Annotated in this window: 39 protein-coding genes, 2 tRNA genes and 1 CRISPR repeat array (2 of these 42 cut by a window edge); of the genes, 34 read left to right on the top strand and 7 right to left on the bottom strand. The window is 50.2% G+C overall.

Annotated elements, in window-relative coordinates; genetic code table 11:
* The 11 genes from cas8c to ACI77B_RS00380 all read left to right on the top strand — a co-directional run.
* Positions 1–993: the 3' portion of a type I-C CRISPR-associated protein Cas8c/Csd1 gene (gene cas8c, locus ACI77B_RS00430; RefSeq protein WP_409336865.1), read on the top strand. 810 nt of this gene lie to the left of the window's left edge; 993 of the gene's 1,803 nt are visible here — the last part of the coding sequence; the start codon falls outside the window, past its left edge; the stop codon is at positions 991–993.
* Complete coding sequence (cas7c, locus tag ACI77B_RS00425; RefSeq protein ID WP_409336864.1) at positions 993–1,835, top strand: type I-C CRISPR-associated protein Cas7/Csd2; 843 nt, start codon at positions 993–995, stop codon at positions 1,833–1,835. The genes cas8c and cas7c overlap by 1 nt, the downstream gene beginning before the upstream one ends.
* A complete protein-coding gene (cas4, locus tag ACI77B_RS00420) occupies positions 1,813–2,484 on the top strand; it encodes a CRISPR-associated protein Cas4 (protein WP_409336863.1) in 672 nt (223 codons plus the stop codon). Before cas7c ends, cas4 begins: the two co-directional genes overlap by 23 nt.
* A gap of 1 nt (position 2,485) precedes the next feature.
* Complete coding sequence (gene cas1c / locus ACI77B_RS00415; RefSeq protein ID WP_409336862.1) at positions 2,486–3,529, top strand: type I-C CRISPR-associated endonuclease Cas1c; 1,044 nt, start codon at positions 2,486–2,488, stop codon at positions 3,527–3,529.
* 86 nt (positions 3,530–3,615) lie between these two features.
* Positions 3,616–5,037 (top strand): ISLre2 family transposase, encoded by a 1,422-nt coding sequence (locus tag ACI77B_RS00410; RefSeq protein ID WP_409336044.1) that lies wholly within the window; start codon positions 3,616–3,618, stop codon positions 5,035–5,037.
* A 230-nt stretch (positions 5,038–5,267) separates the two neighbouring features.
* Complete coding sequence (gene cas2 / locus ACI77B_RS00405; RefSeq protein WP_409336861.1) at positions 5,268–5,558, top strand: CRISPR-associated endonuclease Cas2; 291 nt, start codon at positions 5,268–5,270, stop codon at positions 5,556–5,558.
* A gap of 176 nt (positions 5,559–5,734) precedes the next feature.
* Positions 5,735–14,519: direct repeats of the CRISPR family, unit length 33 nt; unit sequence GTCGCACCCCGCGAGGGGTGCGTGGATTGAAAT.
* 403 nt (positions 14,520–14,922) lie between these two features.
* Entirely contained in the window at positions 14,923–15,672 is a 750-nt protein-coding gene (locus ACI77B_RS00400; protein WP_409336860.1) for a hypothetical protein, read from the top strand.
* A gap of 40 nt (positions 15,673–15,712) precedes the next feature.
* Positions 15,713–16,555 carry a M15 family metallopeptidase gene (locus ACI77B_RS00395; protein ID WP_409336859.1) on the top strand — a complete coding sequence of 281 codons (843 nt, stop codon included), beginning with the start codon at positions 15,713–15,715 and terminating at the stop codon, positions 16,553–16,555.
* A gap of 458 nt (positions 16,556–17,013) precedes the next feature.
* Positions 17,014–18,414, top strand: coding sequence for a sodium-dependent transporter (locus ACI77B_RS00390; RefSeq protein ID WP_409336858.1), 1,401 nt, complete (start codon positions 17,014–17,016; stop codon positions 18,412–18,414).
* Positions 18,415–18,949: 535 nt separating this feature from the next.
* A complete protein-coding gene (locus ACI77B_RS00385; protein ID WP_409336857.1) occupies positions 18,950–19,831 on the top strand; it encodes a 3-hydroxyacyl-CoA dehydrogenase family protein in 882 nt (293 codons plus the stop codon).
* Positions 19,832–19,873: 42 nt separating this feature from the next.
* Entirely contained in the window at positions 19,874–20,545 is a 672-nt protein-coding gene (locus ACI77B_RS00380) for a ketopantoate reductase family protein (RefSeq protein ID WP_409336856.1), read from the top strand.
* Here ACI77B_RS00380 and ACI77B_RS00375 read toward each other — a convergent pair.
* Positions 20,542–21,696, bottom strand: a complete 1,155-nt coding sequence (locus ACI77B_RS00375) for a 3-phosphoglycerate dehydrogenase (RefSeq protein ID WP_409336855.1) — start codon at positions 21,694–21,696, stop codon at positions 20,542–20,544. The two genes, ACI77B_RS00380 and ACI77B_RS00375, sit on opposite strands and share 4 nt — an antisense overlap.
* A gap of 419 nt (positions 21,697–22,115) precedes the next feature.
* Here ACI77B_RS00375 and serC point away from each other — a divergent pair, with 419 nt between their 5' ends.
* From serC to uvrC, 3 genes are all read left to right on the top strand, one after another.
* Positions 22,116–23,213 carry a 3-phosphoserine/phosphohydroxythreonine transaminase gene (gene serC / locus ACI77B_RS00370; RefSeq protein WP_409336854.1) on the top strand — a complete coding sequence of 366 codons (1,098 nt, stop codon included), beginning with the start codon at positions 22,116–22,118 and terminating at the stop codon, positions 23,211–23,213.
* Between the two features lie 104 nt (positions 23,214–23,317).
* Positions 23,318–24,793 carry a D-alanyl-D-alanine carboxypeptidase family protein gene (locus ACI77B_RS00365; RefSeq protein WP_409336853.1) on the top strand — a complete coding sequence of 492 codons (1,476 nt, stop codon included), beginning with the start codon at positions 23,318–23,320 and terminating at the stop codon, positions 24,791–24,793.
* Between the two features lie 48 nt (positions 24,794–24,841).
* Positions 24,842–26,749, top strand: coding sequence for an excinuclease ABC subunit UvrC (uvrC, locus tag ACI77B_RS00360; protein WP_409336852.1), 1,908 nt, complete (start codon positions 24,842–24,844; stop codon positions 26,747–26,749).
* A gap of 1,811 nt (positions 26,750–28,560) precedes the next feature.
* On the opposite strand, the gene ACI77B_RS00355 is transcribed toward uvrC, so the two are convergent.
* The gene (locus ACI77B_RS00355) at positions 28,561–28,899 is read right to left on the bottom strand and encodes a 4Fe-4S dicluster domain-containing protein (RefSeq protein WP_409336851.1); all 339 of its coding nucleotides are present in this window, start codon (positions 28,897–28,899) and stop codon (positions 28,561–28,563) included.
* Positions 28,892–30,880 (bottom strand): FAD-dependent oxidoreductase, encoded by a 1,989-nt coding sequence (locus ACI77B_RS00350; RefSeq protein WP_409336850.1) that lies wholly within the window; start codon positions 30,878–30,880, stop codon positions 28,892–28,894. The genes ACI77B_RS00355 and ACI77B_RS00350 overlap by 8 nt, the downstream gene beginning before the upstream one ends.
* Positions 30,881–31,325: 445 nt before the next feature.
* On the opposite strand from ACI77B_RS00350, the gene ACI77B_RS00345 reads away from it, so the two are divergent.
* The gene (locus tag ACI77B_RS00345) at positions 31,326–31,967 is read left to right on the top strand and encodes a GntR family transcriptional regulator (protein WP_409336849.1); all 642 of its coding nucleotides are present in this window, start codon (positions 31,326–31,328) and stop codon (positions 31,965–31,967) included.
* A 150-nt stretch (positions 31,968–32,117) separates the two neighbouring features.
* Here ACI77B_RS00345 and ACI77B_RS00340 read toward each other — a convergent pair whose 3' ends face one another.
* On the bottom strand, positions 32,118–33,140 hold the full coding sequence (locus ACI77B_RS00340) for a M42 family metallopeptidase (RefSeq protein ID WP_409336848.1): 1,023 nt from the start codon (positions 33,138–33,140) through the stop codon (positions 32,118–32,120).
* A 224-nt stretch (positions 33,141–33,364) separates the two neighbouring features.
* On the opposite strand from ACI77B_RS00340, the gene ACI77B_RS00335 reads away from it, so the two are divergent.
* The 4 genes from ACI77B_RS00335 (at position 33,365) to ACI77B_RS00320 (ending at position 38,703) form a co-directional block, all read left to right on the top strand.
* Positions 33,365–34,882 carry an MFS transporter gene (locus ACI77B_RS00335; RefSeq protein WP_409336847.1) on the top strand — a complete coding sequence of 506 codons (1,518 nt, stop codon included), beginning with the start codon at positions 33,365–33,367 and terminating at the stop codon, positions 34,880–34,882.
* 1,532 nt (positions 34,883–36,414) lie between these two features.
* Positions 36,415–36,717, top strand: a complete 303-nt coding sequence (locus ACI77B_RS00330) for a DUF1292 domain-containing protein (protein ID WP_409336846.1) — start codon at positions 36,415–36,417, stop codon at positions 36,715–36,717.
* Between the two features lie 117 nt (positions 36,718–36,834).
* On the top strand, positions 36,835–38,214 hold the full coding sequence (locus tag ACI77B_RS00325; protein ID WP_409336845.1) for an NAD(P)/FAD-dependent oxidoreductase: 1,380 nt from the start codon (positions 36,835–36,837) through the stop codon (positions 38,212–38,214).
* A gap of 403 nt (positions 38,215–38,617) precedes the next feature.
* A tRNA-Leu gene (locus ACI77B_RS00320) sits at positions 38,618–38,703 on the top strand.
* Between the two features lie 232 nt (positions 38,704–38,935).
* Here ACI77B_RS00320 and ACI77B_RS00315 read toward each other — a convergent pair.
* Positions 38,936–39,841: a LysR family transcriptional regulator gene (locus tag ACI77B_RS00315; RefSeq protein WP_409336844.1), complete on the bottom strand. Its 906-nt coding sequence runs from the start codon at positions 39,839–39,841 to the stop codon at positions 38,936–38,938.
* A gap of 262 nt (positions 39,842–40,103) precedes the next feature.
* Between ACI77B_RS00315 and ACI77B_RS00310 the strand changes: the two genes are divergently transcribed.
* On the top strand, positions 40,104–41,042 hold the full coding sequence (locus ACI77B_RS00310) for a DMT family transporter (RefSeq protein ID WP_409336843.1): 939 nt from the start codon (positions 40,104–40,106) through the stop codon (positions 41,040–41,042).
* Between the two features lie 309 nt (positions 41,043–41,351).
* On the top strand, positions 41,352–41,846 hold the full coding sequence (locus tag ACI77B_RS00305; protein ID WP_409336842.1) for a QueT transporter family protein: 495 nt from the start codon (positions 41,352–41,354) through the stop codon (positions 41,844–41,846).
* Between the two features lie 793 nt (positions 41,847–42,639).
* Here the strand turns inward: ACI77B_RS00305 and ACI77B_RS00300 are convergent.
* Positions 42,640–42,715 (bottom strand) — tRNA-Pro (locus ACI77B_RS00300).
* A 623-nt stretch (positions 42,716–43,338) separates the two neighbouring features.
* On the bottom strand, positions 43,339–43,881 hold the full coding sequence (locus ACI77B_RS00295; protein WP_409336841.1) for a nitroreductase family protein: 543 nt from the start codon (positions 43,879–43,881) through the stop codon (positions 43,339–43,341).
* 337 nt (positions 43,882–44,218) lie between these two features.
* Between ACI77B_RS00295 and ACI77B_RS00290 the strand changes: the two genes are divergently transcribed.
* The 13 genes from ACI77B_RS00290 to ACI77B_RS00230 all read left to right on the top strand — a co-directional run.
* Complete coding sequence (locus tag ACI77B_RS00290) at positions 44,219–44,725, top strand: hypothetical protein (protein ID WP_409336840.1); 507 nt, start codon at positions 44,219–44,221, stop codon at positions 44,723–44,725.
* Between the two features lie 66 nt (positions 44,726–44,791).
* Entirely contained in the window at positions 44,792–45,427 is a 636-nt protein-coding gene (locus ACI77B_RS00285; protein WP_409336839.1) for a CYTH domain-containing protein, read from the top strand.
* Positions 45,428–45,641: 214 nt separating this feature from the next.
* Positions 45,642–47,021: a trigger factor gene (tig, locus tag ACI77B_RS00280; RefSeq protein WP_409336838.1), complete on the top strand. Its 1,380-nt coding sequence runs from the start codon at positions 45,642–45,644 to the stop codon at positions 47,019–47,021.
* A 114-nt stretch (positions 47,022–47,135) separates the two neighbouring features.
* A complete protein-coding gene (gene clpP / locus ACI77B_RS00275) occupies positions 47,136–47,741 on the top strand; it encodes an ATP-dependent Clp endopeptidase proteolytic subunit ClpP (protein WP_409336837.1) in 606 nt (201 codons plus the stop codon).
* Complete coding sequence (clpX, locus tag ACI77B_RS00270; RefSeq protein WP_409336836.1) at positions 47,741–49,069, top strand: ATP-dependent Clp protease ATP-binding subunit ClpX; 1,329 nt, start codon at positions 47,741–47,743, stop codon at positions 49,067–49,069. Before clpP ends, clpX begins: the two co-directional genes overlap by 1 nt.
* A gap of 103 nt (positions 49,070–49,172) precedes the next feature.
* On the top strand, positions 49,173–51,674 hold the full coding sequence (gene lon, locus ACI77B_RS00265) for an endopeptidase La (RefSeq protein ID WP_409336835.1): 2,502 nt from the start codon (positions 49,173–49,175) through the stop codon (positions 51,672–51,674).
* A 329-nt stretch (positions 51,675–52,003) separates the two neighbouring features.
* Positions 52,004–52,603 carry a ribosome biogenesis GTP-binding protein YihA/YsxC gene (gene yihA, locus ACI77B_RS00260; RefSeq protein WP_423245294.1) on the top strand — a complete coding sequence of 200 codons (600 nt, stop codon included), beginning with the start codon at positions 52,004–52,006 and terminating at the stop codon, positions 52,601–52,603.
* A gap of 136 nt (positions 52,604–52,739) precedes the next feature.
* The gene (hpt, locus tag ACI77B_RS00255; RefSeq protein WP_409336833.1) at positions 52,740–53,288 is read left to right on the top strand and encodes a hypoxanthine phosphoribosyltransferase; all 549 of its coding nucleotides are present in this window, start codon (positions 52,740–52,742) and stop codon (positions 53,286–53,288) included.
* A 21-nt stretch (positions 53,289–53,309) separates the two neighbouring features.
* Complete coding sequence (locus ACI77B_RS00250; protein WP_409336832.1) at positions 53,310–53,978, top strand: hypothetical protein; 669 nt, start codon at positions 53,310–53,312, stop codon at positions 53,976–53,978.
* Positions 53,979–54,056: 78 nt separating this feature from the next.
* Positions 54,057–54,881: a PHP domain-containing protein gene (locus ACI77B_RS00245; RefSeq protein WP_409336831.1), complete on the top strand. Its 825-nt coding sequence runs from the start codon at positions 54,057–54,059 to the stop codon at positions 54,879–54,881.
* 215 nt (positions 54,882–55,096) lie between these two features.
* The gene (locus tag ACI77B_RS00240) at positions 55,097–56,782 is read left to right on the top strand and encodes an MBL fold metallo-hydrolase RNA specificity domain-containing protein (protein WP_409336830.1); all 1,686 of its coding nucleotides are present in this window, start codon (positions 55,097–55,099) and stop codon (positions 56,780–56,782) included.
* Positions 56,783–57,351: 569 nt separating this feature from the next.
* Complete coding sequence (locus ACI77B_RS00235) at positions 57,352–57,654, top strand: Dabb family protein (protein WP_409336829.1); 303 nt, start codon at positions 57,352–57,354, stop codon at positions 57,652–57,654.
* Between the two features lie 10 nt (positions 57,655–57,664).
* On the top strand, positions 57,665–57,671 hold the 5' portion of the coding sequence (locus ACI77B_RS00230) for an ATP-dependent helicase (RefSeq protein ID WP_409336828.1). The gene runs 1,970 nt beyond the window's last position; the window shows 7 of its 1,977 coding nt (coding positions 1–7); the start codon lies at positions 57,665–57,667; its stop codon lies beyond the right edge, outside the window.

Raw genomic sequence — 57,671 nt, 5'->3', positions numbered from 1 at the left:
AATCGTGTATTTATTGCATGGAATCCGGAAGGTGCAGAGGTGCCATCGATTGTCAATCCATTGCTTCAGAATGTGGAGAAAGTCAGATATACTCCTGTAAATTACCGAGAGAGGCTGAATAAGATTGTTTCTGGGTTTAAAGCTGAATTCCCTGATAATGGACGAGTCGTCATTGCCGGATTTGATGCAGCTACGAGCGGACGTCTGGCGGTAACTTATTATAGTGAACTTATGGGCTCATCGTTTATTAAACGTCTTGAGTTCTGGGACCGTACATGCTGCTGGACGGATTCAAATTATGGTACATATGCACCTTATTTATATTCTATTATCCAGTTTGCATATGGACTTCCGCGTGAGCAAAAGGACAAGCAGACTATATCTGTCGATGATCGTATTGTTCCTGAACAGATGCAGAGACTGATTCACTGCAGAATTGATGCATCGAAGATCCCGGAAGATCTGATGGGAGCGTTGGTACATCGTGCAGGAAATCTGAAACTGTATAAGGGGGAAAACAGAAGAAAACTGCTATTCACGGTATGTGCAGTTATCCGTAAATACTGGATAGATCATTTTAAGGAGGAATGGAAGATGGCATTAGATCCGAATTGCAAGAATAGAAGCTATCAGTTTGGCAGACTGCTTGCGGTCATGGAAAAGATTGAGCGGGATGTGCTTAACAAGGCCGGTGATGACCGGGAAACAAATGCAATCAGAATGCAGCCCGTTTTTGTAAGACGTCCTGGTTATGCAGTCAAGTCGATCATGGACAAGCTGAAGACAGCGTATTATCCAAAACTAACAGAAGGAAGCCGGGTCTATTATGATCGGCTGATTGGAGAAATTATGGATAAAATTTCCCAGTCTCCGATTGAGGAATATAACCAGCCGCTGGATGAAACATATCTGCTTGGATATTACCTGCAGAAAAATAATCTGTATAAAAAGAAAGACAACAATGTTGATGAGAATAAACAGGAGGAAAAATAATGGGTGTTTTGAATAATAAGATCGATTTTGTAGCTTTTATTGCGGTAAATAATGCAAATCCGAACGGAGATCCATTGGATGGAAATCGTCCGCGTACAGATTATAACGGATACGGTGAGATTTCCGATGTCTGCATCAAGAGAAAACTCAGAAACCGTCTTCAGGACATGGGAGAAAAAATTTTTGTGCAGTCAGATGATCGCGCTGACGATGAGGCAAAATCTTTGAAGGAGAGAGCGAAAAGTCTGGAGAAGATTAAGGATAAGGATGAGTTCGCTGTGAAGGCCTGTGAAACCTGGCTCGACGTCAGATCTTTTGGACAGGTTTTTGCATTTAAAGGGTTCAACTGTGCATCTGTAGGTGTCCGCGGACCAGTATCTGTGCATCAGGCAGTAAGCATGGATCCGGTTGACATCGTATCTATGCAGATTACCAAAAGTGTCAATGGTGAGCCTACAAAAAACGGGGAAAAGGGCAGCGATACGATGGGACTAAAACACATGGTCAAGTTTGGCCTTTACGAAGTTAAGGGTGCAATTAATGTCCAGCTTGCAGAAAAGACCGGGTTTACTGAAGATGACGCAGAAAAGATCAAGGAAGCATTGAAAACCCTTTTCGTCAATGATTCCTCTTCAGCAAGACCAGATGGATCTATGGAAGTTGTTAAGTTATTCTGGTTTAAACATAACTGTAAAGATGGACAGTATTCATCCGCAAAGGTGCATCGGAGCGTTCATGCTGTTAAAAAAGAAGGGATTACAGTTCCAGCTTCTGCTGATGACTATGAAATTACAGTAGAAACACTTCCAGGACTTGAGGTTGAAGAAATTGAAGGAATGTAACGAGTATCTGATGATATCTGGAATACAGCATTTTATTTACTGCCGCAGACAATGGGCATTGATTCACATTGAAGATCAATGGACTGAAAACGGATTAACTGCAGAAGGAAGAGTCATGCACAAAAGAGTGCATGATTCTTCCGTTCGTGATAATCGCTCTGGTGTCATTACAGTTCGTGGTCTGCGCGTTCGTTCTGATAATTTGGGAATTACAGGTGAATGTGATGCCGTGGAACTCCATCCAGATTCAGATGGTGTAGAATTATCAGGATATAAGGGAAAGTGGAATGTTATTCCAGTTGAGTATAAACATGGTGATTCGAAGATTTCTGATTGTGACAGGATGCAGGTTGCTGCCCAGGTTATATGTCTGGAAGAAATGTTGTGCTGCACGATTCCATCGGGCGTTTTGTTTTATGAGAAAACAAGACGCAGAGAAATCGTTGAAATTGATGAAGAATTAAGAGAGACGACGATTAAAACCATTGAGGAGATGCAGAAATATTTTCAGCGTGGTTATACACCTTCCGTCAAAACCGGAAAAAAGTGCCGGCAGTGTTCTCTGAGAAATATCTGTCTGCCTGACATGCTGAGAAAAGCTGAGAAGCATGGAGTAGAGCGGTATATAAAGGAACATCTGGAGGAATGATATGCAGAAACTTTTGAATACACTCTATATAACATCAGAAGACGCATTCCTGGCTCTGGATGGAGGGAATATCTCGGTCTCGATAGGGGGACAGAAAAAGATGATTCCACTTCATACATTGGAGTCAATTGTCAGTTTTTCCTATAAAGGGGCAACGCCGGCGTTAATGGGAGAATGTGTAAAGGATGGCATTCAACTTTCTTTTTTTACTCCATTTGGCAGATTTCTGGCTTGTGCAAGTGGAACCACAGACGGAAATGTATTTCTCCGCCGCCAGCAGTACCGATATGCAGATTCTGAAGAACATGCGCTGCGGCTGGCAAAAACTTTTATTTACGGAAAACTATATAATAGCAGATATCTGCTGCTTAAATTCGGCAGGAATTACTCTATGAGAGTAAGCCAATTGGATTTTCAGGATGGATCCGACCGACTGAAGGAATTGCTGAGTGAAGTAAAGTCAGCGAAAACCTGTGCAGAACTGAGAGGGATTGAAGGAACCGCTGCAAATGTATATTTTGGATTGTTTGATCAGATGATTCTACAAAATAAATCTGCATTTCATTTTCAAGGGAGAAATCGCAGGCCGCCTACAGATCGTGTAAATGCACTTTTATCATTTGCGTATTCCTTACTTGCAAACGACTGCAGTGCAGCTCTTCAAGGTGTTGGTCTGGATCCATATGTAGGTTATCTTCATACCGACAGACCAGGCCGGAGGTCTCTCGGATTAGATCTGATGGAAGAATTTCGTTCTGTTTATGCAGACCGGTTTGTTTTGACATTAATTAACAATCGAATTCTTGGAGCTTCGGATTTTGACGAACAGGAAAGCGGAGCGGTGATACTTAACGATGATGCACGCAGACGATTCCTGCAGGAATGGCAGAAGAAAAAACGTGAGACGATTACCCATCCTTTTCTTAAAGAGAAAATGGAGTGGGGCCTTGCTCCGCATATACAGGCTATGCTTTTAGCCAGATGTATACGCGGGGACTTAGATGATTACCCTCCGTTCTTCTGGAAAGAGGGTGTAAAGTATTAGTGGGGTTTTAGAAACTGAAAAAGGGATCTCCAAGTGCTAAGATAATAGTGAAACAATTACATCTATGCACTCGAAAGGAGATCCCTATGGCATCTATTATACATGAAATCGCAACGGAATTCCTGGAAAATATTCTGGAAACATTAAAACCTCACGAAGGAATGAAATGGGAAGAGACCAGCGCGAAGCTCATGAGATACTGCAAGGAAACGACCGCCAGGTTCATCCGTGCAGCTGCGGAGGGGCTCGATCAGGAACTGAGAAATGACAAAGCCGGCAGAAAACAGCTCGGATTCACGATCAAAGCCAGAGACAGGAAGCGGACGATCTACACAGAATTCGGCGCGATCGGAATCGATCGGAGCTATTACTATGACAAGAACAGCGGGAAGCATCGATTCCTTCTGGATGAGATCCTCGGCCTACCAAAGTATGAACGCGTCGACCGGGTTATAGGGAAGTGGCTGGCCGAGCATGCAGCCTACGTATCCTATGCGAAGAGTTCTGATATCGTGACGGGAGGCGAACTGAGCAGACAGACAGTGAGGAACTGCATCATGAAAGTGAATGTTCCAGAGGCCGCAGTGCCGAAGGCGAAACGAAAGGTCAGTGTGCTCCATGTTTTTGCTGATGAGGACCACGTGCATATGCAGAAAGCAGGCAAGAAGCCGGGAAAGCGGAGCAGGATTGTTCCGCTGGTGACCGTAACAGAAGGAATACGACCGATCGGTACCCATCGGAATGCGACTGTAGAGCCTGTGAGCTTTGTCGATGAGAATTTCAATACCAGACGTTTGTGGAAGACCGTAGAAGGGTTCATCGAAAAGAAATATGACATGGATGTGCTGGAGAAGATCGTGCTTCACGGAGACGGCGGAAACTGGATCAGGAACGGACTGGACGATTTTGGCAATGTTGTTCACGTTATGGATGGGTTTCATTTCCAGAAGGCCCTGCGGTCACTGGCAGGCAGTTTTCCAAAGAGAAGAGTGAAAACGGTGATCATGGACGCCGTGCAAAAAAATGATCGAAGCAGAGCCGATCGATGCATACAGGAACTGCTGGATGACGCGAAGGAAGACAAGAGGCTGACAGAAAAAGTCAACCGATTCGGCGTCTATCTGAACGGAAACTGGAAGCCAATCGTGAACCGGTTCAAGAAAGATATGCCGGGAAGCTGCACAGAAGGACTGGTCAGTCATATTCTGTCGAAACGGTTTAGCCGTGAGCCGCAGGGATGGAGCGATGAAGGGCTTGGGAGGCTGAGCGATATCAGAGTGTACCTGATCAATGGCGGCGAACTGAAAGCAGAGGATTTGCATAAGGAGAAAGCTGAGAACGTTCTTCGGGAGAAATACGCTGAATATGCGGATCATGTCATTCAACAGGCGAAAGAGGAATTGCATGACTGGAGTATTTTTGAAGGAGAGCCTTTTGTCATGGATGGAGCTTCCGGAACCCAGATGCTGATCAAGAGCTGTGGAGTGGCAAGAGACCTGCTAAGCTGATTGAGCGTGAGCCTGTAACGCAGCCTATGCATGGACTTCTGAGCGCCTCGCTGCCAGACGATCGACGGCCCGGAGAGGGCCGGCGGAGTCGGAAGCGTGAGCATGCGCGAAGGGAGCCGGGAGGCGTTCCAGGCATAGGCTGCGTACAGCTCGCAGAAAAAGCTTGGAGATCTGTCAACAAAAACTCCCACTACCTCTTGACACCATCCTTCTGGAAATAGGAGATTGAAATGCTTGTATTAATAACGTATGATGTAAATACAACCTCAGAAAAAGGAAGAAAGAGACTATCTCAGATTGCGAAAGCCTGTGTTGCATATGGCCAGCGTGTGCAAAATTCTGTTTTTGAGTGCGATCTCGATATGGCAAAATTTGTTACATTGAAAAACCGACTGCTTAGTATTTATGACCCAGAAAAAGACAGCATCCGGTTTTATAATTTAGGTAACAACTATGCAAAACGGATAGAACATTATGGGAAAAAGACTTCCTACGATCCTGAGGGAGTTTTAATGTTATAGTCTAGAAGGTAATTACGGTGCGAAGTACAAGCTGTTTAAAATACACGGTGAGGTTCGCACCTATAAAAATCCCGCTGATGTCTAAAAAATTCTTCAGCGGGTAGCTGAATATGAAAAATATTGGGTGATGAGCACAAGAAAAATCTTAAAGTCAGTCGATATTTTGAAATTTGGCTGTCGCACCCCGCGAGGGGTGCGTGGATTGAAATGGATGGATAGATGGTGGGAGAACGGTATAACCGCGTCGCACCCCGCGAGGGGTGCGTGGATTGAAATAAGATCGATGGAGTGGAACTCCAGGAGCATAAGGTCGCACCCCGCGAGGGGTGCGTGGATTGAAATACCGCTCAATCCGTAGTAGTCCCGGATGGTTGAGTCGCACCCCGCGAGGGGTGCGTGGATTGAAATACAACTACATGAGCAATCCGGAAAGCTTCAAACTGTCGCACCCCGCGAGGGGTGCGTGGATTGAAATATCGATTGACGATGTATATGAAAAATCCTGCATCGTCGCACCCCGCGAGGGGTGCGTGGATTGAAATGGCTTGTCCCGATTACGTTTTCCTGCTCGTTTGTCGCACCCCGCGAGGGGTGCGTGGATTGAAATAATCATTTCTCCGCAATGCGGACACGGAACGAGTCGCACCCCGCGAGGGGTGCGTGGATTGAAATAAGACCGATAGAGTCCAGGTATCTTATCGCAAGTCAGTCGCACCCCGCGAGGGGTGCGTGGATTGAAATGGATAGATTTACGGGATGGATTGATTCCGGTATCGTCGCACCCCGCGAGGGGTGCGTGGATTGAAATAGCTATTTTCCAACGATTTTTCTGCCAATGTCACGTCGCACCCCGCGAGGGGTGCGTGGATTGAAATAACAAGTGAAGCAATTAGTAAGTATCTGGATGATGTCGCACCCCGCGAGGGGTGCGTGGATTGAAATAGATATTTTCCACCCACGCGCCGCCGCGAATTTGTCGTCGCACCCCGCGAGGGGTGCGTGGATTGAAATAACATGTTTTTTGCAGTCTCAAAATCAAAACTGCCGTCGCACCCCGCGAGGGGTGCGTGGATTGAAATCTGTGGTTCTGTCGGTGGCTGCGGTTCAGGATCGTCGCACCCCGCGAGGGGTGCGTGGATTGAAATATATTGCAATCCGCACATATGGGGACATTGTGGTCGCACCCCGCGAGGGGTGCGTGGATTGAAATAAATATTTGAAGTAGATGAGCTGGATGAGACGCAGGTCGCACCCCGCGAGGGGTGCGTGGATTGAAATACTGGATGAGGTCAGTAGAATGATGAATCTTGACGTCGCACCCCGCGAGGGGTGCGTGGATTGAAATAGGATCTTCGCCAGATCGCCGATCAGGATCGAGTCGCACCCCGCGAGGGGTGCGTGGATTGAAATTGCGTACCTGCGGTGTCTCTGCGCCGTTGAGATAGTGTCGCACCCCGCGAGGGGTGCGTGGATTGAAATACCAGCTCAAAGTCCAGCCTTTCATACAGGTCCGTCGCACCCCGCGAGGGGTGCGTGGATTGAAATGACACACTCGTCACTGCACAGATACACTCTTGGAGTCGCACCCCGCGAGGGGTGCGTGGATTGAAATTTCTTGACGGTCAGATCGATCGGCACAGAGCTGAGTCGCACCCCGCGAGGGGTGCGTGGATTGAAATACATCGTTCCAAATCTTTTTTCCAGTGCCATTTCGTCGCACCCCGCGAGGGGTGCGTGGATTGAAATCCGTGTAAAACTCTGCAGGCTGCCTGAGTCCTGTCGTCGCACCCCGCGAGGGGTGCGTGGATTGAAATATGGATACGTATGAGTATCCGGGCTCTTCGAAAGTCGCACCCCGCGAGGGGTGCGTGGATTGAAATACACGATGGATCTGAAAGTCATTGGCAAGATTAGTCGCACCCCGCGAGGGGTGCGTGGATTGAAATAGCCCGGCTAATGGCACGAAACTCAGCTCATTTGGTCGCACCCCGCGAGGGGTGCGTGGATTGAAATGCGTAACCCTTTGCGTAACCTGAAGCGTACCCTCGTCGCACCCCGCGAGGGGTGCGTGGATTGAAATATTTCCGTCTCCTTATCTGCCCGTATGGCCGAGTCGCACCCCGCGAGGGGTGCGTGGATTGAAATACAGGAAAGACAAAACCAGCGGCTATTGCAACGTCGCACCCCGCGAGGGGTGCGTGGATTGAAATTGTATATGGGGAAAATAGGGGCAAAAAAGAGTCGTCGCACCCCGCGAGGGGTGCGTGGATTGAAATGCAAAGGCTCTCGACACTACGCCTGCTTATCTGGTCGCACCCCGCGAGGGGTGCGTGGATTGAAATCGGCAGTGTTGGAGCAATGGTCAAAATGGGAGCCCGTCGCACCCCGCGAGGGGTGCGTGGATTGAAATTTCCAGCCAGGGTTTGAGTTGAGCATTGCTCTTGTCGCACCCCGCGAGGGGTGCGTGGATTGAAATAAGAGTTGCGATCTTTTCCTCATCTGTCATGGCGGTCGCACCCCGCGAGGGGTGCGTGGATTGAAATAGCAGCTTAAGTTCAGCCGCTTTCAGATTCAGGTCGCACCCCGCGAGGGGTGCGTGGATTGAAATGGCGAAGCTGTCAAAGAGAAAGCGGCCATAGCAAGTCGCACCCCGCGAGGGGTGCGTGGATTGAAATGCGCTGGTGCTGGTGGAAACTACAAGGTTGTCGGGTCGCACCCCGCGAGGGGTGCGTGGATTGAAATAAACTTAAAGGAAGCAGCGGAAAACGTATTCCTGGTCGCACCCCGCGAGGGGTGCGTGGATTGAAATTCTGAAAAGCCCCTGCGCAAACTTATTTAAGGAGTCGCACCCCGCGAGGGGTGCGTGGATTGAAATAGCTCCGCGTATGCCTTAAGCGCTGATAACTGTGTCGCACCCCGCGAGGGGTGCGTGGATTGAAATTTCCACCCCCGTTACAATACGGGCTGGCGTGGGGTCGCACCCCGCGAGGGGTGCGTGGATTGAAATTATCCTAACCTAATCGATCACTACGTCAAAGAGGTCGCACCCCGCGAGGGGTGCGTGGATTGAAATACTTCCGCTTGACGTGCTTGACCTGGTAGAAAGGGTCGCACCCCGCGAGGGGTGCGTGGATTGAAATATCGTCAGATATATGGACAGACTCGACCAGAACAGTCGCACCCCGCGAGGGGTGCGTGGATTGAAATACAGAGAGCAGATACCTGTATAAGCTTGCAAGTGTCGCACCCCGCGAGGGGTGCGTGGATTGAAATATCGATGAATATTATCGAGATCATGAGATCACGTCGCACCCCGCGAGGGGTGCGTGGATTGAAATCTTTTCAGTCCTGCGCTCGTAGATGTTATAAAGCGTCGCACCCCGCGAGGGGTGCGTGGATTGAAATATTTTCTCTCCTCTAATGCGTCTAAAATTTCCGTCGCACCCCGCGAGGGGTGCGTGGATTGAAATGGCTGTTTGTCGTTTGGCGCAAAATCGAAGTAAACGTCGCACCCCGCGAGGGGTGCGTGGATTGAAATCGTAAATCCGTCCCCAACACAGATCACGATTGGCTGTCGCACCCCGCGAGGGGTGCGTGGATTGAAATATGCGTGGATGAGACACAATTGATGTGTCGTAGCGTCGCACCCCGCGAGGGGTGCGTGGATTGAAATATATATCCGTCTGTGGAAACAACCATATAAGTGTGTCGCACCCCGCGAGGGGTGCGTGGATTGAAATGCACTGCCCCAGTTGACTCTTGCCTTAATCAAGTCGCACCCCGCGAGGGGTGCGTGGATTGAAATCGTGATCGTGATCGGGTATTTGCCATCATAGATCGTCGCACCCCGCGAGGGGTGCGTGGATTGAAATCGATTCCCTGAGGTCCGACCAGAACTAATGTGTGTCGCACCCCGCGAGGGGTGCGTGGATTGAAATTTTGGCAATGTTGATCGGCACTCCGGCAGTCTGGTCGCACCCCGCGAGGGGTGCGTGGATTGAAATATCAGGGGTTACAAACGCAGACAGGTTGAAGCTGGTCGCACCCCGCGAGGGGTGCGTGGATTGAAATTAATAAAGTGTTGACATATGTAATTTGTCATGGTCGCACCCCGCGAGGGGTGCGTGGATTGAAATATCGCCTTCTGTGTCGGCATGTTCCGGTCAGATGTCGCACCCCGCGAGGGGTGCGTGGATTGAAATAAAATGCCTACAACCATTCCGATGGGAAACCGGGTCGCACCCCGCGAGGGGTGCGTGGATTGAAATAATATGTTTTTTGCTTCCTCAAAATCAAAACTGCGTCGCACCCCGCGAGGGGTGCGTGGATTGAAATATCTTATTAAAATCTGCGCCACGTCCTGCCCACGTCGCACCCCGCGAGGGGTGCGTGGATTGAAATTTGAATTATCTTCCAGGCCGGCCGGGTATGCAGTCGTCGCACCCCGCGAGGGGTGCGTGGATTGAAATGCCCTCAAGTAAGGATTACGGCGATTGTAAGGCGTCGCACCCCGCGAGGGGTGCGTGGATTGAAATAGAAGGAATTTCCAAGGATTGTGACATACGGAAAGTCGCACCCCGCGAGGGGTGCGTGGATTGAAATACAGATCCCATCGTGACGTTTCTTAAACCACACAGTCGCACCCCGCGAGGGGTGCGTGGATTGAAATCGACAAAGGAGTGCCAGGACGGTGTGGCTATTTGTCGCACCCCGCGAGGGGTGCGTGGATTGAAATTGTAGTCCTCAACGCCACCCTTAAGATCAGCCCGTCGCACCCCGCGAGGGGTGCGTGGATTGAAATTCATAAATTCCTGGCTTTTTCGGCGCTCCATGCGTCGCACCCCGCGAGGGGTGCGTGGATTGAAATGCCTTGTCTCTTTTGATACTCTTATGGTACTGTGTCGCACCCCGCGAGGGGTGCGTGGATTGAAATTTCATACTGCGCTTTCAGCTCTGTCGCGCGCTTGTCGCACCCCGCGAGGGGTGCGTGGATTGAAATTGAGATCGTTGAAACAGGATGGAAAGTATTACGTCGCACCCCGCGAGGGGTGCGTGGATTGAAATAGTCTTCTGGAAAGGTTGACGTGACTCTGAGAGGGTCGCACCCCGCGAGGGGTGCGTGGATTGAAATATAATCATCCGGGAACGTATGCTTTACCATTAGCGTCGCACCCCGCGAGGGGTGCGTGGATTGAAATAACCATCGATAATGTGTATGCATGGGAGAATCCGTCGCACCCCGCGAGGGGTGCGTGGATTGAAATTCCGTACCCATTGCAATTCCTGAGGAAGATGGGGTCGCACCCCGCGAGGGGTGCGTGGATTGAAATACGTCATCCCCAGAAAGGAAGCTAGTGCAGTACGTCGCACCCCGCGAGGGGTGCGTGGATTGAAATACCAGCATCTTGAGCTGTTTCTTCTGCCTGAGATAGTCGCACCCCGCGAGGGGTGCGTGGATTGAAATAACGTTTTAGCGTTTTAAGTACCCCGGTTTGTGTCGCACCCCGCGAGGGGTGCGTGGATTGAAATAATCAATTGATTTTCTCAAGTTAAAGCAGTCAAGGTCGCACCCCGCGAGGGGTGCGTGGATTGAAATAGTGTATGTCGCTGTGATTGTCTTTGCGCCGTGTCGCACCCCGCGAGGGGTGCGTGGATTGAAATCTGCACCTTTAGTATAACTCTAAAAGCGCTCAGGTCGCACCCCGCGAGGGGTGCGTGGATTGAAATACTTCGTGCTCATCGCCGAACTCGTCGATGTTGGTCGCACCCCGCGAGGGGTGCGTGGATTGAAATATTGCATCTCCCTTGTAATAGGTTGTCTTGGTAGTCGCACCCCGCGAGGGGTGCGTGGATTGAAATACTTACCTCAAACAGGGAGTTAAAGCGGTCATGTCGCACCCCGCGAGGGGTGCGTGGATTGAAATGGAGTACACAGTTGAGTATCTGAATAGGCTCGAGTCGCACCCCGCGAGGGGTGCGTGGATTGAAATATCCTTCTCGCGCGCTTCTGCCACAGCTTCCTGGTCGCACCCCGCGAGGGGTGCGTGGATTGAAATTGCATTATTGCAGACCCACATCTCCGTAATCGCGTCGCACCCCGCGAGGGGTGCGTGGATTGAAATTTCACAAGCTCGCGCTTCTTCGCCGTCTCGTAAGTCGCACCCCGCGAGGGGTGCGTGGATTGAAATACTATACACGCGAACAAGCCGCCGCAACGGTAGAGTCGCACCCCGCGAGGGGTGCGTGGATTGAAATAAGACCGAAAGAGTCCAGGTATCTTATCGCAAGTGTCGCACCCCGCGAGGGGTGCGTGGATTGAAATATGCCAATTCAGGCCCACAAAGACAAGAGGATGTCGCACCCCGCGAGGGGTGCGTGGATTGAAATCTGTTGCGCCGGAGATAGCCTTGACTCGGCTCATGTCGCACCCCGCGAGGGGTGCGTGGATTGAAATGTCTTCCTGCACGGCTGGCAGAAGTACCGGATGTCGCACCCCGCGAGGGGTGCGTGGATTGAAATAACTGCAAGACCGGAAGAAAGCCTGGCGTCGTAGTCGCACCCCGCGAGGGGTGCGTGGATTGAAATCTGACTATGGGCGTACAGACAGACGATTTCGGCGTCGCACCCCGCGAGGGGTGCGTGGATTGAAATTCTTTGCCGCTGCTACCTCATCCTCAAAGGGATGTCGCACCCCGCGAGGGGTGCGTGGATTGAAATTCCAGAACGCTTTCTCCGTCCGTGATGATCGCGTCGCACCCCGCGAGGGGTGCGTGGATTGAAATACCGATAATCTGTTCGATTCAATTCGAGCAGATGTCGCACCCCGCGAGGGGTGCGTGGATTGAAATAACATCGTATGATGATTTCGGATATGTGGATTCGTCGCACCCCGCGAGGGGTGCGTGGATTGAAATTGATAAACCGAAGCATCATTCAGCTTCATGCCGTCGCACCCCGCGAGGGGTGCGTGGATTGAAATATACGAAACCTATGACGGGCGCGAAAGAATCATGTCGCACCCCGCGAGGGGTGCGTGGATTGAAATCAAAATCACGCCACTCTTTAAACTCACACTCAAGTCGCACCCCGCGAGGGGTGCGTGGATTGAAATAACATCCGGGTCATAACATCGCCCCATGTCATAGTCGCACCCCGCGAGGGGTGCGTGGATTGAAATTTCTGGAGCTCTGCAAAAACTCTAATGAAATTGTCGCACCCCGCGAGGGGTGCGTGGATTGAAATACCTGGGCGCTACCACTTCCTACAGCGCGAAGCGTCGCACCCCGCGAGGGGTGCGTGGATTGAAATTGTCTGATGGATCCTTTGAGGAGCTTAACCTTAGTCGCACCCCGCGAGGGGTGCGTGGATTGAAATCATTTGGCGTACTCCGCATAGCTTTCTATTTGAGTCGCACCCCGCGAGGGGTGCGTGGATTGAAATCTGCGCGGCCTCGGTGGCTACATCCGGAAGATCGTCGCACCCCGCGAGGGGTGCGTGGATTGAAATCCTGGCACATACGGATCTGACAGCGTGTCTCCCGTCGCACCCCGCGAGGGGTGCGTGGATTGAAATCAGTCCTGTATATCCTTCTGGCTGTTGATCGTGTCGCACCCCGCGAGGGGTGCGTGGATTGAAATTTCTTAAGCTGGGCAGTGCCCTTCCGGACGCTTGTCGCACCCCGCGAGGGGTGCGTGGATTGAAATACCCATGACTCCATCAACGGTCACGCCAAGGACTGTCGCACCCCGCGAGGGGTGCGTGGATTGAAATATAATCTGTGTCATCATCAGCATCGGAATCATCGTCGCACCCCGCGAGGGGTGCGTGGATTGAAATATCAAAATGGCAGAGAGCGAAAAAGATAATCAGAGTCGCACCCCGCGAGGGGTGCGTGGATTGAAATTTCATCGCCGGCACGCTGATTGCTCTCTGCGCGGGTCGCACCCCGCGAGGGGTGCGTGGATTGAAATTCAATGTTATCTATGTTGCGCTGATTGTCGGAGTCGCACCCCGCGAGGGGTGCGTGGATTGAAATAGTATCATTATTTTTTCCCTCCAGTAGTTCCAGTCGCACCCCGCGAGGGGTGCGTGGATTGAAATATCTCATGGAGCTCTCCCTGGGACTCTTTCAGGTCGCACCCCGCGAGGGGTGCGTGGATTGAAATATCTTCGTCAAAAGTAATCTGCGCAAGGCCTCTTGTCGCACCCCGCGAGGGGTGCGTGGATTGAAATAATGCGGCGGCCTGAAATGGCCGCCATATAGAAGTCGCACCCCGCGAGGGGTGCGTGGATTGAAATGCCCAGGACGCTCCGCAGGTCTGTGTGTCCTGCGTCACACCCCGCGAGGGGTGCGTGGATTGAAATATCCGTGATGTCCTTTTCAGCTTTTCTGACAGTGTCGCACCCCGCGAGGGGTGCGTGGATTGAAATATCGACAAAGCCGCCATTCTTAAAGGAAAATTCGTCGCACCCCGCGAGGGGTGCGTGGATTGAAATGCTGTTTCGCTAACGGAGAAGAAGACACGCCGCGTCGCACCCCGCGAGGGGTGCGTGGATTGAAATCCCTAAAACAGCCTTGATTATGTCAATACACTCAAGTCGCACCCCGCGAGGGGTGCGTGGATTGAAATACAGTCTTGTAACTACTCTGTCACTCTGTACCAGGTCGCACCCCGCGAGGGGTGCGTGGATTGAAATTTATGCGGAAAGCATTTACGAGGAAGCAAGGAGTCGCACCCCGCGAGGGGTGCGTGGATTGAAATGCCGTGGAGGAAAAACTCCCCCGTCCTCTTTTGGTCGCACCCCGCGAGGGGTGCGTGGATTGAAATATCTGCTGGCGGTACGTCTCGAACTTTGTTTCGTGTCGCACCCCGCGAGGGGTGCGTGGATTGAAATCCCTTTAACGTGTTTCTGCTGGCGCGTTGCCAGGTCGCACCCCGCGAGGGGTGCGTGGATTGAAATTGACGAGTACATCTGCTGATGTTAGAATGCAAGTAGATAGAGGTGCTGCCGACAGACGGTTATTGGCCCTGAAATATCGACTTTATTGATTAATAGCCGCTTTAGGGACAGGGCGGCTATTTTTTCGTGTGTTTGTTACTATCTCGGCACCCGATTTGATAACCGAGACTGAAGCATGCAATGCCGAAGCTTAGCACACCGATCAGATCGATTATTGTCATGGCCAAGCCCTCCTTTCCATAAGATTTCCCGAAGGATTTTGTGTGATCGGAGGGCTGACCGCTATTTTTATATTAAACTTCTTTTATCTGATAATCATGATTATTGATATATCAGAATCTCGACCTGACATTGTATTAGTGTGTGTTTATGATAAAATAATACATGCAGGGAGAGTGAGTTTATGAAAAAGGTATTTATTATTCTTATTGCTGTGCTGACGATAATCGGCGGTGTTATCCCGGTATTTGCGGATGATGATCTGGTCGATCCAGCATATGACATTTCGTATTTTTCAGAGGACAAGGCAGTTGTCAATGGTCATACATATAAACTTAACTATAAAGATAAAAAACGTATGTATTATATAACAGACTATGATGAGGATGGTGTAGATACCGGGTATACTGAAATTTACACGATTCCTAAAGACAAGCCTGATTTTTGGGCAGAATTCGCTTCAGTACGGCAGAATGGTATATTATATGTTAATGTGTCTGTTTTGTACCATTGGAAATTGTTCTGCTATGACCTGAAAAATGGCGAATCATGGCAGGACCATGATGGGGCATGCATTAAATCCATGGGTGGAGATTATTTTATTAGCACGCCTGTAGAAAGAACAGCGCCTATGCCTGAGCCGGAGTATCTTTACCAATTCACGGACAAAGGAAGTAGGAAAATTAAAAAGCTTGGTAGCAGATGCTGGGGCGGACAATACATAAATGGATATTTCTATTATGCCAAATGTTATGGCGGTAAATACTATTCCGGAAATCATTTTGTGATTTATCGTATGAATGGAGATGGAACTGGATTAAAAAAGCTAAAATCCATAAAAGCTAAATATTGTGTTACTCCTTATAGTATGAATGATCATAAAGCAGTTGTCTGGCTAAATAATAATGAAAAGAAAACAGTTGTCAGGTATTAATAAATGTGCGAATAATAATATTTTCAGAAAGGGCCTCACCATGAAACATAAGAAAATCATCACCAGCATCCTCATCTGCGCACTCGCAGTCTGTGTCTGCGCCTGCGGAAGCAGCAATTCTTCTTCTGCGGCGACATCTGAAGACAGCAAGGCATCCTCGCAGAAGGCTTCGGATTCGCAGAAGGACAGCGCAAAGACTCCGAACGCTTCAGAGGTATATAAGCTGAAAGCGGAGACGGTCGTCAGTCCAGCTGATTCTGCGGCCGCGAAGAAGTATTTCCGTGTCTATAAAATCAAGAAGGGTGACGCGGTATATAAGCGGATCGCGAGAAAGTCCTTTAAGACGAATGGCAGGATTTCTTTGTCGGATCTTCGTTATGTGAAGGTCCTGCATGTCGGATACGATAAAAAAACGCATGTCGGAGAGCTGATCGTCAACCGGGCGATTGCGTCGAAGACGAAAGCTGTGTTTTATCAGTTATATGGCAGGCATTATCAGATCAAGTCGATGAAGCTGATCGACAACTACTATAAATACCGCGGGGAGGACGGGAACAAGGCGGATATCCGCTCGATGAATGCGGATAATACTTCAGCGTTTAATTACCGCTTTATCACGCATACGACATCTTTATCCAACCATTCCTGGGGCAGGGCGATTGACCTGAACCCGCTGGAAAATCCTTATTGTAAGAAGTCGAAGGGTGTGTGGTACGCGGTGGATCATCCGGAGCTGAATAAATATGCGAGAAACCGCTCTTCCAGGATTCCGCACGTGATTACGAGGAAGGATGCCGCGTATAAGTTATTTGTGAAGGCTGGTTTCTTCTGGGGCGGTAACTGGACGCAGACACCGGATTATCAGCATTTTGAGTACCATTAGCTTATCAGCTTTTCCGGCGTATTGCAGATGCATCGGCAGTAAAGCTGCAAGGCTGCCACGGCCGGGATATCGCCGGCAGTTTTCTTCCTGGACAGGGAAATTTTGTCGGGAAAGCAGAATGAACTGGGATGGCCGGCGGCCCTTATCTTCTTGAACGGATAAATTTTGTCGAAAAAACAAATAAACAAGGGATGGGCAGAGTTCTGCATCAGCGGGATTCTGCCTTTTCTGTTGTTTTAAATACCCATGATGTGGTATGATTATACTCGCGGCGCTTGTTAATGGTTACAAATAAATAAAATATTGTTTGTGAAATGCGCTTGCAATTTATTAATAAAGTGGTAAAATAAACACGTTTTCTCGTTTGCGGAACATAAAAAGTGTCCAGGAAATGGGAATATAATTGTTCATTTTACTAACGTACATGTTGTTTTAACTATGGATTGGAGAGGGAATAGATGAAAAACAGCAGTAATGAGGTCAGCGCGGGCAGTGCGCCTGCGCAGAAGAGGTCTAATTTCTCTGGAAAGCTCGGATATGTGCTGGCAACGGCGGGTTCTGCCGTAGGTCTTGGAAATATCTGGCGTTTTCCTTATCTTGCGGCCAAGTACGGCGGCGGAATTTTTCTGGTTATTTATCTGATTCTGGCCGTGACCTTCGGCTACACGATGATGACGTCTGAGGAGGCGCTGGGCCGGTTCACGCGGAAGAGTCCGGTCGGTGCGTTTGCGAGGTTCGGACACAGCTTCGGCTTTAAGTTCGGCGGCTGGATCAATGCGGTTATTCCGATGCTGATCGTGCCGTATTACAGTGTCATCGGCGGATGGGTCACTAAGTACCTGGTTTCCTATTTTGTTCACAGCGCACAGTCGGTCTCGGGTAATTCGTATTTTACTTCCTTTATTTCGAATGCGGGAAGTGCGGAGCTCTGGTTCATCGTCTTCTGCGCGATTGTCGTCCTGACGATTCTGGGCGGCGTCAAAAATGGTGTTGAGCGTGTTTCTAAGATTATGATGCCGGTTCTGGTGGTTCTGGCGGTGATCGTGGCGATTTATTCCATGACGCGTCCGGGCGCTCTGGCTGGTGTGAAGTACCTGCTCATTCCGAACATGAAGCATTTCTCTATCATGACGATTGTAGCGGCCATGGGACAGATGTTCTACTCCCTGTCCATCGCGATGGGAATTCTGTATACATACGGCTCTTACATGAAGAAGGACGTCAATGTTGAGACGGCGACCTATCAGGTTGTCGCTTTCGATTCCGGCATTGCGATTCTGGCAGGACTGATGGTCATTCCGGCCGTGTTCTCATTCTATGGCGGCAAGCCAAGTGTACTGAACGCCGGTCCGTCACTGATGTTCATCACGCTGCCGAAGGTGTTCGCAACGATGGGCCTGGGCAGGGTCGTCGGAGTCATGTTCTTCCTGCTCGTGCTTTTTGCCGCAGCGACAAGTGCAATTTCCCTGGCAGAGACGAGTGTATCAACCTTCGAGGACGAGCTGGGATGGAGCCGCGCCAGGGCAACCGTTATGATTTTCGTAATCATGATCGTGCTGGGATCCCTGTCATCACTGGGTTACAGCCTGCTGGACTCAGTACGCATCCTCGGCATGCAGATCCTGGATTTCTTTGATTTCCTGACCAACTCGGTTATGATGCCGATCGCAGCCATGGCAACCTGCCTGCTGGTTATCCGCGCCGCAGGGACAAAACTCATCGAGCAAGAGGTCACCTTGTCTTCGAAATTTTTCATGCGTAAGATGTACAACGTCGTTATCCGTTTCATCGCGCCGATTTTCCTGGCCATCATTCTGATCAGTTCCATTCTGAACGTGTTCGGAATCGTGACGATTTAATGGAAGAAAATTTTTCCGATCAAATGAATCCCAAAATGAAAGGGCAGGCATCTGAAGACCTGTAATACTATGAAAGAAACAATCCCGCCGGGCCAGATCAGGTCTCAGCGGGATTGTTTCTGTTTTCAGGCGATCCTCCGACCCAATAAATTTCCTGTCGGAGAATGCGCCAATTTCCCGTATAGCGGGAAACTCTTGGCTTTCTTCTTGCTCATCTATTTTGACATAATGGAAAATATCGTCTAAAATTATGTTGCTGTGAACAAAAAAATAGCGAGTGAATTGTTTGAAAATGTGAAATTGCGAAATGCTGTATATACAATTTCATGCCCTGAATCACAGTATACATAAATACGCGGATGAGCGGGAAGTGCTAGCTGCAGTGGATGTTCCTGTGCAGTCAGAATATATACTGCAGAATCGAGGCGTTTTCTGGTCCGAACAGATGAAATTGTTACACAGAGGGCGGCTGCCCCTGAGTCATAGAAATCAGAATTAAAAGGAACGACAGAAATAATAAAGAACGGAGGAATCAATGATTAAGAAAATTACGATTTCTGGCGCGGGAACGATGGGAAGTTCCATGGCGCAGATTTTCGGTGAGTACGGCTATGAGGTCATTCTGTGGAATCACCGCGAACCGAAGCTGAAGGCGGCGGAGGAGAATATGCCTGCATCTGCGGCAAAAAATATCCGCTTTACCACGGATATGGATGCCTTCAGGGGAAGGGACCTGATCGTGGAATGCGTTGCAGAGAATAAAGAGATAAAAGACGATTTTTACCATAGCATCAGTGAAATTGTGGACGATGAGACGATCGTGGCGACCAACACATCGGGAATTTCCATCAATGCACTGGTACCGGCCGTAAAAAAGCCTGAGCGCTTCCTTGGCATGCACTGGTTCAACCCGCCGACACTGATTCCGCTGATTGAGATTATCAAGAATGATCAGACGACGGATCAGGTGGCACAGGAAATCTACGATTTATCCCTTGCCATTGATAAGAAGCCGGCGCTCCTTGAGAAAGATGTTCTAGGTTTTGCGGCCAACCGTCTGCAGATGGCGGTTCTCCGGGAGGCATGCTGTCTGGTTGAGCATGGCGTCATCAGCGCAGAGGGCATTGATGCAGTCATGAAATACGGCATCGGCTTCCGCTGGGCCTGCCTGGGACCGCTGGAAACCGTCGACCTCGGCGGCATCGACATTTTCACGCACATCGCCGACTACCTCTGCCCGGACTTGGACAATGATGAGGAAATTCCGCCCCTCCTGAAGCAGCATTACGATGCGGGCGAGTACGGCGCCAAGACCGGCCGCGGCTTCTACGACTACAGCAATGGCAGGGCACGCGAGGTGATTGAGAAGCGCGACGAGAACCTGAAAGCTATTCACGATGCGCTGTTTAAGAAGTAAATTTTATTGGGACAAAATATAAACGACAAGAGGGTAAAGAAGATGAGAAAGTATGTAATTATCGGTGCCGGCGGAACGGGCGGCGCACTCGGCGCTTATCTGGCCCGCGCCGGTAAAGATGTGACTTTTATCGCAAGAGGGGAACATTTAAAAGCAATGAAAGAAAATGGACTCCGTGTAATCCGCATGCGGGACGAGTTCACGATTAATCCGGTGAAAGCCTGTGAAATGCAGGACTACAGCGATAGGCCGGATGTAATTCTGGTCTGCGTCAAGGGCTATTCGGTGGACAGCGTCATCCCGTTTATCAAACGGGTGGCCGGACCGGAAACCGTTGTAATTCCAATTCTGAACGTGTATGGAACAGGCGGAAAGATGCAGGAGCAGCTGCCGGGCATTCTGGTGACGGACGGCTGCATGTACATTGCGTCTCAGAAAAAAGAGCCGGGCGTCATCTTGATGAGCGGTGACATCCTGCGCGTGGTTTTTGGCGTACGAAAAAAGGAAGACTACCGTCCGGTCCTGAAGGAAATCGAGCGCGACTTCCTTGACAGTGACATCCGGGGCATTCTCAGCGACAATATCAGAAGAGACGCCCTGCAGAAATTCGCCTACGTTTCCCCGCAGGGCGCCTGCGGCCTGTATTACGACATCCCGGCCGGCCCGATGCAGAAAGAGGGAAAATACCGCGACACCTTCTGGCTGGCAGGCTAGTCCTCCATTTCCGCAATCACGCGGCAGCGGATGCAGCCCGAAATCTTCGGGATGTATTCGAACGGCGTTTTGGTGGAGACGAGAACATAGCCGTAATCGCCCTTTGCGCCGCCGGCGACGGCATCAATTTCGATATTGTTCAGAGCGCGGATGACGGTGTCGACCGGGGCTTTTATGCCCTTGGTCATGACGGCGATGCGCATGTCTCCGTTCATCGGGCCCAGATCGGCATCCGGGAAGTTGACGGCATGAACAGCATTTCCGTTTTCAATGAAGTCCATGAGCTCATCGGCAGCCATCAGAGCGCAGTTATCTTCGGCTTCCTTTGTGGAAGCACCCAGGTGCGGTGTGGTAATGACTCCCTCGTGTCCCAGCGTCTTTTCCGTTGCAAAGTCCGTGACGTAGCGGGAAATCCGGCCTTCGTCCAGGGCCTTGACGACAGCGTCTTCATCACAGACAAAGGCGCGGGAATAGTTCATCAGAACGGCACCCGGCTTCATGGCAGCGATTTCTTCCTCACCGACAAGATTTCTGGTTTTGTCGTTTCCCGGAACGTGGATGGTGATGAAATCAGCCTTGCGCATGACGGTTTTGATGTCCGGCGCCAGTTTGATGGTCGGATCCAGGTGCAGGGCTGTGCGCGGCGACAGATAGGCATCGTAGCCGACAACGTGCATGCCGAGAGCGGTAACCGCGTTGGAAATGCGGGAACCAACGGCTCCAAGGCCGATGACGCCCAGCGTTTTTCCAGCAATTTCACCACCCTTGAATTTACTCTTGCCCTTTTCAACCTTTGACGCCATATCCGGATCATCCTTCAGATCAGCGGTCCAGCGGATTGCGGACGGGATTTTGCGGGAAGCCATCAGAAGGCCAGCCAGGACGAGCTCCTTGACGGAGTTGGAATTTCCGCCCGGCGTGTTGAATACGCAGATTCCCTCATCGGCGCAGCGCTCCAGCGGAATGTTGTTTACACCAGTGCCTGCTCTGGCAATCGCCAGGAGATTCTCACCGAATTTTTCATCATGAATGTGCTGACTTCGAAGGATCAGTCCGGATGCGTCGGACAGGCTGTCAGTAAACTCATACTTGTCCGTGAAATGCTTCAGTCCTGCTGGAGCAATTTTGTTCATCTTTGCGATCTTATACATGGTGCTGTTCCTCCAATCAGCAGCGGACAAAACATACCCGGCAAGTGATTACTCCGTCTGTGCCGCGGCACAGCTTTCCGCCTTCTCCGGGGTCTGTCCGTATAGTCAAAAAAATAAAATATACATTAACGATTTATCATTTCTATGGGTTTATGAATTTCTTTTTTGTTTAGATTTTTAAACATGCAAAAGAAAACACCTCTCCCACTGCCTGATGATATATTTATTACCGCCACACAATAAGTTAAACATAATTTGTGTAATAAAAATAAAATAATTTATATATTTGTTTACAGCACGTAATAATGATGTTATAATCATGTGCGTTAAAACAAAAACAAGCGGACAGGAAATTGTCCGCAGAGGTGGGTACAGCAAATCCCGCCATTCCAGCTTTTTTAATGGTCAGGAGGAGACAGATGACTGCTTACAATCGAGTTTACAATTTCTCTGCGGGTCCGTCGATGCTTCCTCTGGAGGTTCTCCAGCAGGCAGCACTGGACATGTTCAATTATCATGGAACAGGCGAATCAGTGATGGAGATGAGTCATCGATCTCCGGAGTTTGATGCAATTATCAAGGAAGCCGAGAAAGATCTGCGTGATCTTCTGCACATTCCGGATAATTACCATGTCCTGTTTCTGCAGGGCGGCGGCACACTTCAGTTTTCCATGGTCCCTTTGAATTTCCTCAGAAAGTCAAAGAAAGCCGACTATATTATCACCGGAAACTGGGCAAACAAGGCATACAAGGAGGCCTGCAAATTCGGCGATATCCGGATTGCGGGAACCTCAGAGCCGGATAATTTCACCTATATCCCGAAACTGAAGAAAGAGGACTTCCGCGAGGATGCGGATTATGTCTATGTATGCTATAATAATACTATCTATGGATCGCACTATTCGTACGTTCCGGACACGGGAGACATTCCGCTGATTGCGGATATGTCCAGCTGCTTCCTGAGTGAAGAGGTCGACGTGAGCAAGTTCGCCATGATTTACGCAGGCGCCCAGAAGAATGTAGCGCCGGCAGGCGTTACTATCTGCATTATCCGTGATGACATGCTCGGATATGCGGCAGATGACTGCCCGGTCTACCTGAACTATGAGACCCACGCAAAGAAAGATTCTCTGTATAACACCCCGCCGTGCTATAACGTGTATATCGCGGGACTGGTGTTTAAGCATCTGAAGAAGCTGGGCGGTCTTTCTGCCATGCATGAAATCAATGTCCGGAAAGCAGATAAATTGTACGCGTATCTGGACTCAACCGACTTCTACAAGGCTCCGGTCGCTCCGGAGGACCGTTCACTGATGAACGTGGTATTTGTAACCGGCAGCAAGGAACTGGACGCGGAGTTCGTTGCGGGCGCTAAAGAGCAGGGCATGATCAATCTGAAGGGCCACCGCAGCATCGGAGGCATCCGTGCAAGCATTTACAACGCGATGCCGGAAGAAGGCGTGGACAAGCTGATTGCCTACATGAAGAAGTTTGAGAAAGAGCACGCGCAGAAATAAATCATTCTGCAGAAGTGACGCACGATCAGGGCTGGATCTGTTCCAGCCCTTCATTTTTTTGTATTTACAAAAAGTACACGAGCAAGGAAATACAGGGAAACTCGATGAAGCAGAAGATCAGGGACAAAAGAAAAATCGCAGGGAAGACAGCCGTACTGCTGCTGGTTATCGTGCTTGCCGTTCAGCTTTTCTCCGCCGGCGGGGTAGTTTTTGCCGCAGGAAAAATGGAACAGGCAGACAGCTGGAAACAGGCTTCTTCTGCGCAGTATTCAGGACGTACTGCAGATGTGAAAGGGGCTGATTCAGATATGTTCAATCTCAGGCTCAGAAAAACTGCCGCGGCATCAGACCCGCTTAATCTGACGGCGGACAGCGCTATGGTCTACTGCGAAAACACCGGACAGACCATCTACGCGAAAAATGTCGATGAGAAGGAATATCCATACAGCATCACAAAATTGATGACGGCTCTGCTGGTGGTTCAGAAGTGCCCGCTGGATAAGAAAGTTACGGTGTCCAAAGCCGCGGCCTCTCAGGGAGACAGCACGATTCACCTGAAGAAGGGAGAAGTCGTGACGGTCGAGGAGCTTCTCTACGGCGCTCTGCTGAACTCCGGAAATGATGCGGCCTATGCCCTTGGCGAGGCGGCCTGCGGGACCGGAAATATGAAGGATTTTCTGGACCTGATGAACCAGACAGCGGAAAATATCGGCTGCAGCCACACACATTTCTCTAACCCGAATGGAATTTCCAGCAAAAAGAATTACACAACGGCTTCTGATTTTATGAAAATCGCCAGAGTCGCACTGGCCAACGACACCGTGCGGAAAATCGCCGGGACAAAGCGCTATCATATGACGGCAACCAATAAAAGCAAGGGCAGAACCTTTATCAACCACTGCAGCCTTGTAAGAAGGTCATCTAGCGGAATTGTCGCAGGAAAAACCGGGAACTGGAAGGGAAAGGGCTGCAGCATTGCCGCTGTTTATAACAAGAACGGCCTGGAACTCTGTATCGTCGTTCTTAATGATTCAGAACTGACCCGGACTTCCGATGTGAATAAACTGATCGACTATGCAAAGAAAAAGGTCAAGGGAATCTGCGCGGTTAAAGCGGGAAAAAATGTCGGAAAAGTCCATGTCAACGGCGGCGCGAAGACGAGTCTGAAAGTATATACAGCGGAAAACGGGTATGCCTATCTTCCGAAGGAAGGGTCAAAAAAGCTGATTAAGGGAAAGGCGGAAATTGACCAGAGCCTGAAGGCGCCGGTGAGGGCCGGGCAGGAGGTCGGCTCCTATAAAATTTATGTCAACGGGGAACTGGTTAACAGCATTCCGCTGGTGGTATCAGAGGGAACAGGAACGGGATGGTTCCCGTCAAAATTCGGAATTTCCAATTTTGCAACCGTTGTCATCACCGTGATTCTGATTATTTTATTTATCTGCGGAATCGGAATTGCTGTCGCGCGGGCAAAGGCCAGAAAGCGCAGAAAACGCGAGCGGCAGCGCCGGATTGAGCGGGCAGCGAGAAGGAAGCTGCTGGAAGAAAAAGAGAAGGACGAGCGCGGCTGGTGGTTTTAAGGTATTGCGTCCCTGGCGTCTGCTTTTCGTCCAAAGCTGAGGAGGATTATGTTTGACATTGAAGAAAATCTGAAGAAACTGCCGGACTGCCCGGGGGTCTATCTGCATAAGGATAAACTGGGCAGGGTCATTTACGTGGGAAAGGCGATCTCGCTGAAAAACCGTGTGCGGCAGTATTTTCAGTCGTCCTATCAGAACAGCAGCCCCAAGGTCAAAGCACTGGTCCAGCACATCAGCGAATTCGAGTACATTACCTGCGGCAGTGAAATGGAAGCGCTGATTCTGGAGTGCAACCTGATAAAGAAGTACATGCCGAAATATAACGTGCTGCTCCGCGATGACAAAACTTACCCTTATATAGAGGTAACGGTTACGGAACCCTATCCGCGTGTTCTGAAGACCAGGCGGCTGCTGAAGGACGGAAACCGTTATTTCGGACCCTTCAGTGACGCGGGGGCGGTCAATCAGATCGTGGAGCTTCTGCAGAGGATGTACGCGCTGAAACGCTGCAGCGCCACCGAGTTTCCGGACAGTCACAGGCCCTGCCTGAACTACCACATTCAGGCCTGCAGGGGCGTCTGCACGGGGCAGGTGGACCGAAAAGCGTATATGGAGTCCATTCAGCAGATTATCGACTTTCTGTCGGGCAAAGACAAGCCGCTGGTGCAGGAGCTGGACCGCCGGATGCGCGAGGCATCAGAAGACATGCGCTATGAAGAAGCCGCCAAGTGGAGAGACGATCTGCTGGCGGTGAAGGCGCTGAAAGAAACCCAGCGCGTCACCATGATTAATGATCAGGACTTCGATATCGTTTATGCGCTGAAAGACGCGGACCACGCCTTCGTCGTGCTCTTTCCGGTGCGCTCCGGAAAACTCAGCGGGCGCGAGACTTTCCAGATTCAGGCCGATGAGAGCGATTCACGGAAAAACATGGTTTCCGCCTTCATCAAGCAGTATTACAGCCAGTGGGCCACCGTGCCGCCGGAAATCCTGGTGGAAGAAGAGCCGGATGAGAAAGAACTGCTGGAAGAATTCCTGAGCCGCGACCGGAAGAAGGTTCACATTCTGGTGCCAAAAAGAGGAAGCAAGAGGGCACTGATGGATCTGACGCGCCGCGACATCAATGAAATGACAAAAACCATCGAAGACCGCGCTTCCAGCCGCCAGGAGCGGGAACGCCTGGTTTACGATGAGATGCAGAAAGTCATGCAGACGGGAGGATTTACCCGTGAAGAGGGACGCAGTGGAAAGCCATACCGTGTCGAATCTTACGATATCTCCAACACAAACGGCGTAGATTCCGTCGGCGCCATGGTCGTGTTCGAAGGCCTTGAACCAGTGAAAAAAGACTACCGCCGCTTTAAAATCCGCACCATCGAAGGCGCCGACGACTACGGCAGCCTGCAGGAAGTCCTCTACCGCCGCTTCCGCCGTGCCCAGAAAGGCAGCCGCGGCTTCCAGACCCTGCCGGACATCATCCTCATGGACGGCGGCCGCGGCCAGGTCACCGCGGCACTGAAAGTCATCCGCGCACTCGGCCTCACCGTACCCGTCGCCGGAATGGCAAAAGACGACCGCCACAGGACCCGCGCCCTCGTATTTGAAGACGGCCGCGAAATCGACCTGGCCCATCACAGCGTCCTCTTCCGCTACTGCGGCACCATCCAGGAAGAAGTCCACCGCTTTGCCATCGACTACCACCACAGCCTGCACAGCCGCAACTCCTTCCACTCCGAGCTCGACGATATCCCCGGCATCGGCCCGAAACGCCGCAACGACCTCCTCTACTACTTCAAGTCCGTCGACGCCATCCGCAAAGCCAGCGAAGACGAACTCATGCAGGTCCCGTCCGTCTCCCGCCAGGCCGCCGAAAACATCATCAGCTACTTCGCCAGCCATCCCGCCGGCAAGACAGAATTCGGCAGTGGGACCGTGACGTTTATGGAAGAAGATTAAAAGGGAGGTTTCCGAGTGAAAAAAGAAAATCCGAAACCTGAGGATTGTTTTTATAGGATAGTTCCGCCAGGTTTGGGAATCGGATGGCGGAACCGCTGATTATATTGAAGTGGTTGGTTTCCGAAGTTTCGAAATGGAGTTCGGAAACCTTCTTTGTAATTGAAATAATTGGAAAGGGAGGGCTTCCGGAATGACAGCATGCAAATCCGGAAGCCTTTATTATATGAGAGATGAGGAGAAGGAGGATTCCCGCCGGTCTGGTAATGAAGGGCGGGAATCAGGTGATTGTTCAGAAGGAGGGTTTCCGAGTATTAAATTGGGAATCGGAAACCATAGGATTGTTTTTATAGGATAGTTCCGCCAGGTTTGGGAATCGGATGGCGGAACCGCTGATTATATTGAAGTGGTTGGTTTCCGAAGTTTCGAAATGGAGTTCGGAAACCTCCTTTGTAATTGAAATAATTGGAAAGGGAGGGCTTCCGGAATAACAGCATGCAAATCCGGAAGCCTTTATTATATGAGAGATGAGGAGAAGGAGGATTCCCGCCGGTCTGGTAATGAAGGGCGGGAATCAGGTGATTGTTCAGAAGGAGGGTTTCCGAGTATTAAATTGGGAATCGGAAACCATAGGATTGTATTAAAAGGAAGATTCCCGCCAGGGGTGACGTGCAGCGAGAATCTGATGTTATCTGCGGTTGAGGGAAAATATAAACACCGCAGCTGTGAGAAGATGAAGAAAGCATGAGTAAAAAGGTATACTGTATACGTACGTGTATGTTACAATTGCCTTTTTCGGATAAGCAGGAAAAAGATAACTATCCGAAAGAGAAGAATAAAGATCGGATAGGCGCGGATGCCATTGAAATGGATAATCGAAAAGGATTAAGTTGATGGTAAATAGTAGATCTGCATATTTATTCTTATATACAAATATTTATCGGATGCTGACCTCGGGAAATAACATAATAATCACGATTTCCCGAGAATATTTTTGAGGTGCTCGGGAAATTGATATTAAAGAGGGGAATTCCCGAGGCCGGTCCGGTGAAGAAGTGCAAAAACGGGGGCAACATCAGATCGGATTTCTTGGCTTTGCGTTCGGCTCTTCGGGAATCCGGTGTTAAATGGAGCGATTCCCGAAGTATACGGGGATGATGTATAAAAGTCGATACAATACAGGAGAATGTCTGTTGCCGTTTGTATTCATCATATTCATTTCCTGTTGAGATTTTGTTTCACCTCGGGAATTTCATGATTATATACGATTTCCCGAGGATAGAATTTTCAAGTTCGGGAAATCATCCGTTTTCGGTGAAATTCCCGAGCTTCAGCAGTTGGAAGAGCGGCAGAAAATGGTACATCTGGGTATACTGCACATTGTATACCTAAACTATCCCCCGTTACTTGTATAATCATATTTCCGACGCGCCAGGCATTAGGATCGTCGGAAATAACCACACAGAGAAGCATGCAGGCTGAGCAGGGTGAGGGATACTGCACACTGTATACCCTGGGCTTTTTCCCCCTGCCAAGTCCGCCCGTTACCTATACCAGATAATTTCCGACGCGCCAGGGATCAGGATCGTCGGAAATCACCGCCAGAAAGCAGATTCTCCGACAGAAATTTTAAAGGGTCGGAGAATCGCGAGAAAGGAAGAAATTTCCGATGCGCCAGGCATCAGAACCGTCGGAAATAACCACCTGAAAGCGCATTCTCCGACGGATCATTTTCATTGTCGGAGAATCGCGAGAAAGGAAGAAATTTCCGACGCACCGGGCATCAGAACCGTCGGAAATAACCACCTGATTATTTATTTTTGTCGGATCACCGGAACGAATTTACTCTGGTTGATCAGGGGGTGCTGAAGGCGGATGGCGCCTTCGATCGGGCATTCCATGACGCAGGCGCCGCAGTACATGCATTCACCCGGGTACATGACGATTGGATGCCGGCCTTTTTCTTGGGAAGGGACGAGAAGGTCGCACTGGCAGGCTCTGGCGCAGCTGTTGCAGCCGATGCAGAGGCTGTCGTCAAAGTGCAGGGGTCGGGCGCTGCAGGGAACGGTGCTGGCGGTCAGTTCTTTTCCCTCAATATTCTTGAGGGTTTCTGATGTATCTGTTGTTTTGTTCTGTTTGATTGTGTTATTCATAGTATTTCACCGCCTCCCGGATGTAGTCCTGGTTGCAGCTTTCGTAGGACTGTTCGATGTCGCCGTAGTAGTCCAAGGGAATTTCACCGCGGACCGCTTTGCCGTCTTCTTTGTGTATGGTGATGAAGGCGCGGTCTTTCTGCGGGTCTTCTTCTGGGAAGTCGCTTCGCTTGAAATGAAGCGGCTCGGAGCTGGAATGGCGCATTCTGCAGGCTTCCAGGATCATTTCTGATACGTCGAGGATATCGAGAACTTCATGGATACGCATAAGGTCATGCGGATTTTCTGCGTGAAGCTGCGGGACGGCATCTTCGCGGTAGTTGTGGAGGAGATCCAGTCCCTGAAGGAGAAGGTCTTCGCACTTGATTTCTCCGCAGTAGTTCTGCATACATTTGGAAATAGCGAAGTTCAGTTCTTTCCAGCTCATATCGCCGTCACCCGTCATCGGGGCCAGGAGGCGGCGCTGTTCATCGGCGCACTGTTTCTGAAGGTCGGTGTCCCGCTGGAATTCCTGTTCGTCGAGAAGGGAAGCGGCGGTTGTGCCGGCTTGTTCCGCAGCATAGTCGGCTGCTTTTCTGCCTGCGTAGTATCCGGTTGCGGACGCGGCGCCGCCGCAGTCCATGGCGAAGAGCTGGTCGCCGCCGGCAAATACACCATTTACGCTGGTCATCAGGTCCCAGTCGGTGATGATTCCGCCTGGCGCGCCGAAGAGCTGGCGTTCCTGGCCGAGGAAGTCGCCGGACTTCCAGCCGTTTCCATAGCTCTGGAGCATGTCTTTTTCCGGATCAAAGCCCTTTTCTGTGTAATACTGAAGAACCGGAACTTTGGTCCGTCCTTCTTCTCCGACCATCATGCCCCAGATGACGCGGCGCTCGTCTTCCGGCATTCTGCTGAGATCGGCATAGAATGGCAGTTTGTAGCCGCGTTTCATCAGCTCATCGAATGGCATGGTTTCAGGTCCTCTGTATTCATATTTTGGATTGTCGATGACGCCGCCTTTGAGGAAAAATTTCTGTCCCGGGGCAGGGCGGAAACGGTCGTCGACGTTTTCCAGGACCTTACCGTCTCGGTCGAGGTATGGAATTTCCATGCCTCTGGCATCTACCATGGTCGCGCCGTACCAGGTATTATGGTTGTTTCCGGTGCTGTAAGGCGGAAAACTTCTTCCGGCGGCGGAAAACTCACCGCGGACGGATTTTTCCATCATGGTGAAGGTCACGCCGGAGCGGAATCCCATGGCGTGGCCGCTGCCGATGCTGTTCATCGGGCGGAATTCACACAGTCCAGGAAGGTCGGAACTGAAGAGCCAGACTCTTGCCGGGCGGGACATGGCCAGAACCGTGGATTTCGAAGAAACTGTGATGAAGCGTCCGGTGTGGACATTCATTCCGCAGGCGCCGACGCCGATTTTCTTCTTGCCTTTTGTTTTTGTCAGAAGGGCAGTGGCTTCCGTGCGGTCCAGAATCTTCACGCCCAGCCGCAGGCATTCTTTATAGAGGGCAGGCTTGAATCCGCTTCCCCAGATCCTGAGTGTATAGCGGTTAGTGTAGTCGTAGGCGTACATCAGTTTCGTTTGGTCGTCACGGAATGCGGCACCCTTGAATTCATCCTCCGTGTCGCGGATTTTTCCGCCGAACTGCTCGATGTCCAGGAGCCGGTCCCAGCCCTCGCGGCATTCGATGTAGTGGGCGATGCCGTTGCTGTAATGATCCTGCTCGTTGATGTAAGCTTCCGCAACTTCCTTAGGAGTGAGGAGGCAGCCCGGATTGGTGCAGGCGGACTCCCAGTGGTCGAAGCCGCTTCCCGCCGAACCTGCGTGGGCGGTCGTGCCTTTTTCCATCAGAATGACCTTCTGGCCTTTTCTGGCTGCGGCAATTGCGGCGAAAGTTCCTGCAAGGCCGCCGCCGAGAACCAGCACGTCGCAGGTCAGATGCTGCGATGCTCCGATTTCGTTGGGATAGGGCCATTTATACTGAGTCATATTCTTTTCCCCCTTTCGATGAGGTTTGTGACAAAATTCAAACAGCAAGTCTATCCCGCCTTGTATTCGTCCAGGCATAACAAATGGGTCTTCAGTCAGTGGTTTTCCGGCATCTCTCTCGTTACCCGGACAGGCAGGCGTAAACTTTTGTTATTTCTTATCTTACCACCATATTACGCAAAATGCAAAATACATTTAATTCTGACAACAATTTGTTTTAAAGACGGTTTTAGCTTGCTGATCCCGGTGCCTGAATGCGTTTTGTCCAGAAAATGCGTGATCCTGAAATCCGGAAAGCCGCGGCAGAAAAGATGAGTGTAAGGGGATGTAACGATTATTACGGAATACGGTTGTAAACAGAATTGTGAAAGTGTTAAGATATACACATCGTTTTACAGGATACATCGTAATATCGTAATATCGCTGCACGGAGGCAGGACAGGCAATGAACGGACAGATAAAAACAGTTACGGAACAGATTTACCAGGAAATACGCAATGCTATCATCAGACAAGAAATTGCTCCTGGGGAGAAACTGACGATCAAGATGCTGCATGAGCGCTATGGTGTCAGTTCATCGCCGATCCGGGAGGCTCTGACCCGTCTGCAGCAGGATGGTCTGATTGTTTACCGGCCGAATATCGGTATGCGGGTGGTTCAGCTGAATCGGAAGGATGTTGAGGAGATTTACGATATGATCACCGAACTGGATTCCGCGGCCATGCGCTTTGCCATGAGAAAGTCCGATGCGGACGCCTGCCTCAAAGATCTGCGTGAGATTCAGCAGGAGATGGAGAGTACGCAGGATTTTCAGCGCTGGCAGAAGCTCAGTGACGATTTCCACCAGATTTTCTATAAGTACGCGGATAACAGCCGGCTGAACGACGCCTCCCGCAGGATTCTGCTGCAGCTGACGATCTTATCCATGCAGTACGAGCAGAAAGAAGAAAACCGCGAAGAGATCGCTCAGGGCCACCAGAAAATTCTGGACGCCCTGACAAAAGGCAGTCTGCAAGAGGCCGACCAGCTCCTCCGCGAGCACCTGGATGCATCCCGGCAGAAGGCATTGGCTGCGATTGGAGAATAGCAGCAGGGCAGATTCTGGTTTGATGAATATTGAAGGGCGCTGCACGATGCTGGCCAGAACATCGTGCAGCGCCTTTAACAATTTTAGAAATATTTTCCGGATATTTCTGGAGTTATTATGATATCCTGGCGGCTGACTTCTTCTGTTTTCCTACCACTCTTCCTCAAAACGGAATGTCCGGAAGGCGTAGCGGTCAATCAGCTGAATGGCGGCTTCCAGATCGGATTTCGCAATGACGGAGCTCTGGCTGTGCGGGAAACGGTCGATAATGGAAATTCCCGCTACGCGCACGCCCCAGCCGGACTGGTTGATGCTGCTGGCGTCTGTGCCGCCTCTGTCCATGACATCACGCTGATAGGAGATATTGTTTTCTTTACAGCAGGCGAGCATTTCGTCCACCAGATATTCGTCAAGCATAGCGGATGGATTTCCGATGGTGACCCCGACGCCGTTTCCGACCGCATTGGCACCTTTCAGGTCGTTCGGCAGATAGTGGTCCGGTGAGACATCGACGGAAATTCCGATGTCCGGGCGGATTCTCTCTGCGGCAACGACGGCGCCGCGGCATCCGACTTCTTCCTGAACCGTGAAGACGTAATATACATCGTTCGGGGAAGTTCCGTCATTCATTTTCAGCGCTTCGATCAGGGCAAAACAGCCTGCCCGGTCGTCGAAGGTCTTGGCGGTGATTCTGCCATTTGCCATTTCATGCCAGACGCCGATGAATCCGCAGTAGTCGCCGACCCTTACGTACTTTTCCGTGTCTTCCTTCGATGTGCAGCCGATATCGATGTAGAGCTCCTGTGCGCGGTTTTTCGATTCCTCCACTGGAATGTCGCAGCCGACTACACCGATCGTGCCGTTCTGGAATACGACTTTATCGTTGTAGGCTGAGCAGGTCCAGGTCCAGCCGACGGTGCAGACTTTGATTCTTCCATCGGATTCGATGTGGGTAACCTGCAGGCCGATTTCATCCATATGAGCCGCGTACATGATTTTCTTTTTGTCCGGAGAATCCTTTCCGCGTTTCAGAACGATCAGATTCCCCAGAGCATCCGTAAGCATCTCGTCCGCATAAGGACGGACCAACTCGCGGATCAGACTGCGGACACGTTTTTCTCTTCCTGACACACCCCAGGTCTGGGTGAGCGTTTTCAGACCTTCAACATCCATAATCAATTCCTCCTGTTATAAAATTCCGTATATTGCCTCGATTATTCATGGGGATGGTTTGATTTCTTCCTATCGTAGCAGATTAATGTGTATTTTTCAATGGATTCAAAAATATATTGTGACTTGACAACAAAAAAACAAAATGTATAATTAGAATTAAATACAATATTCGATTATGCATTTTCGATTATTAATCGGTTATCAATTTCTCAAAGGGGGATAACATGGACAAGGACATTAGCAGAGGCGCCGGAGAAACTGCAGACAGTATCGGCACTTCAGAAGTCACTGCTGAAATGAATACCGCTGCAGCTGTAAATAGCAGCGGGTCAGCTGGAGGAGTCGGAGGAAATGAAGGAAAAGTTCCGGTAAAATTAAAGTTCGCTTTCAGCGTCGGAGAATTCAGTAAAGCAACACTTCAGATACTGAACGCATATTTCCTTCTCTGGTTTTACACCGATGTTGCCAAAATTCCGGCAGCAGCGGCAACGATCATCATGGTTATTGCTAAAGTCTGGGATGCGATTAATGACCCGATGATGGGCGTCATTCTGGATAAGACCAGATCAAAAGAAGGACGCTGCCGTTTCTGGCTGAAATATCTGTCCGTACCTGCAGGTGTATTCATCATCCTCAGCTATACGGCTCCGGGACTCAGCAAAAACGGCCTGATTATCTGGGTCGGCATCACCTACATCTGCCAGGGCATGGCGCAGACCATCACCAACGTCCCGTTTAACACTCTCCTGGCCAGAATCACCTCAAACCGTGACGAGCGAGTCAGAATCGGCCAGTGGCAGGGAATTGGCTCTACCATCGCCAGCACCGTGATAACCGCCAGTGCCATTCCAATCGTAAAATGGATCGGCCACGGCGACCAGACCAAGGGTTTCTTCGCCTTCGCAGTCGGCTGCGGCATGATTTACACAGCTGGATTCTTGTTCGTTTATTTTGCCAGCAAGGGCTATGAACCGACCTACGATCAGGAAGCTCCGATCATCAACAAGGAAAAGCACAGTGTCGGCTCTCTGGTCAAGGCAGTTCTCTGCAACAAGTATGCGCTGCTGGTGTGCCTGATTAATATCTTTTTCCTGATTTACAACTCTCTGAACGGAACATCCATGATGTACTACTTAAAGTATGACCTCCATGATACAGGCCTGATGAGCGTCTACTCCGTGCTGACCTCCGTGATCAGCTTCGCCGCCGTCGGCGCCATGGGAGTTATGGGCCGCAAGTTCGGAAATTCCAAGACCTGCGCGCTCGCCTGCCTGATGCTGGTCTGCAGTTTCGGCACGCGTTTCCTGACCCACGACAGCATCCGTGTCGTCCTGTACATCTGCTGGGGTGTTGAGGGAATCGGAACCGGCCTGTTCGCTTCTATGATTTACCAGTGCGCACTGGACGCCATGACTTACGGAAAGTGGAAGACCGGCATCGACAACCAGGGAACCATCATGTCTGTCTACACCTTCGCCCAGAAAGTCGGCCTCGCCGTCGGCGGCGTTATCTGCAGCGGACTCCTGGCCGCCTTCCATTACCATGGCGGCGCCGCAACACAGAGTGCAGTCATTCAGCGCCTCTTCTTTGCAGAAATTGTAACTATTCCGGTGATCATCTTCATCGGCCTCTTCTTCCTGTTCATGTATCTTTCCACATATGAGCACGAACTCCCGCGCATGAGGAAAGAGATTGCAGAACGCGAGAAAGCCGAAGGCATTGCCATCCCGATCGTCGAGTAGTCCCTCCGGCCTTCCAGTGGACAAAATCCACCCGGCAAGAAGACTGCCTGGAATGGCGCCCGCCAGACTGTGTAATGCAGAAGGCGGGCGCCTTTGATAATCCTGGGATTCCCGCCAGTCTGGTGATGAGAGGCGGGAATCTGATGATTTCTCGAAATGGAGGGTTTCTGCCCGGCTGGAAGTGTGGGGCAGAAACCCTCTGATCCCTGCCTATGGAAGAGTAAGGGAGAGAGTCCAGAGGCAGGTGTTGTTGTCCCTCCGGGAGAGTGGCTTTCTGTGGAAGGAAAGATGAAACCGAAGGTATACTGTATATATTTTTATGCGTTATGGGTGATTATTTCGGATGAGCGTTAAATGGGCTGCCTGCCTATCCGAAAGATGTTATTGTACTGGATAATCAAAGTGGGCAAAGTTTATGTAATATAGTAAATGATGCGTGACGTGTATATACATTCGTAAAATTACATTTATATTAATTGCCGGCCTCGTGAATTAAAATAATAATCGCGATTTCCCGAGGATATTTTTCAGGTACTCGGGAAATTGATGTTAAAGAAATGAATTCCCGAGGCCGGTCCGGTGAAAGAGTTCGGGAATAGAGGCAAAATAGATCGGATTTCCGAACTTTGTGTTCTGCTGTTCGGGAATCCGGTGATAAAAGGGGCAATTGCCGAAGAACACAGGAAATAGTGTGTATAAATTAATACATTTTAGCGAAGTGCCTGCTGCCGATTATATTCATCGTATTCATCTTTCGCTGAAATGCTGTTTCAGCTCGGGAATCTCATGATTATATGCGATTTCCCGAGGATCGATTTATTAAGCTCGGGAAATCAGCTGTTTTGGGTGAAATTCCCGAGCTTCGGCAGTTGAAAGAGCGGCAGAAAATGGTACATCTGGGTATACTGCACATTGTATACCTAAACTATCCCCCGTTATTTGTATAATCAAATTTCCGACGCGCCGTGTCTCGTAACCGTCGGAAATCACCGCCCAAAGGCGGATTCTCCGACAGGAATTTTATAGAGTCGGAGAATCGCCTGAAGAGAAAATATTTCCGACGCGCCAGGGATCAGGATCGTCGGAAATAACCACACAGAGAAGCATGCAGGCTGAGCAGGGTGAGGGATACTGCACACTGTATACACTGGGCTTTTCCCCCTGCCAAGTCCGCCCGTTACCTATACCAAATAATTTCCGACGCGCCAGGTATCAGGATCGTCGGAAATAACCACACAGAGAAGCATGCAGGCTGAGCAGGGTGAGGGATACTGCACACTGTATACACTGGGCTTTTTCCCCTGCCACGTCCGCCCGTTACCTATACCAAGTAATTTCCGACGCGCCGTGTCTCATAACCGTCGGAAATCACCACACAGAGACGGATTCTTGGCGGGGAATTTTTGTCGGACAGAAATTTACAGAATCTTCACGGCGCGGACGGGCGGGCCGGATTGCAAACGGGCCGGGCATATGATAAAATCTCATTAAATGAGTTAGATCAGCGTTGCAATGATCGAATGGAGGAAATTATGGCAGACGAGAGATACGAACTTGGGAATGAAGTTGAAGATGATGACATCATTACCCTCGAGTATGACGACGGCACCACGATGGAGTGTGAAATTCAGGGCGTATTCCCGCTGGGAGACAAAGACTATGTTGCGTTGATTCCGCATGATGACAGCGATGATGTACATATTTACCGTTATCAGGAATATGACGATGGAACCTTTGATATTGATTCTATCGAGGATGATGCTGAGTTTAAGAAGGCAGCGATGGAATACGATGCGATTATGGCCAGCCAGGATGATGATGAGCCGGAGGAATAGGCCCAGTCGTTGAAGAAAGTTGAGAAACGGACGGGGACTGCTGATGGAGCAGCCCCTGTTTTTCTGTGTCCGGCTGCATTGCTGCGGGACTGAGAGATATGAGGAAAGAGGCAGAACGTGAAACATTATGATGTGATTGTGGCAGGAGCGGGCGTTGGCGGCGTCTTCCTGTCTTATGAGATGACGAAGAAGGAGAATAACGCGAGTGTGCTGGTGATTGATAAGGGCGGCCCGCTGGAGCGGCGCATCTGCCCGATCAAGGCGGGGAAGACGACACAGTGCCTGAAGTGCAAGCCTTGTGCGATCATGAACGGATATGGCGGCGCAGGCGGTCTGTCGGATGGGAAGTACAACCTGACGACGCAGTTCGGCGGAGATCTGCATAAGTACATCGGTGAGAAAGAAGCGATGGAACTGATGTGGTACGTCGACGGCGTGCTTTGTGATATGGGAGGCGCGGACGCGAAGCTGTATTCCACGGCGGATTCTGAGCTGCGGACCAAGTGTCTCCAGCACGATCTGCATCTTCTGGACGCTCAGGTCCGCCATCTCGGCACGGATACGAACGTGAAGATCCTGGAGAATATCTACAATTATGTAAAAGACCGGATCGATATGCTTTTCTATACTGCGGTTGAGGACGTGGATCAGAATGATGACGGAACATTCACGGTTCACACGGAGAAAGAGGATTACTGCTGTAATGATCTGGTGCTGGCTACGGGCCGCTCCGGATCCGACTGGATTTCCAAGATCTGCGACAAATTCCAGCTGAAACAGGAGAAAAACCGTGTGGACATCGGCGTACGTGTGGAACTTCCTGCGGACGTATTCAAGCACATTACGGATCAGGTCTATGAGAGCAAAATCGTTTTCCAGACGGCGCAGTACAACGATCTGGTGCGCACATTCTGCATGAATCCGTACGGTGAGGTGGTTTCTGAGAACACGAACGGCATTGTGACGGTTAACGGACACAGCTACTCCAATCCGGATCTGCAGACAGAGAATACGAATTTTGCGCTGCTGGTATCGAATCACTTCACCAGCCCTTTCCAGGACAGCAATGAGTACGGTGAGGCGATTGCCAGCCTGTCCAACATGCTGGGCGGCGGTGTGCTGATGCAGCGTTTCGGCGATCTGGTGAAGGGCAGAAGAAGCAGCGAGCGCAGGATGGAGAAGTGCTTCACCCGTCCGACTCTGCAGGCGACACCGGGTGATCTGAGCCTGGTCATCCCAAAGCGTCAGCTGGACGATATTATTGAAATGATTTACGCGCTGGATGAGATTGCACCGGGAACAGCGAACGAGGATACGCTTTTATACGGTGTCGAGGTGAAGTTCTATAATTCCCGCGTCGATGTCAATTCCAAGATGCAGACTAAGATTCCGAATCTCTATGCAATCGGAGACGGTGCCGGTGTGACCCATTCGCTGTCGCAGGCATCCGCATCCGGCGTGTATGTTGCCAGACTCCTGGCGGGGAAGTATCAATAATTTGAGTGTTTCATCATAAACACAAGGAAAATCTCTGGAAGTTGTTTCCAGAACTGAGGAGAGACACAGGCGCTCATGCGGCGCCTGTGCATTTTTTTGGTCTTTTTGAAGAACAGGATGCGGCAAAACAGAATGCGCAAGGGGTCATGTGCATGCTGCTCCCGGACTTCAGTGACGATTTTCCATCTGTGTCCTGGCCGGAAGATAAAGTATGGACAGCCTTAAACGCTTGAAACTGCAGGCGTATAGAGCCCGTCCCAGAATTTCATTTACGGAGCTTTGAAAAAAACTTTATTTTTTTTAAAAAAGGGCTTGCATTAATCTGCAGTTCGAGTATAATAATATTCGTCGGTTGGCAAGAGAGCTTAAGAAAAGCGCTCAACCGATTGAAACAACTGAATATGCGGTTGTGGCGGAATTGGCAGACGCGCACGGTTCAGGTCCGTGTGATGAACAGTCATGAGGGTTCGAATCCCTCCAACCGCACCAACGGAAAATCCCGAAATCGTATGATTTCGGGATTTTGCATTATATGGATAAATTGAAAAGTAAGGCGAAACAAGATTGCAGTATACAGTATACCTAAATATCCTTCAACCACTGAATTCTGGCAAAAGAAAACGCTGCTGCACCGAGTGGGTAAAATTACCTCCCTGGCACGGCAGCGTTTTGTCTATTGTCTATTCGCCCGACGCTTCAGCATCGTGGATGGGTGGGGTCCTTACCTCCTCTTATGTATTTCCTCCGGATGATCGCTGAGATAACGGAAAGCAAAGATGCGGAATTTGTTGGCGGCCGGGGACAGCTCTTCCTTCGGAGCGGTGGCTATGCCGATGGAGATGACCGGATCCGGGTCGAGCCTGAGAACTTTCAGGTTCTCGCTGTAAGCGGTCTCAGTGTAGAGGTCGTTGCACATGGTAACGCCAAGGCCGGCTTCTACCATGGCGGAGGCGGAGTAGGTGTTCATGGCGGACATACTGTAGTTCGGGGTGATGTTGTAATCACTGAAGACCAGCGAGTTGTCCGTGACCTGATCCGGGAAAATGTCGATGCAGGGCTCGGATTCAAAGCGCTTCATAGGGAACACGTTCGGATCGTCCAGGGTGTGGACCGGGAAATACCTCGGCACCCAGGCGACCATATGGTCCTCTGGCAGGGGATACCAGTCAAAACTTCCCTTTCTCCAGCTGATGATGCAGAAATCAATCCGGTGCTTTTCAATCTGATCGACCAGAACGGAACTGAATCCCTCCTGAATTTCAATTTTAATGTGCGGGTGCTTTGCGGTGAATTTCCCGATGATCTTTCCGAGAAGTTCATAATAGGTAGAATATGCAGTACCTATGTGAACTTCTCCGACATCCAGGCCCATGATGGTCTGTGCCTGCTCTGTGTACAGTTCACTGAGACGGGCAAGTTCGGATATGATCGGAAGAAGCTGCTCACATTCTTTTGTCGGCGTGACACCGCTGCGGCTTCTGTGGAGCAGCGGAAAGCCGGTTTCTGCTTCCAGGGAAGCCATCATGCGGCTCATTCCGGAAGGCGTGTATCCCAGCTTCTGTGCGGCATCAGAGAGATTTCCGACGCGGATGGCGCAGAGCAGGGCGGCGCATTTATCTGTATCCATGTGATCTCCTTTTGTATTTATCTTGTACTTGATTGCGTATTCGTCAAGGTAAAATTGAGATTGTGTCGCTTTACTCAATGATAGAACTGGATTATATTAAAGTCAAGAAAGAAATTGTGTACACTGCTTTCGATCATTAAAGTGAATTGATGCGTCAACATGTTGAAAATTATTAATTTGAGGCGTAAGGGAAAATATTCTGGGTATCTGGTTCAAATGTCCAGAAACATAATGGAGATAATCAATAGGAGGAATTGTTCTCATGTCTCGCAGAAATGCTGAGTTGCTTTTAATGCTCGCTATCGCTCTACGCGCGACCTCTTTACTGTTCAGTAAGATCGGCCTCGCGGGAATGCAGCCGTACACACTCTTAGGAATGCGTTTTCTGATGGCTTTTGCCATTCTGGTCTGCATCTTCCATAATAAACTTAAACATATTAAACGGAGTACAGTTCTCCACAGTATGATTATCGGCGCAGCATTCACCGTCATGATGTCCTTTGAGCTTCATGCTCTGGAGACGACACCGTCTTCCGTAACATCTTTCCTGGAGAATACAGCGATCGTACTGGTACCGATGATTCTGGTACCGATCCAGCGCCAGCTCCCGAACAGGGGAACGGTAATCAGCTGCATCATGGCGATTATCGGTGTCGGCGCTCTGACCCTGAAAGGCAGCGGCTTCTCCTTCACGAGAGGCGAGCTGCTCTGCCTGGCCTCAGCAGTCTCCTACGCAATGGCCATCATCTTCACCGGAAAGTTCTCCAAAGATGATGATACCCTGCAGATCGGAATTCTGCAGAATGGATTTATCGGACTGTTTGCGATCATAATGGCATTTACCTTTGAGCATCCGGAACTCCCGAAAACAGCTGTCAACTGGGGATGCCTGCTTGCCCTGACACTGATCTGCAGCGTACTGGGTTTCACCATTCAGCCGGTTGCACAGAGATATGTACCGACAGAGACAGCAGGACTGTTCTGCGGACTGAATCCGCTGATCGCCTCCATCCTCGGCATGGCCTTCCTGCATGAGCGTCTCGGACTGAATGGTCTGGTCGGCGCAGCATTTATTCTGGGAAGCATCCTAGTTTCCCATCTGCTGGACAGCAAGAAGCCGGCAGCAGCTCCGACACCAGTACATCAGCGTGTACATGCCATTCACGCCTACACAAGAGCAGCAGACAAGCCGGCTGCTTAATGACAAGGCAGAGGCAGATGGCAATTCCTCTCTGATCGACAAAAAACAGCTTGCAAGAATAAAACTGCATCCATTTGCAGATTGTTCTCCTATATTTTAATATCTCAGACTGAGGGCCGTTTTCCCGCATGGCACGGGGAAATCGGTCCTTTCTCGTTCTGCTGAGGGTTCACCGTGCGTGCTGGAGATCATTCCTTAACCGTAATCAGCCGGCATTTTCACGTTGAAACCCCGTCATATTAATGCTAAAATATATCACCGAGTGTTCGAGACCTTCCACTCGTTAAACAAAACTAGAGGAGATTTAAAATGAAAAACAGAAAAGTATTATTCTTAACACAGGCTGGCCTGATTGCGGCGGTGTATGTTGTGCTCACCGTGCTGCTGCAGGCCTTCAGCTTTGGTCAGGTGCAGATCCGGGTTGCGGAGATGCTGACCATTCTTCCGGTATTTACTCCGGCGGCAGTTCCGGGCCTTTTCCTGGGCTGTCTGATTGGAAATATTGCCGGCGGGGCCGTGCTTCCGGATGTGATCTGCGGAAGTCTGGCTACTCTTGCCGGAGCTTTCTTCACGTATAAACTGAGGAACCGCGGACTGATTATCGCCTGCCTTCCTCCGATCATTGCCAATATCCTGGTTGTCCCATTCGTTCTGAAGTATGCATATGGAATGTCTTTCCCGATTCCGCTTATGATGGTGACGGTCGGCATCGGTGAAGTCGTCGGATGCGGCGTTCTGGGCGTAACCCTGGGAAAGGTACTGAAACGCTATAAAAACGTGATTTTCGGCAGTCTGACGGCGTAGCGGAATTTGAGACAGAACAGCTTATATATGGCGGAGACCGTGTTTCAGGTACCTTATGAAGGATATTGTTTCTTGACGCCAGGTGAAGAAATTCTGACTTCCCACGCCGAAACAGCAGAACGGCAATTTGAAAAATAGATATTTGACGATAACATACAAATAGAAGAGATTATGAAGGTTTGAAGCGGGGCTCTGTCCAGGTGAACACTTGTTACCTGGACAGGGCCCCGCTCGTTTCAGAGCAGATTTCCCGACTGCCAGCTGCACAGAGTCGGGAAACTCTGGCTATTGGGTGATTATCCCGAACGATCTCAGGCATTTTGTATTGAAATCAGTGTAATATTCAGTGAATAAGTATATTGTATACAGAAATGGGCGTTTTTCTTCGGGGAACTCCATTCACTCACGGATTGACGTAGTGTCAATTTGTTCTGACGTCAATCCATCCTGGAGCTAGTTCAGATTCGTTACAGCCTGTCATTATACCCATTCATATATTATTCTGCAGCAAATGCTGTTGTTATCGTATACTGTATACAGTACCAATCTATCTTTTGCCAGTATTTCTGTTTGGCCTGCACCTTCACTCTGTCTGTAAGTCTGGGCTGCTGGCCTGCACCTTCACTCTGCCTGAAAGTCCGGGCTGCTGGCCTGCGCCCTCACTCTGCCTGAAAGTCCGGGCTGCTGGCCTGCGCCCTCACTTTGTCTGTAAGTCTGGGCTGCTGCAGCTTCAAATTACATGAGATAAAAAGACATAAAAAAATCACTGCAGCAGAACTGCAGTGAAATCTGTTGGTCGGAGTGATGAGACTCGAACTCATGGCCTCTGCGTCCCGAACGCAGCGCGCTACCAACTGCGCCACACCCCGACAACAAAACTAATTATAGCACGATCAGGACGTATTGCAAGTGTTTTTTTATTTCTGTAAGAAACTGATAAAGTTTCCATTAAATGGTAACACAGCAGCGGGCGGCTTCCTTAGCAGCAACGGTCTGATTCGGCCTTTAGCACGTCTTTTCCGGAGGCTTTTCTTTTGCTCGTGATGAAGAAGACAGCGCCTGCAAGAATCCAGATCAGGATGGCAGGATCTTGTCTCTGGACATGGAGTACAGCAGACGGCTTGCGGCCATATAATAGCCGATGATGCCGGACAGGATCGCGCAGGTCACGGCGATGCCGAGGATAGCGGTGCCGACTATTCTCTCTTTCTTATTTTCTATGTGCTGAAGTTTTCATGAATCGGTACAGATCACATTATTTCAGATACTGAGGATACGAACTGATTGTACAGTTTAAATGTAAAAAAGCTGTCAAATAGAATTAAAGATTCGATTGGGAAAAGAAAATGAATCCATAAACAGCTGATTTTACATGTGTTTCAGACTGCGTGCGGGTCCGCAGAAAGCCTGCTGCATCGTGAAGCAGACATAAAAAAACCAGCCGCATCTGCGGCTGGCTGTAAGGCTAAAGATATTTTATTTATTCCGATTATTAACGGATGGTCAGAAGATCGTCGACGGACTTTCTCGGCGGCATTTTCGGCTCTTCATCCGGATAGCCGATTCCGATCATTGTTGCGACGATCTGGTCATCTGGAAGATCGATGGCTTCCGCAACCAGGTCCGGGTCGAAAATTCCCATGATGACGGTAGCAAGTCCCATGGCGTTTGCGGCCAGGGTTACGGTCTGTGCCGCGATTCCGGCATCGAAAACTTCCCAGCGGTCTTCCTTCTTGGTGGAATAGCTTCCGTCGCGCTCAAAACCGGATCTTCCATGCTTGATGGAAGGAATCAGCAGAACGCTGCAGCCGTCGATGATTTTCTTGTTTCCCGGGAAATTCATGACGCAGCTGTCTGCGATCTTTTTCTGAATATCCTTATCGAATACTGCGGTGTAGCGGATCGGCTGGCAGTTTTTCCAGGACGGCGCATAGGATGCCAGCTCAATCAGCTGGCGGATGGTTTCTTCTGTGACTGGCTTATCCGTATATTTCCGGACGCTTCTTCTGGTTTTAATGCATTCAAGTGCTTCCATAATCATACCTCCGTACTTGTTCGTACTGTTTTCCGGGCCTTTCCGGGCAGCCGGAGCCAGGTTTTCCGGACGGAATATTCCGGAATTTCCTTGCGTTTTTCTTTTGTCATAAGTATAACATAGTCTGGGCGTCTGTACATGGGAGGAATTCCCGATTTCAGGGAATCTGAATCAGCAGAAAACCGCGGAATGGCGGAGCTTTCGCAGTTTACACAGGCTGCTAACTTGAAGAATATGTGAAATCGAAGGAAGTTGGGGCAGAAAGTTTTGACGGATTGATGCTTAGTGTATATAATAGGAACGCGAATTTAGCGTAAGAGAGGAGAGGGAGTAAGAGATGGAGAGAAGAATTCTGACTTTGCGGTACGGAAAATGGCTTGGGATTCTGCTTGCCTGCATTATGTTCGCAGGAACGGCAGGAGCATTTCCGGTCTCTGTGTCCGCGGCGATATCTGCAGTGTTTGGAGCCGGCTTCTGGATCCTGTTAAAGAGAGAGGAAATCCGTCAGATCGGAAGGGATCTGGCTGTATCGATTAAGGAAGCGGTTGAGGAGAGCTGGAGCGGAGAGCATTTCATTGAAATCAAGAGAATCCGCCGCGGCCTGATTGCCCGCATTTACCTGATTGGACCGCGGGAGAGAATGGAAAATGTCCAGCGCGCAGTGGGAGAAAGGCTGCAGGAGAACGTTTTCCGCGATTATCTCTGGGTGATGCAGATGACCAGCATGAAGAGCAGAGATGACCTGAAAACGGCGCGGAAGATCCTGAACCGCCAGCTTATCCGTTCGCTTGTCGAGCAGGGGGAAGAGAACAAGCAGCAGGAGCATGCCGAAGACGGAAGGTAGACATTCTGCAGGTCCCTGCCCGCCGGGGAGCAGACAAAAATAACTGAGAAGGAGAGGTTCAGCAAGATGGAAATCGAGTTGAAATATTCGATCGAGGATCCGGCCGATATTGACCGGCTGTTCAGCGATCCTGATGTAGAGAAAGCGAAAGATGAGAACAGTGTGGAATCGGTTCCAATGGATGCGGTGTATTTTGATACACCGTCTTTCGCGCTGACAAAGGCACGTATCGCTTTCCGCGTCCGCAAGGAAGGAGAGCGGTATGTCGGCACCCTGAAATGGGACGGAGCGCGCAAGGAAGCGCTTTACCGCCGCCACGAGATCAACCTGACAATCAGCGATCCGGAGCAGCAGAAGCACCCGACCATCAAACTGTTCGAACAGTGTGATCTGGGGGAGCGTCTGGTGAAGCTCGTGGACGGACAGGAACTTGTTCCCCTTGTCGAAATGAACTTTGTCAGAAGAAAGGCGCGCCTGGACACCGGAAAATGCATTATGGAAATGTCCGTTGACCGCGGCGATATCAACGCAAACAAGCAGATGACGCCGATTCTGGAGGCGGAGTTCGAACTGCTGAATGGCGACGAGGACGATATGGTGGAGTTCGCGCAGACCCTTGCCGGCCGCTATAACATGAGTCCGGGAGAAAAGAGCAAGTTCGCCCGGGGATTGGAGCTGATCGGCTTCGATAATGAACAGTAAATTCCGTTTTTCCTCATTTTAGGCGGACAAAAGTCAGATTTGCAAGGAGAAACGGCCCTGAAAACGCCAAAAAACGGTTTAAAATGTTTACTTTAAAAATAAAACCGTGTATAATTAACTAATATGTGCACAGAAGTCACAGACTGAGGTGAGATGAGCGATATCCCTCAGCCGGACCATATGGACAGCATTCTATTTTAGGAGGATATATATAATGAAAACAACACTCATCTCTAACGAGAACAATGAAGCTAAGCTGACTCTGGAATTTGAGGCTGCTGAATTCGATAAGGCTGTTGATGACGCATTCAAGAAGGAGCGCAAGAACTTCTCCATCCCGGGATTCAGAAAGGGAAAGGCACCGAGACAGATTATCGAGGCACATTACGGTGAGGGAATCTTCTTCCAGGACGCAATCGATCAGCTCTTCAGAGATGAATACCCGAAGGCACTGGATGAACTGGATCTGGAGGTTATCGACTCTCCTAAGGTAGATTTCAGCGAAATCGGACATCATAAGCCGCTGACAATGACCATGGAAGTTCCACTTTATCCGGTTGTTGAGGTAAAGGATTACTTCGGTCTGGACGTTGATCAGGACAAGGTAGAGGTTAAGGACGAGGAAGTTGATCAGCAGATCGAGAATCTGCGCAAGAGAAACGCACGTCTGGTATCTGTTGACCGCGCAGCTGTTGAGGGAGACACCGTTCTGCTCGACTTTGCAGGATTTATCGGTGATGACCAGTTCGACGGCGGCACAGCCAAGGATCAGGAGCTGAAGCTCGGTTCCCACATGTTCATTCCGGGATTTGAGGAGCAGCTGGTCGGTGCGACAGCAGACAGCAAGGTTGATGTAAACGTTACTTTCCCTGAGGATTACTCCGTTGAGGAGCTCGCCGGAAAGGAAGCTGTTTTCCACTGCGACATCCACGAAGTCAAGGAAGAGCAGCTGCCGGAGCTGAACGATGAGTTCGCTCAGGACGTCAGCGAGTATGACACAGTTGATGAGCTGAAAGAGAATACAAGAAAAGATCTGGAGGAGACCAGAAAGAAGAACGCTGAGAACGACGCAAAGAACAGCATGGTCAACCAGATGATGGAAAAGAACCCGATCGATGTTCCGGCTGTCATGATCGAGGATGAGCTGGACAACATGGTCCGCGAGTTCGAGCAGCAGCTGTCTTATCAGGGCATGAACATGGACATGTATCTGAAGTATGTTCATTCCGACATGGCCAACTTCAGAGAGAATATGAAGCCGAGTGCAGAGCACCGCGTAAAGAGCAGAGTCCTGCTCCGTTCCATTGCCGCTCAGGAAGGCATTGAAGCTTCTGAGGATGAGGTAAACAAGGAGCTGGAGAATGTTGCAAAACAGTATCAGATGGACGTTGAGGACATGAAGAAGATGCTGAACAAGTCCACACTGAGACTGTTTGGTCAGGACGTTGTCGTACAGAAGACTGTAGATGCAATGTTCGAGAAAGCAAACATCACAGAAGTTGAGCCGAAGAAGCCGGAAGAGAAGGCTGAGGAGGCAAAGGCTGAAGACAGCAAGGCAGAAGACGACGCTGAGAAAAACAGCGATGCGGAGTAGTAAAACGCAGTCTTTTGGGTATAAGGACATATAGATGATGCGCCGACGGGGTCTCTGACAGGGATCCCGTCGCGGTTCATCAGGATAAAATTTTTCAACCGAGAGGAGAAGGGAATGGCACTGGTACCTTATGTAGTAGAGTCGAGCGACAGAGGCGAGCGCTCATACGATATCTATTCTAGACTTCTGAAAGACAGAATTATTATTCTGGGTGAGCAGATTGATGACAGTGTTGCAAGCGTTGTCGTTGCACAGCTCTTGTTCCTGGAAGCTGAGGATCCGGGTAAGGATATCAGCATGTATATCAACAGCCCGGGCGGTTCTGTCACCGCAGGAATGGCGATTTATGACACCATGCAGTATGTAAAGCCGGATGTTTCCACCATCTGTGTGGGAATGGCCGCAAGCATGGGTGCCTTCCTGCTTTCCTCAGGAGCAAAAGGGAAACGGTATGCGCTTCCGAATGCAGAGATTATGATTCATCAGCCGCTGATTTCCGGAGGCGGAATCTCCGGACAGGCTACGGATGTCCGTATTCAGAGCGACTGGCTGCAGCATACCAAGGATAAGATGAACCGCATCCTGAGCCATAATACAGGAAAGGATCTGGAGATCATTCAGAGAGATACAGATCGTGACAACTTTATGGATGCCGCGGATGCCCGCGATTATGGCTTGATTGATGCAGTAATTGACAGAAGAGAAGGGGAAGATCGCTAATGGCATCAAACAGAGGTGACAATCAGGAGCTGCACTGCTCCTTCTGCGGCAAGCCGCAGAGTCAGGTCCGCCGTTTAATCGCCGGGCCTGGTGTGTATATCTGTGATGAATGTGTAGAAATGTGCAGCGGAATCATCCGTGAATCAGAACAGCAGCTTCATCCGGAATACAGTCAGGATTATGAGAAAACAGATAAGGATGCATACCGTTATCTGAAGCCGAAGGACATCTACAATAAACTGTCCGAATACGTTATCGGCCAGGACAGAGCCAAGAAGGCACTGTCCGTAGCGGTTTACAATCATTATAAAAGAATTTCCGGACTCACAGAGGACGAGAGAGACGGTGTAGAGCTCCAGAAGAGTAACATCATCATGCTCGGACCTACCGGATCCGGAAAGACACTGCTCGCAAAAACGCTTGCGAAGATTCTGGATGTTCCGTTCGCCATTGCTGACGCAACGGCGCTGACAGAAGCCGGATATGTCGGAGAAGACGTCGAGAACATTCTGCTCCGTCTGCTGCAGGCGGCCGACTATGATGTCGAGAAGGCACAGCGCGGCATCGTTTACGTCGATGAGATTGACAAGATTTCCAGAAAGAGTGAGAATCCGTCGATCACCAGAGATGTAAGCGGCGAGGGTGTTCAGCAGGCACTGCTGAAGATTCTGGAAGGTACAGTCGCCAATGTTCCGCCGCAGGGTGGACGCAAGCATCCGCATCAGGAGTTTATCCAGATTGATACGACGAACATCCTGTTCATCTGCGGAGGAGCTTTTGACGGACTGAACCGTATTATCCAGAGAAGAATGGGAGAAAATGTCATCGGATTCAATTCAGATGTTTCTCTGACCAAAGAAGAGGAAGAGAATCTCCAGCGCAATGTTGAACCTGAAGATCTGCTGAAGTTCGGACTGATTCCGGAGTTCATCGGACGTCTTCCGGTCATCGTAACACTGGACGAACTGACGGAAGATGCATTGATCCGCATTATGAATGAACCGAAGAACGCACTGATCAAACAGTATCAGAAACTGTTCGAGCTGGATGGTGTAGATCTTGAAATCGAAGATGACGCAGTCAAGGCGATTGCAGACAAGACACTGGAGCGTCACACAGGCGCCAGAGGTCTCCGTTCGATTTTTGAGAAGACCATGAATGATATCATGTTTGATATTCCATCCAGAGACGATATTGAGAAGTGCGTCATCACTAAGGATACGATCGAAAAGGATTCCAAGCCGCTGCTGGTGAAGGGAAAACAGCATAAAAAGTGGCTGGATGAGGGAGCAGACGAGAATCTGAAGGATCAGTCTGACGCTTCCTAAAGCAGAGCGTATCCGGAAGAATTTCCGCAGAAATCGGGCTGCCGCGGACTGCGGCTTCAGGGGGAAAGTCCAGAGTTTCTGAAAGTGGGGAAGGACGAGGTATATGAAGGAAGAATTTGAAAACAATCCTGCAGTCACAACGCCGGATTCTTCGAATCAGGGCGTGCGGCCAGCCGGAAAAGATTACGACAGCGGCATGGATGTAAAAGAAGTACTTCCGTGTGTACCGCTCAGGGGTGTAACGATTTTTCCGCATACAGTCGTGCATTTTGACATTGGCAGAGAGAAATCGATCCGGGCTCTTGAACGGGCCATGGCTACAGACAAGCTTTTATTCGTGTCCACGCAGAAAGATGAAAAAGTCCTGATTCCGATGGTTTCAGACATGTATCCGATCGGAACAGTCGTCCGCGTCAAGCAGATGCTGAAGATTCAGGGCGATGCCGTGCGGGTTCTCGTAGAAGGAATCTGCCGTGCCGTCATCGATGAATGCATTACAGAGGATAACTACATTTCCTGCACAGTAGACAGGATTGTAGAAAACATTACGGAAGACAGTCTGTCCATTCAGGACAAGGCCAGAATCCGTCTGATTGAAGACGCATTTTCAGAGTATGCTGCACTGAGCGCACAGATCGGCGATGAAGCAGTCGATAAAATCCTTGCAGAAAAGGATTCGGCGGCAAAGATCGATATGATGGCAAATGAACTGTTTGTCACCTCCGAGAAAAAGCAGAAGATCCTGAGTGCATTGGATTTCTCTGAGCGTCTGCAGATCATCGGCGAGATCATCGCTGAAGAAAATGAAATTGCAGCCGTTGAAAAGAAACTTGCCGCAAAGGTAAAGGAAAACATCGACAACAGCCAGAAAGAATACTATCTTCGTGAGAAGATCAAGGCCATTCAATCGGAACTGGGAAACGATGAAGATGCTGCTGCAGAAACCGCAGAATGGACAGAGAAGCTCGACGCGCTGAAACTGGACAAGAAAATTGACGAGAAAGTCCGCAAGGAAATCAAAAAATATGCAAGAATGGTTCCGTCCTCTGCAGAGAGTTCGGTCGTTCGCAACTATGTGGAAACCATCCTAGATCTTCCGTGGAATAAGTCTTCCCGTGTCAACCATGATATCAAGAAGGCAGAGAAGATCCTGAATGAAGACCATTACGGCATGGACAAAGTCAAGCAGCGTGTCCTCGAATATCTGGCCGTCACGCAGCTCTCCAAGGGAATCCACGGGCCGATCCTGTGCCTGGTAGGACCTCCGGGAGTTGGAAAAACGTCCATTGCGAAGTCTATCGCAAGAGCGACAGGAAGAGAATTCGTCCGCATGTCGCTGGGCGGCGTCAGAGATGAGGCAGAGATCCGGGGCCACAGAAGAACCTACATCGGAGCTATTCCGGGCCGTGTCATCAACGGAATCCGCGAGTCGGGCGTAAACAATCCGCTCTTCCTGTTCGATGAGGTGGATAAGATCGGAGCGGATTTCCGCGGCGATCCGGCATCGGCTCTTCTGGAAGTTCTCGACCCGGAGCAGAACAGCACCTTCACAGACCATTTCCTGGAAGTGCCGTTCGATCTGTCCAAGGTTATGTTCATTACAACCGCAAATACACTGGACACGATTCCGGAGCCTTTGCTGGACAGAATGGAGATCATCGAAGTTCCGGGCTACACAGAGGATGAAAAGGTTCAGATTGCTGAGCGTTATCTGATCAGAAAACAGGTGAAAGAGAACGGACTGAAGCAGAATCAGATGAAGATTTCTGATAATGCCATCCATGATCTGGTCAACTATTACACCAGAGAATCCGGCGTCCGTAATCTGGAGCGTGAAATTGGAAGCCTCTGCCGGAAGGTTGCGCGTAAAGTCGTGGAAAACCCGAAGAAGCAGAAGACCTACAATATCACGCCGAGAAACCTGGAAAAATATCTTGGAAAACACCGCTACTTCTATGATGTGGTGGAAGGCGAAGATCAGGTCGGCGTAGTTACCGGACTGGCCTGGACACAGGTCGGCGGTGTAACGCTGCAGATCGAGTGCGATGTCATCGAGGGAAACGGGAAGCTTCAGCTTACCGGACAGCTCGGCGATGTCATGCAGGAATCCGCCCGCATCGGAATCAGTTATCTGCGTTCCATTGCGGATAAGTACGGAATTGATATTGATACATTCAGAAAGAATGATCTTCATCTGCACATTCTGGAAGGTGCCGTTCCAAAGGACGGACCGTCTGCCGGCGTAACCATGTGCACAACCGTGATGTCTGCGATTACAGACACTCCGGTAAGAAGAGACGTTGCCATGACAGGTGAGATTGACCTTCGCGGAAATGTCATGCCAGTCGGAGGAATCCGTGAAAAGGTTCTGGCCGCACATCGCGCAGGAATCAAGAAGATCCTCCTTCCGAAGAAGAATGAACCGGATATGGAAGAACTTCCGCGTCAGGTACGCCATGACATTGAGTTTGTTCTGATTGACCGCGTCGAGCAGGCGTTTAAGGAGGCCTTCACACAGGATCCTTCCATCAACGCAAAGAAGCTTGCTGCGAAGTATGAGGAAAAACGCAAAAAGGAAGAAGAAGAGCATCGTAAAGACGCATAAGAAGAACCCCACCCTTCCACAACGCTGAAGCGCTGGCGGGTGCCCGGGAACCTTGTTGTCGTCTGACGATTAGACAATCTGACGGGGCTGCTCCAATGAAGCAAAAATAAATGCTTGGGGTGCAGCCCCGCTTTTGCTGTCTTGCAATGCTTTCTTCCTGATATAATAGAGACGGTGAATGTGAGGCAGAGAATGTCTTCTGGGCGGGCTTCAGAAAAATATAGAAACGGCGGAATCCGATATCCGGTTGATCTCTGTTTCCAGCGGGAAAAGGTTTATGAAATCCGCGAAATGCCTGAGGACTGAAAGAGAAAGGATAATCATCTATGTTGAAAATAGTGCAGTCAGAAATCGTCGCAACAGCCGTGCGGCCGCAGCAGTATCCGGCCGACAATCTTGCGGAGGTGGCTTTTGCCGGACGATCCAATGTCGGAAAATCTTCCCTCCTGAACCTGATCACGGGAAGAAAGAATCTGGCACGTGTCAGTGCATCGCCGGGAAAGACGCAGACCATCAACTTCTATCTGGTGAATAAAGACCACGATCCGTTCAGAATCGTCGACCTGCCGGGATACGGATACGCGAAAGTTTCTAAAAAGGTCACGCAGGACTGGGGCGAGATGATGGAAACCTTCCTGACCGGGCGTCAGGGCCTGAGAAAGGTGTTCCAGCTCGTGGATATCCGCCACAAACCGACGGCGCAGGACGTGCAGATGTATAACTTCCTGAAATACTATGACCTCGATGGGCCAGTGATTGCCACCAAGGCGGACAAGGTTTCTAAAAGAGAGGCGCAGAAACAGATGCAGATTATCCGCAAAACTCTGGATATGCGTCAGGATGCCGCGATTCTGCCGGTTTCAGCCCTGAAAAAGACAGGCGTGGATCAGGTGCTCGCTGCAATTGAGGAAATCGTCCGGATTGGTTAAGTTTATGAGAAGTTTAAGTAGATTATCGGTAAAAGCTGTGAAAGCCGGTAGACCTGAATGGATAAAAGTTATATGATAGAATAATCGAGGAAAATCATATGACCGGAAGCGCAGGCTTCCTAGAGAAGGAGACATAATGGCGGAAGAAAAGAACACGATGGGCAAGGTCCTGTTTACCGAGCAGGATATCTGTGATAAGGCGAAGGAACTCGGTGAGCAGATTACGCACGACTATCAGGGAGATGAGCTGATCGTCGTCGGAACGCTGAAAGGCGCAGTAATGTGGATGAGCGAGCTCGTAAAGCGCATCGATCTGGATCTGAAGATGGATTTTGTATCGGCCAGCAGTTACGGTTCTGGCACAACCAGCAGCGGAGTTGTAAAGATCACGAAAGACCTGAGTATGGACATTTACCAGAAAAATGTTCTGATCGTTGAGGATATTATTGACACAGGTACAACACTGAATTTCCTGACGAAGAAATTCAAGGAGCGCGGCCCGAAGAGTGTGAAGATCTGCACGATGCTGGACAAGCCGTCCAGAAGACGCGTCCCGCTGGCACCAGATTATAAAGGCTTTACCGTTGATGATCTGTTCATCGTAGGCTATGGCCTGGATTATGACCAGAAATACAGAAATCTGCCGTACATCAGCTATCTCGAGCCAGGAGACATCCAGGAATAAAAGGGAAAGGAGCGGACAACCATGCAGAAAACGAGTATTGGTTTTTCATTACTTACTGTCATTACTGTACCGCTTGCGATTATTCTTCTCAGTTCCAATATTGCGCTCCGTATTCCGCTGACCTATCAGTTCTATTTCACCGACAAGCAGGCGATCAGTTCTGCGGGATATGAGGTGACGGAAAGCCAGCTGAGCCACGAGATTGCGGCCAGTCTGAATTCAGTCAGCGGCGGTAAATTTCAGGTTTATGAGAAGAATGGCCAGTATAAGGACCCGATTTTCGGAACGAAAGATCAGGAAGTTGTCAGTCAGATCAGAAAGCAGCTGAATAAGGAACTTGTGGCAGGGATTTTTGCGCTGATTGCGTCAATTCTTCTGTTTGAGTTTACATTAAGGAAGAAAATGCCGGAATGGCTGACGGCGGAAGGGCAGTGGGCAAGCGGAATTGTCTGTGCGCTGCTGCTGCTTCAGGCCATCCTGGTGAACATCAAGTCGTTCAGGCTCTGGCTTTACAGCCATCTGGTGGGAATCACGCTGAAGAAGAGCGATGCACTGTACGCCATCATGCACCTGGGATTCGCGAAGGCATACCTGGTGTTCAGTACCCTGATCGCAGTGATTCTGCTCCTGCTGTTCGTCTATATTCTGGTGAAACGTACGAAGCCGAAGGGCATGATCTTCTATCAATAACGGAAAACTGCATGCGGGCAGGGACTTTTCACAGAAGCTGCCTGCCTGCATCTGCAGATAATAACTCGGGGAGGGGTTATGTTGCAGATAACAAATTTAGAAGATATTGAACATTTAAATATCGACCTGCACATGCATTCAACATACTCCGATGGTGTGAAAACACCGGAAGAATTAATCCGTATGCGGGCGGAAGAAGGATGCATTATGGCCGCAGTGACCGACCACGACGGAGCGGGCGGAGTTCCCGAGGCGCTTGCGGCAGGCCGGAAATACGGCGTTCAGGTCCTGAGTGGTATCGAACTGGGGACCCTTCTGGATCATCGCTATGAACTGCATATTCTCGGTTATGACTATGACATTCACAACGAGACACTCTGTCGGGAAATCGAGAAGATCCGCGAGTACCGCGATGGAAGAAACGATAAACTACTGAAGGTTTTTCAGGACAAAGGAATCAATATTACAAGGGAAGACCTGATGCAGCACCCGAACCAGGACTATATCGGAAAGCCGAACTTCGCGATGGCCCTGGAGAAGAAGGGCTACGTCAGCAGCGTTCAGGAAGCTTTTGATTCTCCTGAATATCTGTCCTCACCGGAATCCCTGGCCCTGAAGAAAATGGCCGTCGATCCCTTCGATGCACTGTCCTGGATCGCAGGAGCCAGCGGATACCCGGTTTGGGCTCATCCGATGGAGACAAAATCCAGACTGGACAAGAAGAGCTCCGGATACCGCGCCCTGATCCGGGAAATCGCGGAAAGACTGAAAGGCGGAGGCCTGAAAGGACTGGAATGCTGGCATCCTTCTGCAGACCGGGAAGATTCTCTCTGGCTGGAAAATCTGGCCGATGAACTGGGCCTGTTCAAGACCAAAGGCTCGGACTATCACGGGCTGCGCTGATGCAGATGCATCGTTTTCTGATTCACCGGGAACAGAAAAGGGTAACGATGAAGTAGACAGAGACGCCCGCCGCGGCGGGCAGCCGAGACAGAAAGTGGAAAAGAAACGCAGGGGAACTGCGAGTTTATAGTAATTGATAACAACGGAAGGAAGATCTCAGCATCTTCATTTCGCGAAAAAATTTTCGCAATTGTGATGCTATTAAGGAGGTTGAGATGAGAATTAGATTTTGCGGCGCAACAGCCGGCGTAACAGGATCCTGTCACCTGCTGATGACAGATAAACATAAAGTACTGCTGGACTGCGGACAGTTCCAGGGTGGAAAAGCGCAGGAAGCCATGAATGCCGAGCCTTTCCCCTTCGATCCGGAAGAGATTGAATGCGTGATTCTGAGCCACGCTCACATCGACCACTGCGGAAGACTGCCGCTTTTGGTGAAGAGGGGCTTTCACGGAAAAATTTACTGTACCAGCGCGACAGCCGATCTGCTGGGCGTCATGCTGCAGGACAGCGCCTACATCCATGAACGTGAAGCAGAATGGCAGAACCGAAAGAACACGAGAGCCGGAAAGCCAAAGGTCGAGCCGCTGTACACCGCGCAGGATGCTGTCAATACCATGCAGTACGTGCAGCCGGTCCTCTATCAGCAGCTGGTAGAGATCAATGATGAGATGCGGATTGTCTTCAATGATGCCGGCCATATTCTGGGATCCGCGATCACAGAAATCTGGGTGAAGGAAGATCACAGTGAGACCAAGATCGTCTTTACCGGTGACCTGGGAGAAACCGACCGCCCGATCCTGAAAGATCCGACTATTATCAAAAAGGCCGACTGTGTTATCATGGAGACCACATACGGCGACCGTCTGCACACCGAGCATGTGGGCGATGTCAAGAAACTCATCGATATCATTCTGAACACCACCCGCCGGGGAGGAACCGCGGTCATTCCGTCCTTTGCCGTCGGCAGAACACAGGAACTGATCTATCAGCTGAATCAGTTCTACGAGCATGATGAGCGCTATAAAGATGAGCTGAGCCGCCTGAATGTCTATGTCGACAGCCCGATGGCCATGACCGCAACCCAAGTATTCAGAAGGAATCCGCAGGTGTTTGACGAAGAAACGAAGAAACTGATCCTGTCCGGAGACGATCCGCTGGATTTTCCGAACCTGAAATTCACCAAGACCTCGGATGAGTCCCGTCAGCTGAATTTCGATCACTCGCCAAAGGTGATCATTTCTGCCAGCGGCATGTGCGATGCGGGAAGAATCCGTCATCACCTCAAGCACAACCTGTGGGACCCGAAGAGCAGCGTGATCTTCGTCGGCTACCAGGCCGTCGGAACACTGGGAAGAGCCCTGGTCGACGGCGTGAAAGATGTAACACTGTTCGGCGAGCAGGTACATGTCAACGCAGAAATCTACAACCTGCAGGGATTCTCCGCCCACGCAGACCAGCACGGACTCTTTACCTGGGCCGCCGGATTCCAGAAACCGCCAAAGCAGCTGTTCCTGGTCCACGGTGAACTCTCAGCCAAGGAGAACTTTGCCAAACTCCTGCACGATAAACTTGGCTATGACCCGATCGTCCTGAACGGCAATGCCGAATTCGAAATTTCCGGCACCGACGTCTCCCTGCTGAATCAGGAGACCGCCGAGCGCAGAGAAGCCGAAAATCAGGAAATTCAGCGTCTCCGCAACCAGATCTCCGAGATCCACTCCGATCTGGAGAACATCCTCTATAACGCCAACCTCGCCATGGGCAGCGGATTGTCCGAGGACCGCCTTATCCAGATGAACAATATCGTCCAGGAACTGAACAAGAGCACCATGGACTTGGGCGCAGCCGTCTCCGAAGCCGGCGAGGAAGAGAAACAGCAGATTCCGAAGAAGGTGTGATGCTGCGGGCGCTCGTCTGGCGCCTTCCAGCGTCGAGGAAGGGTAAAATTGAAATTTTGAGAAGAGCCGTCTGGCCGGATGTCCGGCCAGACGGTTACATTCGAATAAATATAAGGATAGAAGAAAAAACGGCCAGCAAACGTACCCAGTTTAAATTATTTTTATGTACAGAAAGAGGTTTTCGCCGAATAATACCAATGAATTTTCCAATTATGTACAGAACACCTTTTTTGCCGATAAATACAAAATCAATTGTGCACGAGTTGGGTGAATAAAAGGAAGGTGATGGAAGTACTGCCAGAACTATGGAAAACAGATGGGAGAAAAATAGGTGGACACAATAAGATACCAGAAGTTGCCATAAAACATGCTGTACGTTAACCAGAACGTGATCGATCAGTCAGAAATGAAATTCTGAAAGAGCCAGAGACCGCCACGCCTCTGGCTTTTTCATTTATCTATGCCTGCCCTCTGCCAATTCAACAGATGGACACTACTCCGCCTGCAGCATCCATGTTACAATAAGACTAACCATATATCTGTGAAATATTTTTGTAAAGGAGGCCCACATGGTCAGGCACATCATTTTATGGCAGCTGAAGGACGAGTACGACGAGGCGCGGAAGCAGGAGATCCGCCGTGGCATGAAGGAGGGTCTGGAGTCCCTGCAGGGAAAGGTCCCGGGACTTCTGACGATCGCGGTGCGGATTGACGGGCTGGCGTCATCGTCTGCGGACGCGATGCTGGACGCGGAATTTGAGGATGAGGCGGCGCTGAAAGCCTACCGCACGCACCCGGAGCACGTGAAAGTCGCGGATTCGCGCGTCCGTCCTTTTGTGAAAACTAGGGTGTGCATGGACTATGACGTTTAGGGGAGCTGAGTTGAAAG

Origin of the sequence: Eubacterium sp. F2, assembly GCF_046244355.1 — a bacterium.
Lineage (GTDB): Bacteria > Bacillota > Clostridia > Peptostreptococcales > Anaerovoracaceae > Aminicella.
The sequence above is the reverse complement of the archived record's forward strand: the minus strand, read 5'-3'. Positions and strand labels throughout refer to the sequence as shown.

What these genes read in the sequence shown, in the direction of transcription:
- cas7c (WP_409336864.1), top strand. Translation starts at nt 993, where the DNA reads ATGGGTGTTTTGAATAATAAGATCGATTTTGTAGCTTTTATTGCGGTA.
- cas1c (WP_409336862.1), top strand. Translation starts at nt 2,486, where the DNA reads ATGCAGAAACTTTTGAATACACTCTATATAACATCAGAAGACGCATTC.
- ACI77B_RS00410 (WP_409336044.1), top strand. Translation starts at nt 3,616, where the DNA reads ATGGCATCTATTATACATGAAATCGCAACGGAATTCCTGGAAAATATT.
- cas2 (WP_409336861.1), top strand. Translation starts at nt 5,268, where the DNA reads ATGCTTGTATTAATAACGTATGATGTAAATACAACCTCAGAAAAAGGA.
- ACI77B_RS00400 (WP_409336860.1), top strand. Translation starts at nt 14,923, where the DNA reads ATGAAAAAGGTATTTATTATTCTTATTGCTGTGCTGACGATAATCGGC.
- ACI77B_RS00395 (WP_409336859.1), top strand. Translation starts at nt 15,713, where the DNA reads ATGAAACATAAGAAAATCATCACCAGCATCCTCATCTGCGCACTCGCA.
- ACI77B_RS00390 (WP_409336858.1), top strand. Translation starts at nt 17,014, where the DNA reads ATGAAAAACAGCAGTAATGAGGTCAGCGCGGGCAGTGCGCCTGCGCAG.
- ACI77B_RS00385 (WP_409336857.1), top strand. Translation starts at nt 18,950, where the DNA reads ATGATTAAGAAAATTACGATTTCTGGCGCGGGAACGATGGGAAGTTCC.
- ACI77B_RS00380 (WP_409336856.1), top strand. Translation starts at nt 19,874, where the DNA reads ATGAGAAAGTATGTAATTATCGGTGCCGGCGGAACGGGCGGCGCACTC.
- ACI77B_RS00375 (WP_409336855.1), bottom strand. Translation starts at nt 21,696, where the DNA reads ATGTATAAGATCGCAAAGATGAACAAAATTGCTCCAGCAGGACTGAAG.
- serC (WP_409336854.1), top strand. Translation starts at nt 22,116, where the DNA reads ATGACTGCTTACAATCGAGTTTACAATTTCTCTGCGGGTCCGTCGATG.
- ACI77B_RS00365 (WP_409336853.1), top strand. Translation starts at nt 23,318, where the DNA reads ATGAAGCAGAAGATCAGGGACAAAAGAAAAATCGCAGGGAAGACAGCC.
- uvrC (WP_409336852.1), top strand. Translation starts at nt 24,842, where the DNA reads ATGTTTGACATTGAAGAAAATCTGAAGAAACTGCCGGACTGCCCGGGG.
- ACI77B_RS00355 (WP_409336851.1), bottom strand. Translation starts at nt 28,899, where the DNA reads ATGAATAACACAATCAAACAGAACAAAACAACAGATACATCAGAAACC.
- ACI77B_RS00350 (WP_409336850.1), bottom strand. Translation starts at nt 30,880, where the DNA reads ATGACTCAGTATAAATGGCCCTATCCCAACGAAATCGGAGCATCGCAG.
- ACI77B_RS00345 (WP_409336849.1), top strand. Translation starts at nt 31,326, where the DNA reads ATGAACGGACAGATAAAAACAGTTACGGAACAGATTTACCAGGAAATA.
- ACI77B_RS00340 (WP_409336848.1), bottom strand. Translation starts at nt 33,140, where the DNA reads ATGGATGTTGAAGGTCTGAAAACGCTCACCCAGACCTGGGGTGTGTCA.
- ACI77B_RS00335 (WP_409336847.1), top strand. Translation starts at nt 33,365, where the DNA reads ATGGACAAGGACATTAGCAGAGGCGCCGGAGAAACTGCAGACAGTATC.
- ACI77B_RS00330 (WP_409336846.1), top strand. Translation starts at nt 36,415, where the DNA reads ATGGCAGACGAGAGATACGAACTTGGGAATGAAGTTGAAGATGATGAC.
- ACI77B_RS00315 (WP_409336844.1), bottom strand. Translation starts at nt 39,841, where the DNA reads ATGGATACAGATAAATGCGCCGCCCTGCTCTGCGCCATCCGCGTCGGA.
- ACI77B_RS00310 (WP_409336843.1), top strand. Translation starts at nt 40,104, where the DNA reads ATGTCTCGCAGAAATGCTGAGTTGCTTTTAATGCTCGCTATCGCTCTA.
- ACI77B_RS00305 (WP_409336842.1), top strand. Translation starts at nt 41,352, where the DNA reads ATGAAAAACAGAAAAGTATTATTCTTAACACAGGCTGGCCTGATTGCG.
- ACI77B_RS00295 (WP_409336841.1), bottom strand. Translation starts at nt 43,881, where the DNA reads ATGGAAGCACTTGAATGCATTAAAACCAGAAGAAGCGTCCGGAAATAT.
- ACI77B_RS00290 (WP_409336840.1), top strand. Translation starts at nt 44,219, where the DNA reads ATGGAGAGAAGAATTCTGACTTTGCGGTACGGAAAATGGCTTGGGATT.
- ACI77B_RS00285 (WP_409336839.1), top strand. Translation starts at nt 44,792, where the DNA reads ATGGAAATCGAGTTGAAATATTCGATCGAGGATCCGGCCGATATTGAC.
- tig (WP_409336838.1), top strand. Translation starts at nt 45,642, where the DNA reads ATGAAAACAACACTCATCTCTAACGAGAACAATGAAGCTAAGCTGACT.
- clpP (WP_409336837.1), top strand. Translation starts at nt 47,136, where the DNA reads ATGGCACTGGTACCTTATGTAGTAGAGTCGAGCGACAGAGGCGAGCGC.
- clpX (WP_409336836.1), top strand. Translation starts at nt 47,741, where the DNA reads ATGGCATCAAACAGAGGTGACAATCAGGAGCTGCACTGCTCCTTCTGC.
- lon (WP_409336835.1), top strand. Translation starts at nt 49,173, where the DNA reads ATGAAGGAAGAATTTGAAAACAATCCTGCAGTCACAACGCCGGATTCT.
- hpt (WP_409336833.1), top strand. Translation starts at nt 52,740, where the DNA reads ATGGCGGAAGAAAAGAACACGATGGGCAAGGTCCTGTTTACCGAGCAG.
- ACI77B_RS00250 (WP_409336832.1), top strand. Translation starts at nt 53,310, where the DNA reads ATGCAGAAAACGAGTATTGGTTTTTCATTACTTACTGTCATTACTGTA.
- ACI77B_RS00245 (WP_409336831.1), top strand. Translation starts at nt 54,057, where the DNA reads ATGTTGCAGATAACAAATTTAGAAGATATTGAACATTTAAATATCGAC.
- ACI77B_RS00240 (WP_409336830.1), top strand. Translation starts at nt 55,097, where the DNA reads ATGAGAATTAGATTTTGCGGCGCAACAGCCGGCGTAACAGGATCCTGT.
- ACI77B_RS00235 (WP_409336829.1), top strand. Translation starts at nt 57,352, where the DNA reads ATGGTCAGGCACATCATTTTATGGCAGCTGAAGGACGAGTACGACGAG.